The sequence below is a fragment of the Colwellia sp. NW0002-52-1 genome (assembly GCF_057550865.1).
In genome coordinates, this window is sequence record NZ_BAAJLU010000021.1 from 1 (window position 1) to 55,679 (window position 55,679).

Annotated in this window: 52 protein-coding genes and 1 pseudogene; 30 read left to right on the forward strand and 23 right to left on the reverse strand. The window is 37.4% G+C overall.

From position 1 onward, the window contains the following. Both AC27H3_RS15980 and AC27H3_RS15985 read right to left on the reverse strand, forming a co-directional pair. Window positions 1-331, reverse strand: a pseudogene (locus AC27H3_RS15980) (transposase); the annotation flags it as partial. A 438-nt stretch (window positions 332-769) separates the two neighbouring features. After that, entirely contained in the window at window positions 770-1,579 is an 810-nt protein-coding gene (locus tag AC27H3_RS15985; protein WP_487107737.1) for a crotonase/enoyl-CoA hydratase family protein, read from the reverse strand. Between the two features lie 281 nt (window positions 1,580-1,860). Here AC27H3_RS15985 and AC27H3_RS15990 point away from each other — a divergent pair, with 281 nt between their 5' ends. The 4 genes from AC27H3_RS15990 (at window position 1,861) to AC27H3_RS16005 (ending at window position 4,803) form a co-directional block, all read left to right on the forward strand. After that, a complete protein-coding gene (locus AC27H3_RS15990; RefSeq protein WP_487107739.1) occupies window positions 1,861-2,904 on the forward strand; it encodes an isoaspartyl peptidase/L-asparaginase family protein in 1,044 nt (347 codons plus the stop codon). After that, entirely contained in the window at window positions 2,894-3,394 is a 501-nt protein-coding gene (locus tag AC27H3_RS15995) for a CreA family protein (RefSeq protein ID WP_487107741.1), read from the forward strand. Before AC27H3_RS15990 ends, AC27H3_RS15995 begins: the two co-directional genes overlap by 11 nt. 33 nt (window positions 3,395-3,427) lie before the next feature. Beyond that, window positions 3,428-4,210, forward strand: coding sequence for a hypothetical protein (locus AC27H3_RS16000; RefSeq protein WP_487107743.1), 783 nt, complete (start codon window positions 3,428-3,430; stop codon window positions 4,208-4,210). 173 nt (window positions 4,211-4,383) lie between these two features. Beyond that, the gene (locus AC27H3_RS16005) at window positions 4,384-4,803 is read left to right on the forward strand and encodes a CBS domain-containing protein (protein WP_085302562.1); all 420 of its coding nucleotides are present in this window, start codon (window positions 4,384-4,386) and stop codon (window positions 4,801-4,803) included. Window positions 4,804-5,219: 416 nt separating this feature from the next. Here AC27H3_RS16005 and AC27H3_RS16010 read toward each other — a convergent pair whose 3' ends face one another. Then, a complete protein-coding gene (locus AC27H3_RS16010; protein ID WP_487107745.1) occupies window positions 5,220-6,338 on the reverse strand; it encodes a hypothetical protein in 1,119 nt (372 codons plus the stop codon). Between the two features lie 308 nt (window positions 6,339-6,646). Here AC27H3_RS16010 and AC27H3_RS16015 point away from each other — a divergent pair, with 308 nt between their 5' ends. The 3 genes from AC27H3_RS16015 to AC27H3_RS16025 all read left to right on the forward strand — a co-directional run bounded on the left by AC27H3_RS16015 (window position 6,647) and on the right by AC27H3_RS16025 (window position 8,579). Next, on the forward strand, window positions 6,647-6,961 hold the full coding sequence (locus AC27H3_RS16015) for a hypothetical protein (RefSeq protein ID WP_487107747.1): 315 nt from the start codon (window positions 6,647-6,649) through the stop codon (window positions 6,959-6,961). A 104-nt stretch (window positions 6,962-7,065) separates the two neighbouring features. Next, on the forward strand, window positions 7,066-7,434 hold the full coding sequence (locus AC27H3_RS16020) for a VOC family protein (protein ID WP_487107748.1): 369 nt from the start codon (window positions 7,066-7,068) through the stop codon (window positions 7,432-7,434). Between the two features lie 224 nt (window positions 7,435-7,658). Next, entirely contained in the window at window positions 7,659-8,579 is a 921-nt protein-coding gene (locus tag AC27H3_RS16025; protein ID WP_487107750.1) for a hypothetical protein, read from the forward strand. A 607-nt stretch (window positions 8,580-9,186) separates the two neighbouring features. Here the strand turns inward: AC27H3_RS16025 and AC27H3_RS16030 are convergent. Next, on the reverse strand, window positions 9,187-9,489 hold the full coding sequence (locus AC27H3_RS16030; RefSeq protein ID WP_085302555.1) for a DUF3301 domain-containing protein: 303 nt from the start codon (window positions 9,487-9,489) through the stop codon (window positions 9,187-9,189). A gap of 7 nt (window positions 9,490-9,496) precedes the next feature. Then, window positions 9,497-10,543, reverse strand: coding sequence for a DUF3549 family protein (locus tag AC27H3_RS16035; RefSeq protein ID WP_487107752.1), 1,047 nt, complete (start codon window positions 10,541-10,543; stop codon window positions 9,497-9,499). A gap of 220 nt (window positions 10,544-10,763) precedes the next feature. Between AC27H3_RS16035 and truC the strand changes: the two genes are divergently transcribed. Beyond that, window positions 10,764-11,516, forward strand: a complete 753-nt coding sequence (gene truC, locus AC27H3_RS16040; protein WP_487107754.1) for a tRNA pseudouridine(65) synthase TruC — start codon at window positions 10,764-10,766, stop codon at window positions 11,514-11,516. A 152-nt stretch (window positions 11,517-11,668) separates the two neighbouring features. Here the strand turns inward: truC and AC27H3_RS16045 are convergent, their stop codons facing one another. The 5 genes from AC27H3_RS16045 to AC27H3_RS16065 form a co-directional block, all read right to left on the reverse strand. Then, a complete protein-coding gene (locus tag AC27H3_RS16045) occupies window positions 11,669-12,001 on the reverse strand; it encodes a hypothetical protein (RefSeq protein ID WP_487107756.1) in 333 nt (110 codons plus the stop codon). A gap of 329 nt (window positions 12,002-12,330) precedes the next feature. After that, window positions 12,331-13,161 carry a 2,3,4,5-tetrahydropyridine-2,6-dicarboxylate N-succinyltransferase gene (gene dapD / locus AC27H3_RS16050; protein ID WP_487107758.1) on the reverse strand — a complete coding sequence of 277 codons (831 nt, stop codon included), beginning with the start codon at window positions 13,159-13,161 and terminating at the stop codon, window positions 12,331-12,333. 15 nt (window positions 13,162-13,176) lie between these two features. Then, on the reverse strand, window positions 13,177-15,816 hold the full coding sequence (gene glnD, locus AC27H3_RS16055; protein ID WP_487107760.1) for a [protein-PII] uridylyltransferase: 2,640 nt from the start codon (window positions 15,814-15,816) through the stop codon (window positions 13,177-13,179). Window positions 15,817-15,894: 78 nt separating this feature from the next. Further along, the gene (map, locus tag AC27H3_RS16060) at window positions 15,895-16,683 is read right to left on the reverse strand and encodes a type I methionyl aminopeptidase (protein ID WP_487107762.1); all 789 of its coding nucleotides are present in this window, start codon (window positions 16,681-16,683) and stop codon (window positions 15,895-15,897) included. A 342-nt stretch (window positions 16,684-17,025) separates the two neighbouring features. Then, entirely contained in the window at window positions 17,026-17,652 is a 627-nt protein-coding gene (locus tag AC27H3_RS16065) for a hypothetical protein (RefSeq protein ID WP_487107764.1), read from the reverse strand. Window positions 17,653-18,036: 384 nt separating this feature from the next. Between AC27H3_RS16065 and rpsB the strand changes: the two genes are divergently transcribed. From rpsB to AC27H3_RS16165, 20 genes are all read left to right on the forward strand, one after another. Continuing rightward, window positions 18,037-18,765 carry a 30S ribosomal protein S2 gene (gene rpsB, locus AC27H3_RS16070; RefSeq protein WP_085302547.1) on the forward strand — a complete coding sequence of 243 codons (729 nt, stop codon included), beginning with the start codon at window positions 18,037-18,039 and terminating at the stop codon, window positions 18,763-18,765. Window positions 18,766-18,860: 95 nt separating this feature from the next. Then, on the forward strand, window positions 18,861-19,721 hold the full coding sequence (gene tsf, locus AC27H3_RS16075; RefSeq protein WP_487107766.1) for a translation elongation factor Ts: 861 nt from the start codon (window positions 18,861-18,863) through the stop codon (window positions 19,719-19,721). 284 nt (window positions 19,722-20,005) lie between these two features. Further along, window positions 20,006-20,746, forward strand: a complete 741-nt coding sequence (gene pyrH / locus AC27H3_RS16080; protein WP_085302545.1) for a UMP kinase — start codon at window positions 20,006-20,008, stop codon at window positions 20,744-20,746. 19 nt (window positions 20,747-20,765) lie between these two features. After that, window positions 20,766-21,323 carry a ribosome recycling factor gene (frr, locus tag AC27H3_RS16085; protein ID WP_487107768.1) on the forward strand — a complete coding sequence of 186 codons (558 nt, stop codon included), beginning with the start codon at window positions 20,766-20,768 and terminating at the stop codon, window positions 21,321-21,323. Window positions 21,324-21,500: 177 nt separating this feature from the next. Further along, window positions 21,501-22,268, forward strand: a complete 768-nt coding sequence (uppS, locus tag AC27H3_RS16090) for an undecaprenyl pyrophosphate synthase (protein ID WP_487107770.1) — start codon at window positions 21,501-21,503, stop codon at window positions 22,266-22,268. 30 nt (window positions 22,269-22,298) lie between these two features. Further along, window positions 22,299-23,165, forward strand: a complete 867-nt coding sequence (locus AC27H3_RS16095) for a phosphatidate cytidylyltransferase (RefSeq protein ID WP_487107772.1) — start codon at window positions 22,299-22,301, stop codon at window positions 23,163-23,165. Window positions 23,166-23,170: 5 nt separating this feature from the next. Continuing rightward, entirely contained in the window at window positions 23,171-24,373 is a 1,203-nt protein-coding gene (gene ispC, locus AC27H3_RS16100; protein ID WP_487107774.1) for a 1-deoxy-D-xylulose-5-phosphate reductoisomerase, read from the forward strand. A 9-nt stretch (window positions 24,374-24,382) separates the two neighbouring features. Continuing rightward, on the forward strand, window positions 24,383-25,738 hold the full coding sequence (gene rseP / locus AC27H3_RS16105) for a sigma E protease regulator RseP (protein WP_487107776.1): 1,356 nt from the start codon (window positions 24,383-24,385) through the stop codon (window positions 25,736-25,738). A 27-nt stretch (window positions 25,739-25,765) separates the two neighbouring features. Further along, window positions 25,766-28,240 carry an outer membrane protein assembly factor BamA gene (bamA, locus tag AC27H3_RS16110; RefSeq protein ID WP_487107778.1) on the forward strand — a complete coding sequence of 825 codons (2,475 nt, stop codon included), beginning with the start codon at window positions 25,766-25,768 and terminating at the stop codon, window positions 28,238-28,240. Window positions 28,241-28,392: 152 nt separating this feature from the next. Then, complete coding sequence (locus tag AC27H3_RS16115) at window positions 28,393-28,911, forward strand: OmpH/Skp family outer membrane protein (RefSeq protein WP_085302530.1); 519 nt, start codon at window positions 28,393-28,395, stop codon at window positions 28,909-28,911. Window positions 28,912-29,088: 177 nt separating this feature from the next. Continuing rightward, window positions 29,089-30,117, forward strand: a complete 1,029-nt coding sequence (gene lpxD / locus AC27H3_RS16120) for a UDP-3-O-(3-hydroxymyristoyl)glucosamine N-acyltransferase (RefSeq protein WP_487107819.1) — start codon at window positions 29,089-29,091, stop codon at window positions 30,115-30,117. A gap of 23 nt (window positions 30,118-30,140) precedes the next feature. Then, window positions 30,141-30,593: a 3-hydroxyacyl-ACP dehydratase FabZ gene (gene fabZ, locus AC27H3_RS16125; protein WP_487107780.1), complete on the forward strand. Its 453-nt coding sequence runs from the start codon at window positions 30,141-30,143 to the stop codon at window positions 30,591-30,593. 1 nt (window position 30,594) lies between these two features. Continuing rightward, complete coding sequence (gene lpxA / locus AC27H3_RS16130) at window positions 30,595-31,383, forward strand: acyl-ACP--UDP-N-acetylglucosamine O-acyltransferase (protein ID WP_487107782.1); 789 nt, start codon at window positions 30,595-30,597, stop codon at window positions 31,381-31,383. Window positions 31,384-31,392: 9 nt separating this feature from the next. Continuing rightward, a complete protein-coding gene (gene lpxB, locus AC27H3_RS16135) occupies window positions 31,393-32,580 on the forward strand; it encodes a lipid-A-disaccharide synthase (RefSeq protein WP_487107784.1) in 1,188 nt (395 codons plus the stop codon). 18 nt (window positions 32,581-32,598) lie between these two features. Next, window positions 32,599-33,249 (forward strand): ribonuclease HII, encoded by a 651-nt coding sequence (gene rnhB, locus AC27H3_RS16140; RefSeq protein WP_487107785.1) that lies wholly within the window; start codon window positions 32,599-32,601, stop codon window positions 33,247-33,249. 8 nt (window positions 33,250-33,257) lie between these two features. Beyond that, window positions 33,258-36,821, forward strand: coding sequence for a DNA polymerase III subunit alpha (dnaE, locus tag AC27H3_RS16145; RefSeq protein WP_487107787.1), 3,564 nt, complete (start codon window positions 33,258-33,260; stop codon window positions 36,819-36,821). Between the two features lie 52 nt (window positions 36,822-36,873). Continuing rightward, the gene (accA, locus tag AC27H3_RS16150; RefSeq protein WP_487107789.1) at window positions 36,874-37,830 is read left to right on the forward strand and encodes an acetyl-CoA carboxylase carboxyl transferase subunit alpha; all 957 of its coding nucleotides are present in this window, start codon (window positions 36,874-36,876) and stop codon (window positions 37,828-37,830) included. Between the two features lie 91 nt (window positions 37,831-37,921). After that, on the forward strand, window positions 37,922-39,298 hold the full coding sequence (tilS, locus tag AC27H3_RS16155; protein WP_487107791.1) for a tRNA lysidine(34) synthetase TilS: 1,377 nt from the start codon (window positions 37,922-37,924) through the stop codon (window positions 39,296-39,298). Window positions 39,299-39,405: 107 nt separating this feature from the next. Next, window positions 39,406-40,641: a serine/threonine transporter SstT gene (gene sstT, locus AC27H3_RS16160; RefSeq protein ID WP_487107792.1), complete on the forward strand. Its 1,236-nt coding sequence runs from the start codon at window positions 39,406-39,408 to the stop codon at window positions 40,639-40,641. Window positions 40,642-40,854: 213 nt separating this feature from the next. Beyond that, the gene (locus tag AC27H3_RS16165; RefSeq protein WP_487107793.1) at window positions 40,855-41,424 is read left to right on the forward strand and encodes a PhnA domain-containing protein; all 570 of its coding nucleotides are present in this window, start codon (window positions 40,855-40,857) and stop codon (window positions 41,422-41,424) included. A 260-nt stretch (window positions 41,425-41,684) separates the two neighbouring features. Here AC27H3_RS16165 and AC27H3_RS16170 read toward each other — a convergent pair whose 3' ends face one another. The 3 genes from AC27H3_RS16170 to AC27H3_RS16180 all read right to left on the reverse strand — a co-directional run bounded on the left by AC27H3_RS16170 (window position 41,685) and on the right by AC27H3_RS16180 (window position 44,887). Then, on the reverse strand, window positions 41,685-42,176 hold the full coding sequence (locus AC27H3_RS16170; protein WP_487107795.1) for a hypothetical protein: 492 nt from the start codon (window positions 42,174-42,176) through the stop codon (window positions 41,685-41,687). A gap of 128 nt (window positions 42,177-42,304) precedes the next feature. Then, window positions 42,305-42,769, reverse strand: coding sequence for a methyltransferase family protein (locus AC27H3_RS16175; protein ID WP_487107797.1), 465 nt, complete (start codon window positions 42,767-42,769; stop codon window positions 42,305-42,307). A gap of 261 nt (window positions 42,770-43,030) precedes the next feature. Then, complete coding sequence (locus AC27H3_RS16180; RefSeq protein ID WP_487107799.1) at window positions 43,031-44,887, reverse strand: DUF885 domain-containing protein; 1,857 nt, start codon at window positions 44,885-44,887, stop codon at window positions 43,031-43,033. 194 nt (window positions 44,888-45,081) lie between these two features. Here AC27H3_RS16180 and AC27H3_RS16185 point away from each other — a divergent pair, with 194 nt between their 5' ends. Further along, window positions 45,082-45,573 carry a GNAT family N-acetyltransferase gene (locus AC27H3_RS16185; RefSeq protein WP_487107801.1) on the forward strand — a complete coding sequence of 164 codons (492 nt, stop codon included), beginning with the start codon at window positions 45,082-45,084 and terminating at the stop codon, window positions 45,571-45,573. A gap of 167 nt (window positions 45,574-45,740) precedes the next feature. Here the strand turns inward: AC27H3_RS16185 and AC27H3_RS16190 are convergent, their stop codons facing one another. From AC27H3_RS16190 to AC27H3_RS16205, 4 genes are all read right to left on the reverse strand, one after another. Beyond that, the gene (locus tag AC27H3_RS16190; protein ID WP_487107803.1) at window positions 45,741-47,093 is read right to left on the reverse strand and encodes a M20/M25/M40 family metallo-hydrolase; all 1,353 of its coding nucleotides are present in this window, start codon (window positions 47,091-47,093) and stop codon (window positions 45,741-45,743) included. A 142-nt stretch (window positions 47,094-47,235) separates the two neighbouring features. Continuing rightward, window positions 47,236-47,769, reverse strand: coding sequence for a YaeQ family protein (locus tag AC27H3_RS16195; protein ID WP_487107805.1), 534 nt, complete (start codon window positions 47,767-47,769; stop codon window positions 47,236-47,238). Window positions 47,770-48,002: 233 nt separating this feature from the next. Continuing rightward, entirely contained in the window at window positions 48,003-49,217 is a 1,215-nt protein-coding gene (locus tag AC27H3_RS16200) for a CaiB/BaiF CoA transferase family protein (protein WP_487107807.1), read from the reverse strand. Next, the gene (locus tag AC27H3_RS16205; RefSeq protein WP_487107809.1) at window positions 49,217-50,398 is read right to left on the reverse strand and encodes an acyl-CoA dehydrogenase; all 1,182 of its coding nucleotides are present in this window, start codon (window positions 50,396-50,398) and stop codon (window positions 49,217-49,219) included. Before AC27H3_RS16205 ends, AC27H3_RS16200 begins: the two co-directional genes overlap by 1 nt. 129 nt (window positions 50,399-50,527) lie before the next feature. Here AC27H3_RS16205 and AC27H3_RS16210 point away from each other — a divergent pair, with 129 nt between their 5' ends. Continuing rightward, window positions 50,528-51,409, forward strand: a complete 882-nt coding sequence (locus tag AC27H3_RS16210) for a LysR family transcriptional regulator (protein WP_487107810.1) — start codon at window positions 50,528-50,530, stop codon at window positions 51,407-51,409. Window positions 51,410-51,813: 404 nt separating this feature from the next. Here the strand turns inward: AC27H3_RS16210 and AC27H3_RS16215 are convergent, their stop codons facing one another. The 6 genes from AC27H3_RS16215 to AC27H3_RS16240 form a co-directional block, all read right to left on the reverse strand. Next, complete coding sequence (locus tag AC27H3_RS16215) at window positions 51,814-52,233, reverse strand: VOC family protein (protein ID WP_085302495.1); 420 nt, start codon at window positions 52,231-52,233, stop codon at window positions 51,814-51,816. A gap of 81 nt (window positions 52,234-52,314) precedes the next feature. Next, window positions 52,315-52,977, reverse strand: a complete 663-nt coding sequence (gene nth, locus AC27H3_RS16220; protein WP_085302493.1) for an endonuclease III — start codon at window positions 52,975-52,977, stop codon at window positions 52,315-52,317. 48 nt (window positions 52,978-53,025) lie between these two features. Beyond that, window positions 53,026-53,730 carry an electron transport complex subunit E gene (locus AC27H3_RS16225; protein ID WP_085302491.1) on the reverse strand — a complete coding sequence of 235 codons (705 nt, stop codon included), beginning with the start codon at window positions 53,728-53,730 and terminating at the stop codon, window positions 53,026-53,028. Beyond that, complete coding sequence (gene rsxG / locus AC27H3_RS16230) at window positions 53,727-54,368, reverse strand: electron transport complex subunit RsxG (protein ID WP_487107813.1); 642 nt, start codon at window positions 54,366-54,368, stop codon at window positions 53,727-53,729. The genes AC27H3_RS16225 and rsxG overlap by 4 nt, the downstream gene beginning before the upstream one ends. Beyond that, window positions 54,368-55,432: an electron transport complex subunit RsxD gene (gene rsxD / locus AC27H3_RS16235; RefSeq protein WP_487107815.1), complete on the reverse strand. Its 1,065-nt coding sequence runs from the start codon at window positions 55,430-55,432 to the stop codon at window positions 54,368-54,370. The genes rsxG and rsxD overlap by 1 nt, the downstream gene beginning before the upstream one ends. A gap of 9 nt (window positions 55,433-55,441) precedes the next feature. Continuing rightward, window positions 55,442-55,679, reverse strand: a 238-nt coding sequence (locus tag AC27H3_RS16240; RefSeq protein ID WP_487107817.1) for a hypothetical protein, incomplete at its 5' end; no start/stop codon positions are given.

The following is a 55,679-nucleotide window of genomic DNA, read 5'->3' on the forward strand; positions in this document are numbered from 1 at the left end:
TTTGTTGAAATTTAACAGTGAGGTGGGTACCTTTAAACAGTTTATGCCAACGCGTAAGCACCTCTCGTGTTGTCCAGTTTTCCACTTGTTCACTTTCAACATGAAGAACGAGGTGTAAGTGATTATTCATCACAGCATGAGCACAGATATCAATGGAAAACACTTGAGATAATTGAAAAATACGCTTTTCAATCCAACTTCGCCTGTGCTCATAACTCACGCCGGTTTCTTTATCAACACCACACAAAAAGGCCTTGCGAACGGTGCGACTGCATATATGATAATTTGGCGTATCGGTTAAACTGATTTGTTGAGAACGAGGTTTAGGCATAATAAACACCACATTTAAAGTTATGAACTAAGTGTAGTTTACTGATAAAAATATGAACAAGTTATTATGGGTGGCTTAATTAAGAAAGGTGGTACAACAGCAAACGATTGCACTCATATCTGGGCTACCAAAGTCCAAATGTATTTGAATATGAAGAAAGAGAATTGAAAAAGGTAGCTTAACGAACTTAACTGGGGTGTCTGAATTTAGTTGACCAGGTCACTGTTTGAGTAAGCAACACTAAGTTAGACAGCACTTTTTCATAGTTATTTCAGAGTTATGTCACAGCTATTTCATAGATTTGACATAATTATTTAAGGTCCGACTTATCAGTATGTTCAATTATTCAAGCAATGATTTAAGCTTGGATATATTTATAAATAATGATGCCTTTACAAGCATCATTTAAATTTAGAAATGGCTTTTAATGCTCTGAAATTACCACTTCTTGCGCGTTAAAAATGGCTTATGTTGCTTAGCGTCATGAGTTTGATTATAAATTTTACGGTGAACATTCTTACCCATTAATATTCTCAGTTGATAGTAAGACTCTCTAAACAACGCCCAGCCTTTACTGCTGTTCCAGCTTTTGTTGTATAAACGTTTATTGGCCGCTACTGCGTCTGGCGATTGTGACATTAAAGACAGCGCAAATGCCTGGGCATCAGCCATTGGCGTGTTGGTTACTTCAGTCACTAAATTTAAAGCGTGTGCCTGCTCACCAGTAAACATTTCTGCTGTCATGGCGAGTTTTTTTGCTTGATCAATCGCGATGAGGTCACGTAATGCTACTGTGCCACCCATATCAGGTATTAAGCCCCATTTACCTTCTAGAATTGATAGCGAACTGTCGGGTGTAGCAAACCTAAAATCTGCCCCCAAGGCAATTTGTAAACCTCCTCCCCAGCAACGTCCTTGGATAACACAAATAACCGGAACAGCAATATCTTGCCAGCCTGTAGAAACTACTTGTGCTAGATTTGATCGCCAAGGTGAGGCTTTAAAAAGTAGTTTTATCATGTTTTTAGGTGACTTCATGATCGATTTAACATCTAAACCTGAACAAAAATCGTCTCCATTACCTGAAACGATAATGGCTCTAATGTCGCGGTTTTTACGTAATGTTTTAATGGTATTACGAATGGCCATAAACATAGCCATATCTAGTGCATTAAGCTTGTCTGGGCGATTGAGTTTAACGTGGGCTATGTTGTTGGCGATCTCTACAATTACGCGTTGTTCTGTCATGAAAGTCCTTATCGATATAAGTGCTAGCTTATAAAAACAAAAATGGTATGACCAGTACAATAACTAAAGTGCGTATTTATGTCTACTGTGAATTAGTTTTTACAGCCACGGGCTTTTACACAAGCTGGGTACTTGTAAATATGGAGAATTTATCGCACATTGTTACACTATACTTTTACCGTGTAATTGTTGCGGCTAAACAAAACAGCTAAACATAGCTTCGAAAAAAGTGCAGCAAAACAAGTGCGGTAAAACAAGATTAAACATGATGGCGAAACTCAATGAAAAATAAACTATTTTTAGCACTGGCTTTAACCTTAACGACATCACCCTTATGGTTCGTTGATAAGGCACAAGCAGAGCAAGCATTTGCCATAGCGATACATGGCGGCGCAGGTACAATAGATAAAAGTAAAATGACTCAAGAGAAACGTCAAGCTTATGAGTCGGCATTAAAAAAAGCACGTGACACCGGCTATGCACTTTTAGCTGATGGTAAGTCTAGCCAAGTAGCAGTGATTGCCGCAATTCAAATACTAGAGGATTCGCCATTATTTAATGCGGGTAAAGGCGCCGTTTATACTTTTGATGGCGAGCATGAACTTGACGCGTCAATTATGAACGGTAAAACCTTAAATGCTGGAGCCGTTTCCGGTGTAAAAACCGTAAAAAGCCCAATAGCGCTAGCTGAAGTGATAATGGAAAAATCTGTGCACGTGATGCTCAGCGGTGAAGGTGCAGAAGTTTTTGCTAATCAGCAGGGCTTAGCACTGGTTGAAAATAGTTACTTTAATACTGATGCGAGATTTCAATCGTTATTAAAAGCAAAAAAACAGTTAGCTGAGCAAGAAAAAGAGCTAAAAGATTTCCAGGCCGCACACCAAACACTTGATAATGAATATAAATTTGGTACCGTTGGTGCAGTGGCGCTTGATAAGTCAGGCACGATAAGCGCAGGCACAAGTACCGGGGGTATGACCGCTAAACGCTTTGGTCGCATTGGCGATGCCCCTATTATTGGTGCGGGAACTTACGCTAATAATGATAGCTGTGCGGTTTCGGCAACGGGTCATGGTGAATACTTTATTCGCTACCATGTTGCGGCAGATATTTGTGCGCGTATGCAATATCAAGGTTTAAGTCTTGAAAAAGCGGCAGATGTGGTCATTAATGATGTGTTAGTCAAAGCTGGCGGCTCAGGTGGTGTTATTGCCATTGATACGCAAGGTAATATAACCATGCCATTTAATAGCTCAGGTATGTATCGTGCAAGTAAATCGTCGAACGGTAAAGAGTTTGTAGGAATATTTAAAGATGATAAATAACAACATATTAAAAATAGCGCGTAACACATCTTTAGGCTTAATTTGTGGTTTCGCTATTGTAGGGTGTTCAGAAGATGTAGGGAAAGTTAGCTTAGGATTATTTACTACAAAAGATGTTGTAATAAGAGCTCAGCAAGACCCTATTGTTACTGGGGTAACTTGCCATATTAGCCATGTAGAGGCTGATTTAGACTTCTCTGATCCTTCAGATATGAGCATAGCTTGTCGACAAACCGGTGAAATAACTGCAGAGCATTTAGCGAAAATAGATCGCTCAAAAAATGGTGAAGTGGTTTTTAAAGAATCGAAAAGTATTTTATTTAAGAGCTTAAAAGTCAGACGTATATATGATGCTGAAAATAAAACCCTGATTTACCTGTCTTATTCAACGAAAGAGTCATCAGGTAGTCATCATCACTCATTATCAACGGTGCCTTTGTACAATACCAAAGCTTGGCAATGGGCATTGGATCAGAATGTTAAAAACTAGAACTGAAAGTAATAAATTAGAAGTAGTAAAATTATGTTAGCAAAACTGTTTGGCCCAAAAGAAATAATTGATGAAAACACCAAAAACTGGATCTGGGATACTTTTGCCTGGGCGATTGAGAATTTTGATATTAATGTGCTTAAAAATGACGCACGATTGATCCTTCCTAATAATGATTTTTATCCAGGAAAAGTCAGCAGTATTGATGAAATGGCGCAAGCGATGTTTACTAATACAAAGAAATACGCTGGAATGCAAAACTGGCCGATAGATATTACCTCTAGCTCACCAACCACCACTACAGCGATTGAAGACTTAAGATTAGGAGCTGTTATTCGGGGAGAAAACGCTGAAGTTAATATGAATTTGACTAATGCACCGTTAATGCTGGGTTTTAATCCAAACCAAGTAAACCAGCCACAAGATTTAATCGCTGGTATAAGCCAAGCACTCGCTAGTATTTTGGTGATTTCTAATAAAGTGTTGCCGCCTGGTGGTAAAGAGTATCTGCCACAAGCAATAGATTTAGTTGCTTGTTTTATGGGCTTTGGGGTTATTTTTGCTAATACTGCTTATCAGTTTAAGGGCGGCTGTGGCTCATGTAATAATGCCAGTTTAAATCGTCAGGCGGCATTGACTGAGCCTGAAACTGTTTATGCATTGGCATTATTTTGTGTTTTGAAAAAAGAGCCAATAAAGCAAGTGAAAGGGCATTTAAAATCACACTTAAGGAAAGATTTTGTTAATGCTTATAAGTCGATTGCACAGTCAATTGGCGCAACAACACAACCCGCGTTACTAGCTTTAGCCAGTTAACTAAATAAAAACTAAATAAAAAGTAGATAAAAGTAAGCAAAAAAGTAAGAAAAACTCTGTAAATGGATGATTTATCTGCAAATGAGTCTACAGTTAATAATGGAAAGTAAATAAATAAAAAAAGTCTGATCAATATTTGGCTATGAGTGTTAATTAAATTTTAGGGATCGAGTATGGAATCATTACAAGTAAAAGAATATATGAACCATTATCCAGTGACTTTCGCGCCAGAAATGGTGGTTGAAGAAGCAGCATTGAGGTTTTTAAAAACCAAACAAATTGGTGGGCCCGTTATTGATAAAAATAATCAATTAATTGGTTTTTTATCTGAAAGTGATGTTTTATCAAAAATGATAGAAACCATTTATTATAACGAGCATATTGCAGATGTGGCCGATTTAATGCGTAAAGATGTGTTAACTGTTAAGCCATACGACAGCGTTATTGAGTTAGGTCAGCAAATGTTAAAAAATAAACCTAAGGTTTACCCAGTTGTTGATGACGATGAAAACTTATTGGGTACAATATCTCGTAATGATGTATTGCGCGCTATCGACTTACATTTACGTTCGGGTTACCAAAAAGTAAAATAACCTGACGATTTAAAAATTAACAATAGTTGAGTTAATGGATAAATACCCACTAAAGCACATAAAATTCAAGGGTTTAATTCGCTTCCTTGACATGTATTTATAAAGTGTTATTCACTTTAATTGAGTTTAGTTTGTCCTTCAGAACTTAAATAAGAACTCTTAAATAAGAACTTAAACAGAAATTTAAATCACGACATTAGGGATAATTAAGGTTATTCCTAGTGTAATTTCTCAAGCAATATTTTACATAAAGACAAGTGATTTCCTTCAACTCATTAGTCTTAATCACTTGCCTTAGACGCTTATATTAGTCGCTTATTCTAGTCACCGATATTAGAAGTACTAAAACTGTTAACAAATTCAAACAGCGCCGATAGGCATATTATAGCCGTGTATTACTGACTTATTTTGCCGAGTTAATATTCAACTAACGGTGAATAAAATGCAGACTTTCCTAATGCTGCTTGGCTACCTTTTAAAGAAAACTTATACCCACATAATGCAAAATTGTTTTTAAAAGCAATATTTTTAATTAGCGCTTTAGTATCTAATGGCGAAAAAGTGGCATAAAAGCCATTGTTTTCAGTGCTAACTTTAAGTGTTCTTATTGGTAACTCATTATTAAATTCAATAGCCTTACAGCTTTTATCGCCAAGGGCTGTGCTTAATGTCCAAAACTTATCATTATCTACAACATCAGCTTGCCAGTGAACAACAAGGGCTTTTTGATCATTAAACATTATAGAGAAGTTATCGGGTAATGTAAGTTTATGCTCAAAGGTCGTGATTTTTTCAGGAAGCGCTTTTTCTTCTACTAAATTTTCATTTTCAGTATTGTTAGAGAATAAGGCAAATATAAGTAAAACTAGCACGAAAAATGAAAAGATCACCGCAATAGTTAAGCGGGTATTTATTTTACTAAACAGTGTTAATCGTAGCGACTCTGCAAACTCAAGCCCCTGTTCTTTATTTGAATTATTGCTGTTTGAGTTAGTATTGTCTTCATAGGTTGTTGTGGTAGAGTTTTCAACATTATTTGCATATGAAAATGCGTTAGAAGGGTTAACATCAATACTGTTAATGGTAGGCTCAACACGTTGGCTATTGCGTGAAGGGCTCTTCTTCACCGTTTTTTTGAACTCAGATAAATTTATCGGTCCACTATAACCTAGCACATATTGCCTGCTATTTTTGCTCGGGTAAGTTAACAATAGTGCGCTCAAGCCGATGGGTAACAATAGCAACCAATAGCTCATGCCATTCCCAAGCAGCACAATGATTAAGCCGGTAACAATTAGACTACCAGTAGGAGCCATAAGCCATTTTTTATCAAACTGTGCATCATTTTGTCGGCGTTTTGTCGTAGCGAAACATATAACAGAGCATAAAAATAAGGTGATAGTGCTGAATAATATAGAATTACTAAAAATTGCGCTTAATGTACTAAAAAAGAATAATGAAGCCAGTACGATAAGTATAAAGCGTTGTCGATTATCAAAACCTTGCCAGCAAAATAATGACTGAATAAATTGCATAAAATCTCCACAAAATACGTTAGCTAAAGTACGAAAATAGCGAACTTAAAAAAACACTAAAATAATAAAACCATAAGAGTGGGCAAGGTTAACTAATTTGAGTCGTAAAGTCAGTTTATCTCGAAGATTTTTAATTTTATTTTTTATTTAAAGTGGCAAGAGAACAGGCTGTTTAAATGTTATTAATCTCGTTGTTATTTTCTAAGTAAATTTTGTCTACATTTGAGATTTTAATAAATATTTTAGCCATGCTACTGTTGTGAAAATACTAAGTATTTTAAAAAATGTTAGCTACATTGGAAACTTTAGTGTTTAAAGAAAAATTAGCTGATCTATTTAACGAGGTTAAGTCTTCTTTAATTGCAGAAGGTGAGAATGGCTTTGCCGAACAACTCGATAGCTGTGTAATATTTGCTTGTGCTTCATTTTCATCAGATAATTCAGCATTTACCAATGAATTTTCGGGCTATCATTCGAAAGAAATTGAAGATACATTTCCAACAGGAAATGATAAATATAAGGTCATGCTAACGTACTCGACTAAAAATAAAGTTATTGGTCTAAATATTATCGGCTGTGAAAATACAAAATTGCAAAAGCAGTTAATGACATGTTGTACTTAGTTTGGGACTATTCGGAATAAATAACATTTTTTTTCATAGTTACTCTTGTATTTCTTGGTTATTTTACTGATATAAAGGCGTGTTAGTTGCCAAAGGACAATCAGATGAAAATAGATGACATTAGGGTTTTTATTCCCAGTAAGAATTACGAAATATCGCAATCATTTTATCAAGCATTGGGCTTTAAAATGGAATATGTGAGTGATGACTTATCTTTATTTGAAAGCGGGGAGTGTACATTTTACTTACAAAGGTTTTATAACGAAGAATTGGCCAGAAATTTAATGTTTCAGCTGTCGGTTTTAGACATAAACGAGGCTTTTGATATTATTTCAAATCTAGATGACTTCGATATTAAGTACAAGCCTATTAAAGCAGAACATTGGGGTAAAGTTGTTTATTTGTGGGGGCCATCAGGTGAACTTTGGCACGTTACAGAGTTTGGCAACTGTAAACCAATCAAACAAGTGTAGAAGTTGTTGGCCTTGCTTTAATCCAAACTTCTATGCACATCTTATTTTCATTTTAGTTACCTAATGACGTAGCCTATAGCTATAGAAAAATACGTTATGAATGAATAATTAGCCACTTACCACACTGAAACAGAAGGGGCATCTTTTTACTTACTTTATCGATGATTGTTATTCTGTTATTGATAACTTATCAAAAGCGTCAAATATTTTTCAAGGATCAGATAATGACTCGAATTTTACTTTTTATAATATTAGCTGGTTTATGGCAATTTGAAATAAACGCAAAAGAATTAAATCAATTCGAAAAAACTTCCATAGCTTATGCCGAAGTTATTGGTGATATAGCGTTAGGAAATGTGGCTTTTTCAATAATGAATGAACGATGTAAAACAACATTTGAAAACTCATCGGAGCTTCTTTTAGAAACAGACTATTACCTGAGAAAAAATACCGGATATACCATCAATGAATTTATAGAATTCATGGGTTATGAAGCCGAAACTGAAAATTTTGCTAATAAATTAGTGAATGAACTAATACAAGAAAATGGTGGCTGTAACACAGTATCTCTTGAGCATTGGGCTAAGTTTGTTAAAAACAATAGTGAAGTGAATAACCTCAATTTTTTGAGACAAAACGACATTTTGTTTGGTTTACCAAAGATCATTAGATCCGAGCTTGAAATTAAGCAAGCATTTAAGAATAAGTTAAAAGATTATAAGCATTTACCTTATCAAGAGTTATTCGATTTAGCATCTGCTCTTGAGCATGGTTCATATAGCTATTCAATGTTTGGCTTATCACAACCATTAACCCTAGATAAAAGTAAAGCGATAGAGTTATGGAAGTACTCTATTGAAAAGTTTAACAATCCTGAAGCCTATTACTATATTGGTTTGTTACTTCAAAAAAGCTCTAGAGATGATGCATTCGATGCATTTGAGCAATCGGCCAAGCAAGGATATAAATATGGTGAACTCTGGTTAGGTACTTACTATGCGTGTAATAAAGACAGTTTAAAGGCTATATATTGGTTAAATATCGCCAAAGAAGATGCTAAAGATCCAGACTATATTGATGATATTTATGCTGAAATAGATGAACTGGGTATGCCAACTAACTGTATGGATGGTTGGGTTTATTGAAAATAGAAGTTTAGAATTTGCTTGAATTTTTTATCTAACTTTAACAACGAAATACTTTCAAGCAGCTCATATTTTATTTGATGTTCTCGTGAAACGATAATTAACTATGTAACTTATCATCCTAATTTGGCTAACAGTACGTAAGACATGTCTGCAAATATTGTTAGTTTATAGCAATAAATTTTAGTTTATTGACCTATTAAATTATTAAATCACTGATTTTTAATGTTTATTGGTGTGTTCTTTGTCAGCAATGAAAAAAACTTCAATTCTTTTAGTTTGCACCTTCTATTATAAAACAATGCTTGAAGTATAATTAATTTCGTCTAGGAGACAAAGCGTTAGGGAAACCAAGTATTTACCGACTGCGGTCAGTATTTATGGATTAAAGGGATTTATGAATTTGTAAACGGAATTAAGGTTATTTAGCTTAAGGTAAATACGGATGTTATGCACGATGCAACTTTTTTCAAGGATTGAAAAGAGCGCTTATGGAATAAGCACAAATGGATGTAAACCACGGAAATAGTTGAATAATCAAAAAACAAGCGACATTATGTCGCTTTTTTTTTGTCTTTTTTTTACGTCCCCCGTAATAACTCTTTTATTAATTCACTCGATAAGGAGGTGTATCTATATTATCGAGCTTATAGCCACGTAATGTCATTGTGCCATGGTACGTTGATTCACCATCACCACTAAATTCAAAGTCAAAACTACTCAACCAGTGTGGCCCTAAGCGTTTAGAAAATCTAAATCGACTTGATTGGCGAGCTATTGCTAAAAATTGTAAGTTTTCTTGTTTACAATATTGGTCAGCGTGCGAGCGCGCGTGCTCAGATACTTTGCGTAAATAGACAAAATACCAGAAGAGTAAGCCAATAAAGAGTAGGTAATAAATGTTTTCCATGAAATGCCTAAGGTTTAAAAAGCATGCCAATGGCTGTGGCCAATTCTGGGCTGCGTTTTGGTGAACGAATGGCTTGCAATAGTACGGGGCGAATCATAGGTATTGCAACTAAATCTTTAAATATTGCCGAAAATAATGCGTTGTCGTTATCTTTTATTAATTGCTCTAAGTAGTTAAACAATAACTTCTCATCAATTAATGTTGGCCATAATCGACCTGCGATAATAATAAGTATATCTTCAGCTAAATTAGTATTTTCGATTAAATTAGCAATAAATTTTTGGCTGTAAGGGTGCTGAGTACTCGACGCTAAAGCACGTAGCAAGGCTATCAAAATGGTATTGTTAGCGTCTGTTTTCTGTTCTTCTTGATGATAACGTGTTGTTAATTGTTTTATTACTGCTGGGGCTAAGCTAATATTTTCAAGCGCAGAGCATAAAGGCACTAACACTTCTTCGGGAAGATGTGCCAAAGCATTAGTTAAGGTTTCACTATTTTGAGCTTCGCCTAATCTAAAGGCAAAGTCTGATAAGCCTTGTACGCCAACTGATTGCCAAGCTTCCCAACCGTTAACACCCGATAAATAGTGTTGGGCTGGCGCATAAAATTTGCTTGCCACTTGTTTCAGTGATGCAGATACAACACTATTTACTGCCGCCAATTTATATTGAGCAGGAGTAAAATGGTAGGGGTTTTTCTTTAATAAGGCTTCTTGTTGCTCGGTAGGATTAACAGAGAGATCATCACCTAAAGCTTCAATAATAATTGCTATAAAGTGGTTTCTTGCACCTTGGTTTAATAAACCTCTTTCGTCTAACGGCAGTTTGATAAACCATAAATAAGGACTGGTTGATTGTTTTTGCCAAAACGCTATGGCGAGTAGGGCATGCCCTTGAATAGGATAAGGATATGGTAGTTCTGCCGCTTCAATTTTTGCAAATTGCTCTTTTGAAATTTTATCTACTCTTCGGCCAATATCAAAAATACGGTATTGAGAATCTGATAAGCTCAGTAATGCTGAAATTGAAGAAATAGTGTCTGAAGATGAACTCATAGAATAATACTGTCGCTATAAAGGTTGATATAAATTGATAAAAGTAGGTACAAGTTGTTATGGCGCAATATTATAGAGATAATAGCGCTTTAACTCCACCGTTAATCTTTTTCTTGATTCGCGGTAAATTAAAATATTTGATTTATCAAAGCACTTAAATTTATAACTCTGTATATACAGTCGTTAGAAACCATGATTAATAAAAGAAGAATTCCCTAACATGACAATTGAAAATGCCGGTTCAGTAATTGTAGATAAACCTGTATTAAAAATTTTATATCAAGATGAGTACATAGTGGCTGTAGATAAACCTGCAGGGCTTTTTGTTCATCGAAGCTTTATGGACAAAGATGAAATTTATTTTGCTTTGCAGCTTGTTCGCGATCAAATCGGGCAATATGTTTACCCTTTACATCGCTTAGATAGACCTACTTCAGGTGTATTACTTTTTGCATTAACTCAAGATGCTGCTCGCTTAATGGGCCAGGCATTTACTGATCGAAAAATTCAGAAAACTTATTATGCGCTAACGCGTGGCCACTTAGTCGATGAAGGTGTTATTGAACATCCATTAAAAGAAAAGCTAGATGACTTAGGTGATAAAGATGTGAGTCGCGACAAAGCGCCACAAAGTGCAACAACGTTCTATAAATCAGCAGCTATCGCCACATTAGATGTACCGTTAGGGAAGTACTCTAGTGTTAGGTATTCGTTAATTCAATGTCAGCCTCATACGGGCAGACGTCATCAAATAAGACGGCATTTAGCGCATTTACGTCATCCGATTATTGGTGACATAAACTACGGCGATAATAAACAAAATCCATTCTTTGGTGAGTACTTTGGTTTTAAACGTTTAATGTTAATAGCAAAGCAAGTTGAATTTATACACCCTGTTACAGAGCAAGCAGTGAAAATTGAAGCAGAATTTGACGCGCAATGGCAGCAGGTATTCAAAGAGTTTCAATGGTAAGGTATTTAACTTTAAAGGGCGAGTTGTAGTTTATTAAATACGCCTTGTTGTGCTTTAACTTTAATCACTGTTAAGCGCTTGTATTTTATAAATTCTAGCTTAGTAAGTCTTTGCTAAATAAATCAGTGCTAAATAAGTCAGTGGCCGTGTTATTAATTTGGGCCACTAATTTGTACAGAATTAAAGTCTTGAGAAATTAATTTGCTGTAGCCGTTTGTTGGTCTTTGGCTGCTGTAATCGCTATCATCATTTGGACCTCTGATCTCTACCGCATTAACAAAGTATATTGATTGATAATTATCACGCTGATCGGCAAACGATAGCATCATTTGTTGATCTTGTGTCATTTCTCGATTCAATAAACTCAGCAGTAAATAATGATCTGAAACCAAGGGTTTCTTTTCCATAACCATTTGCGGTGTTGAATTACAAGCCGATAATAATGTAACAATTAAAACAGTAATCAGTAGAGGGAATTTTTTCATAATACTTATGCTAGTTAAGAGTACTTATAGCCTCTATCGCAAAGGTTATGCCAATTATTATTTTGACACAGTTTGATAGCACTTTCTAATAGATAAATATTGTGAGGTTTAAAGCCAAGTTGCTGATTTTAAATTGAAATGTATTAATATTTGTTGAGATGGCGTTATTTGTATAATTAATATTAACAGCAGTTTTTAGTCGAATTATTTATTGATGATTATGTTTTTAATGAAGTGTCAAAAAAATATCATTTTAAGAATTCACACAATATTACGAATAAGAAAAAGTATAATAATACTGTGTGAATTTATGTAAAAAAAGTAATAAATTACTCTTCAGATACCGAACGAAGTAGTGCGTTAATTCCTACTTTAGCTCGTGTTTTAGCATCTACTTTTTTAACGATAATAGCAGCATATAAGCTATAAGTTCCACATTTAGAAGGTAAGTTCCCTGGAACTACAACAGAGCCTGCGGGTACGCGACCGTAATGAACTTCGCCTGTTTCTCTGTCGAAAATGCGTGTGCTTTGACCAATATAAACACCCATTGAAATAACAGCGCCTTCTTCAACGACTACACCTTCAACAATCTCAGAGCGAGCACCAATAAAACAGTTATCTTCAATAATAGTAGGGCCAGCTTGTAGTGGCTCAAGTACGCCACCAATACCAACGCCCCCTGATAAATGTACGTTTTTACCAATTTGTGCACATGAGCCTACGGTAGCCCAGCCATCAACCATACAGCCTTCATCAACATAGGCGCCAATGTTAACAAAACTAGGCATAACAACAACATTTTTACCTATAAAACTACCAGTTCGAACAGATGCACCAGGCACAACTCTAACGCCATCGGCAACGAAGTCTTCATGAGTGTAATCAGTGTATTTCATTGGAACTTTATCAAAATACTTACTTTCAGCTCCGTCTATAACCTCGTTATCCCAAATTCTAAATGAAAGTAAAACCGCCTTTTTAAGCCATTGGTGTACAACCCATTCACCGGCAATTTTTTCTGCAACACGCGCTGAACCATTATTTAATGCCGCTAATGCTTCTAAAACCGCATCTTTTACTTCTGAAGTTACACTAGCTGGGCTAATGTTCATGCGATCTTCGAACGCTTGTTCAATAATTGTTTGTAATTCTAACATCTCAAATTCCTAGTATTAATTTGGTAAAATTTGTTTTTGGCTTTCATTGCTGAGCATAGCTTTTAAAGTGGCTTTTTGTGTATCAGTTAATGGCTGATTATCAATATTTGAAACGGTAAATACATCTTCAGCTTTTTCACCAAAAGTGGTGATTTTTGCTGAATGAATTTGTACTTTACAGCGTTGAAAAATTGCCGCTATGTTGGCTAATAAACCTGGGTGGTCGAGTGCGACAATTTCAATCATCGTACGATTTTTAGCTGCACCTTTAAGGTAACTTACATGTGTAGGTACCTTAAATTGTCGAAACCTTTTTGCCAAAGGTTTCGGTTTGATTTTAATTTGTTTTGAGGCTAATTTTACACTTAAAGAGCGTGCGATAGTTAACGCTCTAGCGCTGTCGTTAATAGCTTTGTTGCGATTATCTAACACCACAAATGTATTGGCGGTATAACCTGACTTATTGGTGGTAATTTTTGCATCAAGAATCGATAACTTTTTAGCGCCCAGTAATGAGACAATATTATAAAATATATTCGGTTTATCTTTCGTGTAAACAAAGACCTCTGTACCGCCGCGATAAGGTTTCGGGCTGATAATAACCATAGGCTTTTCTTTGTTATGTTCTAATATATGCTTAAAATGCCAGGCAATTTGCTCTGGAGTGTAACGCAGAAAGTAATCCGCTTTAAATTCTTTCCATAACTGCTTTAATCGGTCTTGATCTATGGTTTCAGCTTTAAGTATTTCAATAGCTTGTTGTTGGTTTTCTCTAATTTTAGCTCGTAAGTCTACTGGTTTTTCTAGTCCGCGTCTGAAGGCGCGCTTAGTACTATTGTATAAATCTTCCAGTAAATTAGCTTTCCAACTATTCCATAAACTTTCGTTGGTAGCACGCATATCAGCTACGGTTAAACAATATAAATAATCAAGGTGCACTTCATCGCGAACAATTTCAGCGAAAGTTTTTATGACTTCAGGATCCGATATATCTCTGCGCTGAGCGGTAACTGACATTAATAAATGTTTTTCTACCAGCCATGCGATTAATCGGCCATCGTGATCACCCAGTTTATGAATTTTAGCAAACTCTAGTGCGTCAATTGCGCCAAGTTTTGCATGATCTCCACCACGACCTTTAGCAATATCGTGGAATATACCAGCAAAGTATAATAATTCGGGTTTACGTACACGCTGCACTATTTTACTGCACAATGGGTATTCGCTAGTATGTTCGGGTTGACTAAAGCGGTATAAATTCTTAATTAAGCGGTAGCTGTGTTCATCAACCGAATAGGCGTGAAATAAGTCAAATTGCATTTGACCTACAATATTGCGCCATAAGGGTAAATAAGCGCCAATAATCGAATGACGATGCATTAATGTAAATGCTAAGCCTAATCCACGAGGGTGTCTAATAAGCGCTACAAAAATTTGTCGACAACGTTCGTAATCAATCATACCTGAAACTAAACGACGTCTAGCATTACGCATTAAGCGCAGAGTTTCGGGGTGTAAGTCGGTTATTTCTTCGTGCTGTGCGATCAGTAAAAACATTTCCATGATCATGGTTGAGCGAGTAAATACGCGCTTATTACAAACCTTGATTTGACCGTCGATAATAACAAAGTCGTCGTTTAGGACAATTTCTTTACTGTGTTTTTTGTCGTTTAAAATTGCATATTCGAAATGGTGCAATAACATGCCATTTAGCTCTGAAACGCGAGAAATAATACGGAAAAAGCGTTTCATCATTCGTTCAATGGCAAGCTTACCACCATCACCAAAACCCATAAGTTCAGCTACATCGGCTTGATAGTCGAATAATAATCGGTTTTCGTTTCGCCCAGCAATAAAGTGCAACGCACAACGCATACGCCAGAGGTAATCTTGACATTCGATTAGTTCGAAAAATTCATTGGTGGTTAAGTAGTTATGATCAATTAATTGTTCAAGAGTGTCAGCCATAAAGTGGCGTTTAGCCACCCAGCCAATAGTTTGTATATCACGCAAACCACCGGGGTTAGCCTTTAAGTTTGGTTCTAGGGTATAAGAAGCACCATGAAATTGTTGATGACGATTATATTGTTCATCACGTTTAGCGATAAAAAACTTTTCCGAGGTCCAGAATATATCTTCTACTAAAAGCGGCTCAAGTTGTGAAATGAGTGCATCATTACCACAAATTTTTCGCATTTCCATCAGGTTTGTTGCAATGGTTACGTCGTCTATTGCTTGGTTTAAACACTCTTTAATACTACGAACGCTGTGTCCAATATCAAGTTTTACATCCCAAAGCTGAGTGATAAAAGCTGATATTTTCTCGGCTAGATCATCATCGATTACTTCTTGCGTAATTAATAGTATGTCAACATCAGAATAAGGGTGAAGCTCTTTACGGCCATAACCCCCTACAGCGGCTAAGCTGATTTGAAATTCGTCTAAATGATGCTGACACCATAGCTTGGTTAAAATTAGATCTACATAAAAGGCTCGTGCTGCAACCAGTGAGGTTACTTCGCTAATTGGGAACTGCTCTTTTTGCCACTGAAAAAAATCAGTCCCGAGCGCGCATATTTCTGCACTGCTAAGTGAAGGCGCACTAATAGCTAATGCTTCGGTATATTTTTCCGGTATCAATGATGAAGTATTCAACAATAAGCTCTCATGTTAGATCAGTATGCAGTTAGTCAGTAATGTACAACCCTAATGATTTTCCGAGTATTAGCAAATTTAATTGTGCAAAATTCTTGGAATAGTATCGTCTTTACGAAGGGTTAGCACTTCGCAACCTGTTTTAGTGACGACAACGGTATGTTCCCACTGTGCCGATTTTTTCCCATCTAGCGTGTAAACTGTCCAATTATCTTCTTTATCAAGCAGGGTGTTTGCTCGACCTAAGTTAATCATAGGCTCTACTGTAAAACACATACCTTCTTGCATTTTTTCACTGTCATTATTTTTATAATGAACAATTTGAGGCTCTTCATGAAATACTTGACCAATACCATGACCACAATACTCTTTTACTATCGAGTAACGACCTGATTTTTTAATAAACTTTTGAATTGCTGTACCGATTTCTCCAAAAGAGTTGCCAGGTTTAACTTTCTTAAGACCAATATAAAGTGCTTCTTGGGTAATGCGACAAAGACGATTATCTTCTGCAGAGGTTTCACCAATGAAAAACATTTTACTTGTATCACCGTGATAACCGTCTTTAATAACGGTAATATCGATGTTGATAATATCGCCATCAACTAAAGGGGTGTCATTTGGAATTCCATGACAAACAACATGATTAACGGAAGTACAAATTGACTTTGGAAAACCGTGATAATTTAACGGCGCTGAGATAGCACCTTGTACTTTTTCGGTATATTCTGCACAGATAGTGTTTAATTCATCTGTTGTTACGCCAGCCTTTACATGAGGCTCGATCATTTCCAATACATCTGCAGCAAGTTTTCCCGCAACTCTCATCTTCTCTATTTCTTGCTGATCTTTAATCGTAATTGTCATAAAACCTCAAATGTAACGCTGTAAATAATTAAATTGTGTAATACCTAGTAGCTTAATTGTATTTAATAAGCCGCCTAAGGGGATGCATGAGCTATCTTGTAAAAATGTCTCTGATTGAAACTATTACTTTAGGCAAAGATAAATCATAATTGTTATCGATTTTACCTGTTTTTTAACCTTTGCCCAAGCCAAAAAACTAATGTACATTTTTCGGCATAAAAAAGTTGTTTTACGGTGTTGCTAACTGAACTTTTGTAAAAATAAAGTTCAGTCTATGCAACACCTTTAATTGTGTGCAGTAAAATTTATTAAACACGACAATAAAGCATCGTAGTTAAATGTTTAGGATAAATTTTCTAATTCAAGTCTCACTGCATCAATTATTGCATCAGGATTTTCTAAATACAGATTATGATTAAGTAAAACTAAGCTTTCATTACAGGCTAATAAAAGAGCCGGAATAGCTTGCGTGCCAATAATCTCTTGAATTTCGATGATGTCGTGGATAGCAAACTCTGCATCTTTGGTAAGCTTATTTGATTGCAAACACTTGGCAGGTGGTGAAAGCTTAAGTTCGTCAATAATATCAATCACGCTTTCTTTATCTGTTAATTCGTTACCTAAAACAAAATGCGCGTGTTGTAGTTTTGTTAGCAACTCAAAGGCAGACTTTGCTGACTTATTTTGCACCCATGCCATTAAATTAGCGACTAATGTAGAGTCTTTTGGGTAGTTAAGTGTATCAACATAGTTAGCGCCAAACTTAACCTTACTGAATTCGCCAACAGCAGTTAATGTTAGAGGAGACACTTTATTGTCACCATCGTAATACCCTACGTGCATTGCTCTTAGGGTAATTGTTGGAAAGGCACTTAATACTTTTTCAACTAAAACAGCTGAAGCATAGCTCCAAGGGCAATGACTATCGTAAATATAAAAAAGATCTGCGTTTGGTGTTTTCAATGACATGATTTAACTAACTTGGTATAAAAAAGTGCAGCAATTTTAACTCGCCACTATTAAAGATCCTAGTCCTTAAGAAAATAAAATATTTTAAGCAGAGTTTTAGTGCAAAATACTAGTTAAATGTGTGTGTTTATGGTATAAAGTGCGCCGTTAAATTGTTTGTCTAAATCAGCGAGGTTGTCATTAGTGTTTACACTAAGGCCCACCATAAGATTTACCAAGCCTTTTTAACTTTAAACGGTATTGAAAAATTCAATACATTAAAACTAAACTCACATACATCTAACGAAGATATACCGGGGTGCTCAGCGAATTTACATTAAGTAAAACGCAATAAGAGTCGTGTATATTGGATGTATGAACGCTTAACCCCACAAAGGAAAAAACATGCCAAACGTTTCTATGCGCGATATGCTTAAAGCCGGTGTTCACTTCGGTCACAAAACCCGTTACTGGAACCCAAAAATGAAAACTTACATTTTTGGTGCTCGCGATAAAGTTCATATCATCAACCTTGAACAAACTGTACCTATGTTTAACGAAGCACTTGCTGTACTAAGCAACGTTTCTTCTAAGAAAGGTAAAGTTTTATTTGTTGGTACTAAACGCGCAGCAAGCGATGCTATAAAAGATGCAGCGATTAAATGTGATCAATTCTACGTAAATCACCGTTGGTTAGGTGGTATGTTGACTAACTGGAAAACAGTTCGTCAATCAATCAAACGTTTAAAAGATCTTGAAGCTCAATCTTCAGACGGTACTTTTGAAGCACTTACTAAAAAAGAAGCTTTAATGCGTACACGTGAAATGGAAAAACTTGAGAAAAGTCTTGGTGGTATCAAAAACATGGGTGGTTTACCTGATGTTTTATTCATCATCGATGCTGATCACGAGCACATCTCTATTAAAGAAGCTAACAACTTAGGTATTCCAGTAATTTCTGTTGTTGATACTAACTCAAACCCAGATGGCGTTGACTACATCGTTCCAGGTAACGATGATGCGATTCGCGCTGTGACCTTATACTTAGATTCAGCTGCTAACGCTGTTCTTTCTGGTCGTGAGCAAAACATCGCAGTACAAGCAGAAAAAGACGGTTTTGTTGAAACTGAATAATTTCAGTTTTACCTAACGTTTTATGCTTATAGTTACCACAGCAACTAAAGTTGTTGTGGTAATTAATTACTACTATTTATATTGAGGAAAAATCGATGGCAATTACTGCTGCACAAGTTAAAGAATTACGTGAACGCACAGCTGCGGGCATGATGGATTGTAAAAAAGCTTTACAAGAAGCTGATGGCGATATGGAACTTGCGATTGAGAACATGCGTAAGTCTGGCCAAGCGAAAGCGGCTAAAAAAGCAGGTAACATTGCTGCTGAAGGTCAAATCATCATTAAAGATGGCACATTAGTTGAAGTTAACTGTCAAACTGATTTCGTAGCAAAAGATGACAACTTCTTAGCATTTGCTAACAAAGTTGCTGATGTTGCTGCTGCTGAAAAACTTTCTATTGAAGAGTTACAAGCAAAATTTGAAGAAGAACGTGTTGCTTTAGTGACTAAAATTGGTGAAAACATCAATGTTCGTCGTGTAGCTTATGTTGAAGGTGCTGCACTAGCTTCTTACAAGCACGGTGCTACTATTGGTGTTGTTGTTGCTGGTGAAGGCGATGCAGAAGCACTTAAGCACATTGCTATGCACGTTGCTGCAAGCAAGCCAGAGTTCATCAACCCTGAAGATGTTCCTGCTAGCGTAGTTGAAAATGAACAACGTATTCAGTTAGATATCTTAAAAGCTGAAAACGATGCGCTTGAAGAAAGCAAGAAAAAACCAGTTGATTTACTTGAAAAAATCATCATTGGTCGCATGAAGAAATTTACGGGTGAAATTTCTTTAACAGGTCAAGCTTTTATCATGGAGCCTAAGAAAACTGTTGGCGCTGTTTTAAAAGAAAAAGGTTTAACAATTTCTTCATTCGTTCGTTTAGAAGTTGGCGAAGGTATTGAGAAAAAAGAAGAAGATTTTGCTGCTGAAGTTGAAGCACAAATCGCAGCAGCTAAAGGTTAATTCAAAACTGAATTAGTTATTAGCTCAAATAGAAAAGCGCCGATTGGCGCTTTTTTTATACCTAAAATCTAACGGCGAACTTTATTACTGATTCATAAAAAATTCGACTCAATATAATTGTTGATTAAAAATCAAACAGATCTGTTGATAAAAAACGATAAATAGCTTCTACTTTAGACTTTTTTCATATTTGACTTTCGAACCGTGGCTAAACGTATTAAAATAGCCGCGGTCGATCCGGCCTAGACTATTTTAATTTATAATTCTTAAGGAATGTTTATTACATGAGCATCAATCCCAAACCAATGTATCGTCGAATCCTTTTAAAACTTAGTGGTGAAGCCTTAATGGGCGAAGAAGGTTTTGGCATCGACCCAAAAGTACTGGATCGTATGGCGCAAGAGATCAAAGAATTAATCGAAATGGGCATTCAGGTCGGCCTTGTTATTGGTGGCGGCAATTTATTTCGAGGTAAAGGCCTGGCAGAAGCAGGTATGAATCGTGTTGTTGGCGACCAAATGGGTATGCTAGCTACCGTAATGAATGGTTTAGCTATGCGTGATGCTTTACATCGTGCATTTGTTAATACTCGCTTAATGTCAGCAATTGATCTAGCCGGTGTTTGTGACCGTTATAATTGGGCTGACGCTATTAGCTTATTAAAATCTGGCCGTGTAGTTATCTTTAGTGCTGGTACAGGCAATCCATTTTTTACCACTGACTCTGCTGCATGTTTGCGCGGTATTGAAATAGAAGCTGATGTAGTTCTTAAGGCCACTAAAGTTGATGGTATTTACTCAGAAGATCCAGTGGCTAATCCAGATGCTACCTTATATAGCCATTTAAGCTACCAAGAAGTATTAGAGAAAGAATTACAAGTGATGGATTTAGCTGCCTTCACACTTGCTCGTGATCACAGCATGACGCTTCGTGTTTTTAACATGAATAAACCCGGTGCGTTAAAATCTGTCATTATGGGTGGACAAGAAGGTACAACAATTGATCACGCTGAAAACTTAAATTAATTAGTGCAGGAATAACATAGTGATAAACGAAATAAAACAAGACGCTCAAGAAAGAATGGCGAAAAGTATCGATTCATTAAAAATTAGTTTGAACAAAGTACGTACTGGACGAGCACATCGTTCATTACTGGATAACATTGTTGTTGAATATTACGGCATGGATACTCCACTAAACCAAGTCGGCAATATTTCAGTGCCTGACGCGCGTACTTTAGCCATTACCGTATTTGACAAAGGCATGATTGGTGCTGTTGAAAAAGCAATTTTAAAATCAGATTTAGGTCTTAACCCTTCATCACAAGGTACGTTAATTCGTATTCCTTTACCTCCGTTAACAGAAGAACGTCGTAAAGACTTAGTTAAAGTTGTTCGTGGTGAAGCCGAAGGCGGTAAAGTTGCTATTCGCAATATACGTCGTGATGCTAATACTGATATCAAATCTTTAAACAAAGAGAAAGAGATCAGTGATGATGAAATGCACCAAGCAGAAGATGAAGTGCAAAAAATTACTGATACATTTATTAAGCAAGTAGATGAAGTTTTATCCGCAAAAGAAACTGAATTAATGGAAATCTAAAGTTTTCATTGCTTAATCTATAGCGCCGTAGATAATGACTACGGCGTTTTTGCATATAAAGCCAAACTATTATCTACATGCCCTAGCATAGTTTGATTTTTGGCGTTAATGCTAAAATGCGAATATATACCTTTATCTAACTTATTACTCAGCGTTAAGCTTACAAATGGAGAGTATGTGAGTACAACAGAAAATCAAACTAATCAACTGTTAGCAGCTGAAGTGAAGATACCACAGCATATAGCTATTATTATGGATGGTAATGGTCGCTGGGCTCAGTTAATTGGTAAAAAGCGTGTGGCAGGTCATAAGGCTGGTGTTGAATCAGTGAAAACTACCGTTGCATCTGCAGCAAAGCATGGTGTAAAAGCATTAACCTTGTTCGCGTTTAGTAGTGAAAACTGGCAGCGTCCTGCTAGTGAAGTTAGCGTTTTAATGGACTTATTCATGTTTGTCTTAACACGTGAGGTTAAGCGCTTACATAAAAATGGCATAAAATTTAATGTTATTGGGGACTTGAGTAAGTTTTCTGATAAATTACAGAAAATGATTAAACAGTCAGAGGCGTTAACCGCAAATAATACCGGCATGGTATTATCTGTTGCAGCTAATTATGGTGGACGTTGGGATATAACCCACGCAGCTAAAAAGTTGGCAGAGCAGGTATCAAATCAAGAAATATCTGTTGATGATATTACTGAAGCATCATTAAATTCTCATACAAGTTTGTCTGAATTACCTGCGTTAGATTTACTTATTAGAACCGGTGGCGATTATCGCATAAGTAACTTCTTACTTTGGCAAGCCGCTTATGCCGAGTTATATTTTACTGATGTTTTATGGCCTGATTTTGATGAAGAAGAATTAACTAAAGCAATAACTGTGTTTGACCAACGTGAACGACGATTTGGGAAAACTGGTGAACAAGTAAATAATAAAAATTAAAAATACTTAACACAAATTAAGGAATATCGTTTGTTAAAACAACGTATTATAACTGCATTAATTCTCGCGCCAGCCGCGATTCTGGCTATTTTTTACTTATCTCTCATTAACTTCGCGGCAGCAATGCTGGTTGTTATGGCAATAGGAGCTTGGGAGTGGGGGCCTTTAATGGGCTGTGCTAATAAACGTTATCGTATTGCATTTGTTAGTGTTACCAGCATTTTAATAGCCACATTGTGGTATTTCTTACCTTTAGACACATTATGGGATGCACCTAAGCATTTAGTCGACGAAGCTAACATAGTGCTGTGGCTAGCGGTTGCTTGGTGGTTACTTTCAGCAGGCTTAACGTTTTTATACCCAAGATTCAGCAAGTTTTGGTCAAGTCATCGTTCAGTTCGGGGACTATTTGGCTGGTTAACTTTAGTACCTACTTGGCTTGCTTTTATGGCACTAAGAAGCAGCGACTATCAAGTTGATCCCTACCACGGTGCACAATTATTAATGTTCTTATTCTTAATGGTTTGGAGCGCTGATGTTGGTGCATATTTTGTCGGTAAATCAATTGGTAAACATAAATTACTGCCAAATGTAAGCCCTGGGAAAACACTAGAAGGCTTTTTAGGTGGTGTTGTTTTTGCTTGTGTTATGGTGGTAGTTGCGGGTTATTTTATCGATTGGACCATGGCGCAATATCGCATAGTTATTCCAGTAACCATTCTAATTACTACTATTTCGGTGCTTGGTGATCTAAACGAAAGCATGTTTAAGCGTCAAGCAGGCGTGAAAGACAGCGGCACAATACTACCCGGGCATGGCGGTATTTTGGATAGAATAGATAGTTTAACGGCAACTGCTCCAATATATGCCTTATGTTACGCATATTTGGGTTGGTAGAGTAAATGCAAACACTGTGTATTTTAGGCTCTACCGGTTCAATCGGTAAAAGTACTTTGGATGTTGTGCGTCTACATCCTGAAAAATTTAATGTTGTGAGTTTATCAGCACATGCGAGTGTTGATCTTATGTTTGAGCAGTGTGTAGAGTTTAAGCCACAAAAAGTGGTGATGGTTTCTAAACAACATGCTGAGATACTCGCTGATAAACTAAAGCAAGCAAACCTTAGCGATATTATCGTAACTTCCGGCACGTTAGAGCTTGATGTTATTGCTCAAGACGATTCAACAAATACGGTAATGGCTGCTATCGTAGGAGCTTCTGGATTACTACCTACATTAGCCGCGGTAAAAGCGGGTAAGAAAGTATTATTAGCTAATAAAGAAGCGTTAGTAACCTCTGGTGCTATTTTTATTGAAGCTGTTAAGCACTCAGGAGCACAGCTTTTACCTATTGATAGTGAACACAATGCTATATTTCAATGTTTACCACTAAACGCCCAGCAACAACCAGGTTATTGCGATTTATCGCATGAAGGTGTTAGTAAAGTCTTACTCACTGGTTCTGGCGGGCCTTTTCGAACGTGGGCACTTAATGAACTTGAAACGGTAACTCCTGCACAAGCTTGTGCTCATCCTAATTGGGATATGGGGCGTAAAATTTCAGTAGATTCTGCCACCATGATGAATAAAGGCTTAGAGTTTATTGAAGCAAAATGGCTGTTCAACCTTGAGCCAGAAGATATTCAAGTAGTGCTACATCCGCAAAGTACCATTCATTCAATGGTGCAATATAAAGATGGCTCTGTAATTGCGCAAATGGGTAATCCTGATATGCGAACGCCCATTGCACATGCGTTAAGTTTCCCACAGCGTATTGAATCTGGTGTTGAACCCTTTGATTTTTTTAACGCTAAATCTTTTGAATTTGAAGCTGTTGATTTCATCAAATACCCAAATTTAAAATTAGCCATTGATGCGTGTAAAAGTGGTCAAGGTGCATGTACTGCACTTAATGCTGCTAATGAGATTGCGGTTGATGCTTTTTTAAACGAAAAAATTAAATTCACTGATATTGCAAAAATAAATGAAACTTCTGTGAAAAAATTTGTCTCAGAAAAGGTAACTTCAATTGAAGAAGTTGTTGCACTTGATAAAAGTGTCAGAGTATTTGCGCAATCATTAATAACTGAACCCGAGCATAAATAGAGTAGTAGCATGATAGAGTTTATTTGGAATCTTGCATCTTTTGTCGTTGCACTGGGTATTTTGATCACTGTTCATGAATACGGCCACTTTTGGATTGCACGCAAAAATGGGGTGCAAGTAGATAAGTTCTCTATTGGTTTTGGTAAGGCTATTTGGCGAAAAGTGGATCGTCATGGCACTGAGTTTGTTATTGCGATGATACCGCTAGGGGGCTATGTTAAAATGCTTGATAGCCGTGTCGACGAAGTTAGCGAAGAACAAATAAGCCGTACATTTAATGCTAAGTCGGTTTATCAACGAATTGCTATTATAGCTGCCGGACCTTTTGCTAATTTTGCTTTTGCGATTGTCGCTTTCTACATCATGTTTTTAATTGGTGTGCCGAGTGTTAAGCCTATTATTGGTGAAGTGGAGGTTGGCTCAATTGCGGCTAAAGCCAAGTTACCAAAACAAGGTGAAATCATTGCTATTTCAGGACAGAAAACGGTTGATTGGCAAGATGTAAATTTAGCCTTAGTGAGTTCTATTGGCGATAAAGAAATTACCTTTACAGTAAAACAGGCGAATAGAACAACAAGCCAAGAATTTACTTTAAATACTGACAATTGGTCATTTGCTCCAGAAAAAGAATCAGCAATGGCGAGTTTAGGTTTTATGCCTTTTCGAGCTGAAACACAGACAAAGTTAGCCTTAGTGGCCAAGGGTAGCCCAGCAGAAAAAGCAGGCTTAAAGGCTGGCGATGAATTATTGTCGATTGCCAATGAAAACATTGAGGGTCAATGGTTAAGGTTTTCAGAACAAATTAAATTATACCCAGAGCAAAATGTTTTAGTCGAAGTGTTACGTAACGGAGAAACAATTACGCTCGATGTTTTTCCTGAAGCAAAAAAAATTCAGAATAAAGTTGTTGGGTATTTAGGTGTACAGCCAATTTCAGCACCATACCCTCAAGAGTATTTGTTTGATCACCAATATGGACCTATTGCTGCAATTGAGCAAAGCGTTCAAAAAACATGGAATTTAGTAGTATTAAGTTTTGATATGATCGGTAAGCTATTTACCGGTGATGTATCAGTGAAAAATCTAAGTGGGCCAATATCGATAGCACAAGGTGCCGGTAGTAGTGCTGATTATGGTTTAGTGTACTTTTTAGGCTTTTTAGCATTAATTAGTATTAACTTGGGCATAATTAACCTTTTACCTTTACCCGTATTAGACGGAGGACACTTATTTTATTATTTTATCGAGCTTTTAACGGGGAAACCCGTACCAGAAAAAATACAAGAAATAGGTTTTAAATTTGGTACTATAGCGCTACTAAGCTTAATGAGTATCGCCATATTTAACGATTTATCGCGATTATAACTAAAAGAAGTATAAAGTTAATATTTTATGATTATTAAAAAACTTGCCCTGGCGGTATTATTAGGTAGTTTGGGAGCAACAGCACAAGCTGCTGATGACTTTCAAGTGGAAGATATTCAAGTTAAAGGTTTGCAACGCGTAGCGTTGGGAGCAGCATTAACACATATTCCATTCAACGTTGGCGATAACTTAAACGAGTTTCGTGTTTCTCAGTCAATTAAAGCACTTTACAAGTCTGGTCACTTTAGTGATGTTGTGGTGTCTAGAGATGCTAATACAGTTATCTATCGTGTACGAGAAAGAGCCACGATAAGTGCGATTACTTTTGATGGTAACAAAGACTTAAAAGAAGAGCAGCTAACTGAAAGTCTTGATGGTAGTGATATTCGTGTTGGTGAAACACTTGATATGACCGTAATTTCTGGTATTGAAGTTGGCTTAGAAGATTTTTACCACAGTGTAGGTAAATACAACGCTGATGTTAAAGCCAATGTTACTCACTTACCACGTAACCGTGTAAATATTGATTTCGTTTTCAAAGAAGGCGACGCAGCAGCGATAGAGCAAATTAACATTGTTGGTAATGAAAAGTTTTCAGATGCTGAGCTTTTAGAGCGCATTGAATTAACCTACGATTCACCTTGGTGGGATTTTATGGCGCAAGATCGCTATCAAAAACAAACCTTACAAGGTGATATGGAAACTATCCAAAGTTACTATCTTGACCGTGGTTATTTACAATATAAAGTTGATTCTACACAAGTTTCAATGACGCCAGATAAAGAAGCGGTATATATTACTCTTAACGTAACTGAAGGTGATCTTTATACCGTTAGTGAAGTAGACTTTATTGGCGATATGGCCGGTTTTGAAAAAACTATTCGTGCCATCACTCCCATTCAAACAGATACGCTTTATAACGGTGCGTTAGTCACTTATTCTGAAGAATTGGTCAGTAAATTTCTTGGTCGTTATGGCTACGCTTATCCAAAAGTAGTGACAATTCCAGAAATTGATGAAGAAAACAAAACCGTAAAATTAGTTTTATCAGTAGATCCTGGTAAGCGTGTTTATGTTAACCGCATTAACTTTAAGGGTAATCATGTTACGGCTGAGCATGTTCTACGCCGCGAAATGCGTCAAATGGAAGGTGCGTGGTTATCTAATAACCTAGTTGAAGGTTCAAAAGCTTGGGTACAACGTTTACCTTATATGGAAACCGTTGAATTTGAAACTAATCAGCTTCCGGGCGAAGACGACCTTGTTGATATTGACTTTGAAGTTAAAGAGCAACCTTCTGGCTCGTTTACCGCAGGTATTGGTTACGGTTCACAAACACAATTGAGCTTAAACGCTGGTGTACAACAAAATAACTTTTTAGGTACAGGTAACCGTTTAGGTTTTAGTATAAACACTTCTAGTTACTCAAGAAGTGCAAATATTTCATTCACCGACCCATATTTTACGGTTGATGGTGTCTCATTAGGCGGAAATATTTTCTATCAAGAATTTGATGCTGGTAACGCCAACCTTGTTGAATATAACAACAAAACTTATGGTGCTGGTGTTACTTTAGGTTTTCCGATTAACGAATATGTAAGATTAAGCTTTGGTTTAGGATATAAAAACAACGGTATTACACGTTTAGAAACTTATGAACAAATTCAACAGTTTTATGAATTATATTCAGATCCAAACGATCCAGATGGTGGCTTAAGCTTTGAAAGTTTTGATATTAACGCGGCTATATCTCGTTCAACACTAAACCGTGGTACTTTCCCAACAGATGGCTCGCAACAAAGTTTATCTTATAAGATGACAACGCCTAATTCTGATGTAAATTACTTCAAAATTAATTTGGATACAAAATGGTACTTCCCATTAACACGTGACCAACGTTGGACAGTTTTAGCTAAGTTTCAATTAGGCTACGGTAACGGTTATGGTTCAGTTGAAGGTAATGATCAAATATTACCATTTTGGGAAAACTTTAGAGCAGGTGGCTCAGGCACGTTACGTGGTTTCGAATCTAATATAGTTGGCCCTCGTGCTATTTACCGCCGTTCATCAACAATCCCTGGCACACCAGATGCCGTTGGCTCAGCAGGTGGTTGTTGTTTAGGTCCTGATCACGACTTTATTCAAACATCACGACGCTCGGTGGGTGGTAATGCCATCGCCATTGCTGGTGTTGAATTGATTGTACCAACACCATTTTTAGACGAAGGTTTTAGTAATAGCGTTCGCTCAAGTATATTTGTTGATGCAGGTAATGTTTGGGATACTGAGTTCAGTTTAAGTGATTATAAAGACTTAAATGGCGTTGAGTTTGACAAAATAGCAGACTATTCAGATGTTGGGCGTTATAGGGCATCTGCTGGTTTATCTGTTCAATGGTTATCTCCAATGGGACCGATGATTTTTAGTTTTGCTAAAACATTGAAAGAAGAAGAGGGTGATGATACCGAATTCTTTAGCTTTAATATTGGGCAAACGTTTTAAATTTATTTAGGTTTTAAGTAGATAAAGGCTAATATTTGCGCAAAATGTGTGCGCTTTAAATAAATAGGCTTGAACCAAGTTAACTGAGGCGGTATAACTACCGCATAACAAAATTATATAAAAAATATTAGAAGATATTTTAGGAGTAAAGTTTGAAAAAATTGATTAAATCTATTGCATTCGCTACAGCAGCATCAGGATATATTTTAGCTAGTTCAGCAATGGCTGCAGACCAAAAAATTGGTGTAGTTAACTTCCAAGAAGTTATGGGTAAAATCCCACAAACTGCGGCAATAATGAAAAGCTTAGAAGAAGAGTTTAAAGATGAAAAAGCTGTGCTTGCGCAACTTGAGCAAGACTTTAAATACCTTCAAGAAAAACGTAAGCGTGATGGTGCTTTAATGAGCGCTAAAGAAATTGAAGAGTTAGAAGGTAAAATTGGTAAGCTTTACCAAGACTACCAAACTAAAGGTAAAGCTTTTCAGCAGAGCTCAGGCGCTAGAAAAAATGAAGAAACTAACAAAATTATTGCGTTAGTTCGTCAAGCAATTGATAACATTGCAGCCAAAGGCGATTATGATTTAGTACTTGAACAAAGTGCTGTTGTTTATTCAAAACCACAAACAGCAATTACCGAAGAAGTTGTTAAACAAGTTAGCAAATTAAACTAATCATTAGTTTTAAGCTGTTCGAATAAAAGTCATTTCGATTTTTATTCATCGCTTCTCGACTCTTTAATATTCCGAATCAAGTTGATTCGGAATATTGCGTTTAGCCCTATGCTGGTTAACGCTTCCTTTAAGCCTATACTTTAAAATAATACTTTAGAGCACATATAAAAGAAGTTTATTCTTATGAGTTACACTCTTGCAGAAATCGCAGAAAAAATTGGCGCTGTTGTTCAAGGTGATGAACAATGCAATATTGTCAGTCTAGCAACTTTAGCATCAGCCACTAGCGGACAGATCGCCTTTTTAGCAAATAGTAAATATAGTGATCAATTAGCCACAACCAATGCTAGTGCGGTTATTGTAACTCAAGCGGAAGCCTCAAAATGTCAGTGTAATGCCTTAGTTATGGACAACCCATACGTTGGTTATGCTTTGGTAGCACAATTACTTGATACAACGCCTAAACCTGCAAACCTTATACATGCATCAGCTGTGATTGATGAAAGTGCTATTATAGGTAATGACGTTTCAATTGGCGCTAATGCTGTTATTGAAGCTGGGGTTAACCTTAGCGAGGGCGTTAGCGTAGGAGCAGGTAGTTTTATCGGTATTGGTGCAACCATTGGCGTTAATTCTACTATTTGGTCTAATGTTAGTATTTATCATGGCGTGATTATTGGCGAAAATTGTGCTGTACATGCCAACACGGTTATCGGTGCTGACGGCTTTGGTTATGCAAATCATAAAGGCACTTGGGTAAAAATACCGCAGTTGGGTACAGTCGTTATTGGGGACAATGTTGAAATTGGTGCCAGTACTACCATTGACCGAGGTGCCTTAGGTAACACTATCATTAAAAATGGCGTTATTTTAGATAACCAAATACAGATTGCTCATAACGTTGTGATCGGTGAGAATACCGCTATAGCAGCGTGCAGTGTTATCGCTGGCAGCACTGAAGTTGGAAAAAATTGTATTATTGCTGGTCTGGTTGGCATCAATGGCCATATTAACATTGCAGATGGCTGTGTTTTTACTGGCATGACAATGGTTACCAAATCCTTAAAAGAACCGGGTGTTTATTCATCGGGTATGCCATGCCAACCTAATAAAGAATGGCACAAAAATAATGCTAGGATCCGTAAACTAGAATCCTTAACTAAGCGGTTAAGTATTTTAGAAAAATCTAGTAATCTGACGTCTTAGATAAGTAAAAAGAGGAAATAATTTTGGAATCGCAAAAAAATATTATTGATGTCGAAGAGATAAAAACACTTATTCCCCATCGTTACCCGTTTTTATTAGTTGACCGTGTACTCGATTACACGCCTGGTAAGTCGATTCATGCAATTAAAAACGTTACCGTTAACGAACCTGCATTTATGGGACATTTTCCAAATTATTCTATTTTCCCAGGTGTTTTAATTCTTGAAGCTTTAGCACAAGCAAGTGGCATACTTGGCTTTAAGTCTGTTAAAGATCAAACTGAAGGTGAGTTATTTCTATTTGCTTCAATTGACAAAGCAAAGTTTAAAAAACCAGTACATCCTGGTGATACTATGCATTTACATCTAGAGCTGATAAAAGAGCGTCGCGGAATGTGGAAGTTTTATGGTGAAGCTAAAGTTGACGGCAAAGTTGTCTGTTCTGCAGACTTAATGTGCGCAAGAAAGGCATTGTAATATGATTGATTCAACGGCAATGATCCACCCGCAAGCGATTATCGAAGATGGCGCAGTTATCGGCAAAAATGTGAAAATTGGCCCTTGGACACATATAACTGCAAATGTAGTTATTGGAGACGATTGTCATATCAGCTCACATGTTGTTATTAATGGTCCCACTACTATTGGTAAAGGTAACCGCATATTTCAGTTTGCTTCTATTGGCGAAGATTGCCAAGATTTAAAGTATGCGGGTGAATTAACTGAACTAGTGATAGGTGATAACAATACATTTCGTGAAAACTGTACTGTTCACCGTGGTACTGTTCAAGACAATAGTTTAACCCAAATTGGCAGCAATAATTTATTTATGGCTTATACCCATATTGCTCATGATTGCATGGTAGGAAGTCATTGTATTTTAGCGAACGGTGCCTCAATTGCTGGTCATGTTCATGTCGGTGATCACGCTATTATTGGTGGAATGGCAGGCGTTCATCAATTTTGCCATATTGGCGATCATTGTTTTGTTGCTGCAAACTCTTTGATTCTTAAAGATGTGCCGCCTTTCGTTATGGCGTCTGGACAGCCAGCAAAACCATTTGGTTTAAATAGTGAAGGCTTAAAACGTCGAGGCTTTGATGCTGATGTAATTTTGCAAATCAAACGTGCATACAAAGCGGTATACCGCCAAGGATTAACAGTCGATGAAGCGATAGCAAAAATTAACGATTCAGAACACAAGTTAGTTGAACTCGATACGTTTACCGACTTTATTAAAAACTCTAGTCGCGGCATTGTTCGATAATTTATGGTGATGGCAACTAATTCCACCGATATTTCGTCAATCAAAGCATCAAATGATGACACTATTACTTTTGCTATGGTCGTTGGAGAGCACTCCGGCGATACTTTAGGCGCAGGTTTAATGCAACAGCTACAGTTAAGATACCCAAACGCTAAGTTTATCGGTATTGGTGGCCCTAAAATGCTAGCGTTAGGCTTCGAATCACTATTTGATATGGAAGAGCTATCCGTAATGGGAGTTTTTGAAGTACTGGGTAGATTACGCCGACTACTTCATGTTCGTAAATCTTTAGTAGATTACTTTATTGCCAACAAGCCTAATGTGTTTATTGGTATAGATGCTCCTGATTTTAATATTACCCTTGAAGGTAAATTAAAAGTAGAGGGTATTAAAACGGTTCATTACGTCAGCCCTTCAGTTTGGGCGTGGCGCGAGAAGCGGGTGTTTAAAATTGCTAAAGCAACCAATATGGTGTTGTCATTATTACCTTTTGAAAAAGCTTTTTATGACAAACACCAGATCCCCTGTACTTTTGTTGGGCATTCGTTAGCTGACGATATTCCGTTAGTTTCTGATAAGCAATCGGCGAGACAAGCACTAGGTTTACTTGATTCTGCAAAAATTTTAGCCCTCATGCCCGGTAGCCGAGGTGGTGAGCTGTCGCGCTTAGTTGAGCCATTCTTACGTAGTGCCCAAAAATTACTCAGCAAGTATCCAGAGAAAGCCGATGAGCTAACATTCGTTGTACCTATGGTTAGTGATAAAAGGGCAGAGCAATTTAACCAACTACACCAACAAATAGCGCCTGAACTTTCAGTAAAAGTTATTGTCGGTAAAACACAGCAAGTCATGGCGGCTAGCGATTGTTTATTAACCGCGTCTGGCACGGTAACGCTTGAAGCTGCTTTGATAAAACGCCCTATGGTGATCTGTTATAAATTCAATCCGCTAACTTATCATATGTTTAAAGGTTTTGTTAAATTGAAGTGGTTTTCATTACCTAATTTGCTGGCCAATAAAAGTTTAGTGCCAGAGCTACTTCAAGCTAAAGTAACAGTAGAAAATATATTACCTTTAGTTGAAGAGCGTTTGTTTGAAGACCAATCTGCTTTAAATCAGGCGTTTACAGATATTCATTTAGCACTTAAGCAAAACGCAAGTGAACAAGCGGCTATCGCTGTTACCAATTTATTATAATCTTTAAGCAGAGTTATTATGCCGGCAATTAAGAAAGTTTTTCCTCCTTTTGAGTACCCCGTTGCTTATTGTATTGCAGGTGTTGACGAAGTTGGACGAGGTCCATTGGTAGGTGACGTAGTAACTGCAGCAGTTATATTAGATCCCGATAACCCTATTGCAGGGTTAATGGATTCAAAAAAGCTATCAGAAAAGAAAAGACAGCAATTATCAATAGAAATTAAGCAAGGTGCTATCGCTTGGTCGATTGGTCGCGCTTCCCCAGAAGAAATTGATACCCTTAATATTCTGCATGCAACTATGTTGGCAATGCAGCGAGCAGTTCAAGGTTTAAGTGTTACACCAGATTTTGTGTTAGTTGACGGTAATCGTTGTCCGACATTTGCTCATGAAAATGGTGATATAGCGAGCCAAAGTGTTGTTAAAGGTGATGCTCGTGTATCAGAAATCAGTGCGGCGTCAATATTAGCGAAAGTGGCGAGAGATGATGAGATGATAGCATTAGATAAGCTGTATCCTTATTATGGATTTGCCCAGCATAAAGGTTATCCTACTAAAGCTCACTTAGAAAAAATTATTGAGCATGGTGTACTGGATTGCTATCGAAGAAGTTTTAAACCGGTCGCTAATGTACTAGCAAATGCAGAAACACATAATAAAAATAATTAGAGCAGCAAATGTCTGAAACCGAGTTAGCAACAATTAATACCACTGCCCCTGATGTTATCGTGGCAGAATACGGCAATGATCCCGCGTTTATTCATTTAAGAATACACAGTGATTACTCTATGTCAGATGGCTTAAAAAAAGTTAAGCCTATTGTTGCTCGTGCTGCAGAGCTAAAAATGCCAGCGATAGCCCTGACAGACCAAACAAATTTATGTGGTTTAGTTAAATATTATCATGCAGCACATGGTGCAGGTTTAAAGCCTATTATCGGGTGTGACTTTTGGGTTAAAAGTGATGCGTTAGAAGGTGAACTATCCCGGATTGTTGTGTTAACAACGAATAATGCCGGCTATAAAAACTTAACTGAATTAATTTCTAAAGCTTATTTACGTGGTCATATTCAAGGTAAAGCTGTTATCGATAGAGACTGGCTAATTGATCACACTGAGGGGTTAATTCTTCTTTCTGGCGGTCGCGAAGGTGATGTAGGTAAAGCGCTGCTTAAAGGTAATCGCGAATTTGTTGATGAAATGGTCTCGTTCTATCAGCAATACTTTCCAAATCGTTTTTATCTTGAGCTAATTCGTACCGGACGAAACGATGAAGAAAATTATATTCACCTAGCAGTAGATCTTGCTGCAAGTCATAACTTGCCCGTTGTTGCCACCAATGAAGTTATGTTCTTAAGTCCAGAAGACTTTGATGCCCACGAAATTCGTGTTGCGATACATGACGGCTTTACTTTAGATGATAAGCGTCGCCCTAGAAAATACTCTAAAGAGCAATACTTGCGTACCGAAGAAGAGATGGTGGCGCTGTTTGCTGACATTCCTGAAGCACTTGCAAACTCGGTAGAAATAGCAAAACGTTGCAATGTTACTGTACGTTTAGGCGAATATGTATTACCTGATTTCCCAACTGAAGGCTTATCGATAGAAGACTATTTAGTTAAAGTTTCTGAGGAAGGTTTACAGGAACGGTTAGAATTTTTATTTGATAAAGACGCTCCTGACTTTGCTGAAAAACGTAAGCCATACGATGAACGACTAGCAATTGAGCTAGAAGTTGTTAATAACATGGGGTTTCCCGGTTATTTCTTGATCGTAATGGAGTTTATTCAGTGGAGTAAAGATAATAACATTCCTGTCGGTCCTGGCCGTGGTTCTGGTGCTGGTTCTTTGGTGGCTTACGCACAAAAAATTACTGATCTTGACCCGTTAGAATACGATTTACTCTTTGAGCGATTTTTGAACCCAGAACGTGTATCAATGCCAGATTTTGATATCGACTTTTGTATGGACAGACGCGATGAGGTTATTGACCATGTTGCAGAGCTATATGGACGTGATGCGGTATCGCAAATTATTACTTTTGGTACTATGGCGGCCAAAGCTGTTATTCGAGATGTTGGCCGTGTACTAGGCCATCCTTATGGCTTTGTTGACCGAATTTCAAAACTTATTCCGCCAACACCGGGTATGACCTTAGCAAAAGCGTTTGAAGAAGAGCCTAAACTGCCTGAAGTTTATGCTCAAGACAGTGATGTAAAAGATTTAATTGATATGTGCCGAATTTTAGAAGGCACAACACGAAATGCAGGTAAACATGCCGGTGGTGTTGTTATTTCACCCACCACAATCACCGACTTCGCTCCACTGTATTGTGATGAAGAAGGTAAAAACCCAGTAACGCAATTCGATAAAAATGATGTAGAAGATGCGGGTTTAGTTAAATTCGATTTTCTTGGTTTACGTACGTTAACTATTTTGCAGTGGGCCATTGAAATGGCGGATGCAAAATTATTAAAGCAGGGCAAAGAACCGATTAATTTAGCCGCGATTGATCTCGAAGATAAAGCCAGTTTTAAAGTGTTATTAAAGTCGGAAACAACGGCAGTTTTCCAACTTGAATCCAGTGGTATGAAATCACTGATCGCAAAACTAAAACCCGATTGTTTTGAAGATATTATCGCTTTGGTAGCATTGTTCAGACCTGGTCCGTTGCAATCAGGCATGGTTGATAACTTTATCGAACGTAAGCATGGTCGTGAAGCAATTAGTTACCCTGATGAAACATGGCAACACATTGATTTAAAACCTATTCTTGAGCCGACTTACGGTATTATTTTGTATCAAGAACAGGTAATGCAAATAGCGCAGGTACTTGCAGGCTATTCGCTAGGTGGCGCTGATATGTTACGTCGTGCCATGGGTAAGAAAAAGCCGGAAGAAATGGCTAAGCAACGAGCTGGTTTTGAAGCGGGTGCTGTTGGCCGAGGTGTTGACGGCGAACTCGCGATGAAAATTTTTGACTTGGTTGAAAAATTCGCTGGCTATGGTTTCAACAAATCTCACTCTGCTGCTTATGCTTTAGTTTCATATCAAACCTTATGGATGAAAACCCATTTTCCAGCGCCATTTATGGCGGCGGTTATGTCTGCTGATATGGACAACACCGACAAAATTGTTACTTTAGTTGATGAATGTAGCAACATGGGGATTGATCTATTACCGCCAGATGTAAACCTAGGACAATATAAGTTTACCGTGAATGATGAAGACCAAATTATATATGGTATAGGTGCTGTTAAAGGCGTTGGTGAAGGTCCTATTGAAGCTATAATAACTGCACGTGAAAGCGGTGGTGACTTTATTGATTTATTTGATTTTTGTGCCCGTGTTGATTTGAAAAAAATTAACAAACGGGTATTGGAAAAACTCATTAAATCAGGTGCGATGGATTCATTAGGGCCTAAGAGAAAAGATGGACCACACAGAGCCGCTATCTTCGAATCACTTACAGAAGCATTAAAAGCTGCAGAGCAGCATGCAAAGGCGCAAGCGTTAGGGCAAAATGATTTATTTGGTTTAATCAACGAAGAACCCGAAGATAATAGACAATCATACAAAGAAGTACCTAAATGGCCAGAGCAACAATGGCTTGATGGTGAAAAAGAAACTTTAGGCTTATATTTAACGGGCCACCCAATTAACCGTTATTTAAGTGAAATTAAGCGCTATGCAACCGGACGCTTAGTAAGCTTACAACCTACCAATAAAGATAAAACTACCGTAGCGGTAGGGCTAGTGTTAGGTGTGCGGGTATTGGTTAATAAACGTGGCCGTCGTTGGGCGTTAGTAACATTAGATGATAAAAGCGCCAGAATGGACATACGTTTATTCCCTGACGACTACGATAGGTTCGCAGAATTGCTTGTTTCTGATGCAATTTTGGTCTGTAGTGGACAGGTCAGCTTTGATGATTACTCCGGTGGTATTACAATGACGGCTCGCGACATAATGACCATTGCAGATGCAAGGGAAAATTATGTTACGTCACTAGATTTACAACTCGATAAAAATCAGCTGTCAGGACAGTTTATCGAGCAGTTTACACAGGTGCTAACACCCTATAAAGATGGTATTTGTCCTATTCGCGTTTTTTATCAAAGAGATGAAGCGCAAGGTATGCTAGAGTTAGGGGTACAGTGGCGCGTATCGCCAAGCGACATGCTATTATATAATTTAAAAACCCTATTGGGTGACGAGCAGGTCGAGTTAAAATTTAAATAGGTAGTGTTAATTACTAACATTACTCAAAGACAACATAGGTAAGAATAATCATATGTCATTAAATTTTTTAGATTTTGAGCTTCCAATTGCGGAACTTGAAGCGAAAATTGAAGAGTTGCAATTGGTCAACAATGGCCAGGAACTGGATCTTGATTTAGAAGATCAAATTACTCAGTTGCGTGAGAAAAATAGCGACTTAACTAAGAAAATATTTTCTAACTTAGATCCTTGGCAAACTGCGCGCGTTGCTCGCCATCCTCAACGCCCATACACTTTAGATTATTTGCCGCGTATTTTTACTGAGTTTGATGAATTAGCGGGTGATAGAGCTTATGCTGATGATAAAGCCATTGTCGGTGGAACAGCACGTTTAGATGGTCGCCCTGTCATGGTTATTGGTCATCAAAAAGGCCGTTCAACTAACGAAAAAGTTAAACGCAATTTTGGTATGCCTCGTCCTGAAGGTTACCGAAAAGCATTACGCTTAATGAGAATGGCTGAGCGTTTTAATATGCCAATCATTACCTTTATCGACACACCAGGCGCTTATCCTGGTATTGGCGCAGAAGAGCGTGGCCAAAGTGAAGCAATAGCGATGAACTTAAAAGTAATGTCACGTTTGAATGTGCCAATTATTTGTACCGTTATTGGTGAAGGTGGCTCTGGTGGTGCACTAGCTATTGGTGTTGGTGATAAAGTTAATATGCTTGAGTATTCAACTTATTCTGTAATTTCACCAGAAGGTTGTGCTTCTATTTTGTGGAAAACGGCTGAAAAAGCACCAGCAGCTGCAGAAGCAATGGGTATTACTGCCAAACGTATTAAAGAATTAGAGCTTATTGATAGTATAGTTGAAGAGCCTTTAGGTGGCGCTCATCGTGATATGGATCAAATGGCGGCATTTCTTAAGCAGGCGTTAAAATCTGATTTGGCAGAACTAGATAAAATGTCTAAAGACGAGTTGATTGAAAGTCGTTACGACAAACTCATGTCATTCGGTTACTGTTAAAATTAAATAAGCGACCTCAATAGGTCGCTTTTTATTGTCTTTAATATGATACCTCTCACCATTGTAACTTTACCTAATAGTTTTTGAACCTGTGAATATAATTGAAGCGTCACTGATAGAATTTTTTAAAGATACTCCAAATAAAACACTTGTTATTGCCTATAGCGGCGGTGTAGATTCACAAGTGCTATTGGTGGCATTAGCGACTTTAAAGCAGCAGAAAAAGTTAATCAACAAGGTTGTTGTTTGTCATGTTAATCATGGCTTAAGCTCACATGCCGATGAATGGCAGGCATTTGCGCAACAGCAATGTGAGCGTTTTTCTCTACCATTATTTAGCCATAAACTTTATTTAAAGAAACAAGCTCAGCAAAGCCTTGAAGCGATGGCAAGAGATGCGCGTTATAAAGTATTAGTTCAAACATGTACAGAGCCATCCATTATCGTAACTGGCCACCACCTTAATGACCAAGCCGAAACTTTTTTGCTTGCATTAAAGCGCGGGGCAGGGGTTAAAGGTTTATCGGCTATGTCCGGAAGTGCCCAATTAGCTCAACACACGATAGCTCGCCCGTTATTAACGGTGTCTCGTGCTGATATTGTTGACTATGCTAACCAACAAAATCTCAGTTGGGTTGAAGATGAATCTAATAGCGATGAACACTACGATCGAAACTTCATACGTCATCAAGTTTTACCTAACTTAAATACGCGTTGGCCTAGTATTAATAATACTATTGCTCGCAGCGCCGAACATTGTTTTGAAGCGCAGCAATTACTGGATGAATTAGCACAAGAAGACTTATCTAATTGTCAGGTTTCGCCGAATAAACTCTCGGTCGCTATGTTAAATAAGCTCAGTGAGATACGGCTTAAAAACTTATTGCGCTATTTTATTTCCAGCCATGACTTACTCATGCCTTCACGTCAGCAGATGCAGCAAATATGTTTACAGCTTAATGCTAATGTCGACAAGTCGCCGGTTATTCAGCTGAGTAATTATTGTTTTAGGCGTTTTAAGGATGAGTTTTATTTGACTGCAATTTATCAAGATATTAGTTCATGGCAACAAGTTGTTAATCTTGAAAATTTAACATTAGAAGAAAGCCTCAATATAACCTTGCCTGATGGGCTTGGTAAGCTTAATATTTCAGCTAATAAAGCGTTGTTTGGAACAATAAACAGCTGGCAAGCCGCTATCAAAAAGCCTTCAGCTGATCAAATTGTCACTGTTAGATTTTCTCACGAAAATCCTAAATGTTTACCTCAATATAGACAGCATTCACGTGTCTTAAAAAAAGTTTTACAAGAACTTAATATTCCACCTTGGCAACGAAAAAGGCTGCCGTTTATCTTTTTTGATAATGAATTAGTCGCGGTGGCGGGGCACTTTGTTTGTAAACCTTTTTTAGTCGATAACAAGGAAGAGGCATTGTTTGTATCATGGAACAGTGAATCAACTTTTTAAACTAACCATACAACGAATAAACTAGACAATAACCGCCATTAAATGGTAAAAATCTTGCACTACACGCTTGCGTGTTCATATGTATAATAACTCAAATAAGATAAATTATGACATTAGACAATACTACACAAACCCCTTCTTTTATTACCAAGCTCAAATCTATAAATATCGTCAATCAAATCATTATAGCCATTATTTTTGGCGTTATTTTAGCTGTTGTATCGCCTAAACTTGCGATGTCATTTTCTATTTTAGGTGATTTATTTGTAAATGCTTTAAAAGCAGTAGCACCCATTTTGGTACTGGTTTTAGTCGCGGCATCTATTGCTAATCAAAAACCTAACAGTGATGCTAATTTAAAACCCATAGTAGGGCTTTATTTAATTGGTACTATCAGTGCGGCGCTAGTTGCTGTTGCGTTAAGTTTTCTCTTTCCTGTGCAGTTAACCTTAGATATTGTTGGCGCTAGCGCTAACCCGCCACAAGGGCTAGGTGAAGTGTTAACAACACTGGCATTTAAAATTGTTGATAACCCTTTTAATGCTGTTATTACGGGTAACTTTATTGGTATTTTAGCTTGGGGTTTAGGTTTAGGCTTTGCATTAAAAAAAGCTAGCGACAGCACTAAAGTCATGGTTGATGACCTTGCTGAAGCTATTTCTAGTGTGGTGAAATTAGTGATACGTTTTGCGCCACTAGGTATTATGGGCCTAGTAGCCAATACTGTTGCAACAACTGGCTTTGAAACCTTAAGTGAATTTACCCACTTGGTACTAGTGTTAATCGGCGCAATGCTAATTATTGCTTTGGTAGTTAACCCATTAATTGTCTATATTATTATGCGTAAAAACCCTTATCCTTTGGTACTGACTTGTATTAAGGAATCAGGTATTACGGCATTTTTTACCCGAAGTTCAGCAGCAAATATCCCCGTAAATATGGAGTTATGTGAAAAGCTTGATTTACATGAAGACACTTATTCGGTCTCTATCCCTTTAGGTGCCACCATTAATATGGCGGGCGCTGCTATTACTATTACAGTACTAACTCTCGCGGCGGCAAACACCTTAAATATTGAAGTTGATTTTGCTACCGCGATTCTCCTGAGCGTAGTTGCTGCGGTATCAGCTTGTGGTGCGTCAGGCGTTGCTGGCGGTTCTTTACTGCTTATTCCACTAGCTTGCGGTTTGTTTGGCATTAATACCGATATTGCGATGCAAGTTGTTGCGATAGGATTTATTATTGGCGTTATTCAAGATTCAGCTGAAACGGCATTAAATAGCTCTACTGATGTGGTATTTACCGCGGCGGCATCTCATCATATCACCAAAAATTTAGAGTAAACTTTTACATATTTATGTGATCAAACTCTAGCTTTGTTGCTTTATTTTTAAAAGTAACAAAGCTGTTTTCTCTCAGAGCCACAGTTTAAAATCAACAAAACCCTCAGCTTTAAATAACTCACTTTAGCTATAAATTATCTCTTTTTAAAATCGACACTTTTTAAAATTGTGAATTAGGAGCATAATAGCGCAAAAATTTTAGGAGATCCTTTTATGCCAACTGAAAATGCTTTAAAAGCACGCAGCAATAACAACTGTGAATTATGTACCTCACCAGATAACTTATCGGTATTTCCGGTACCTCCTACTAGCGATTTAAGTGCTCAACAAAGTATCTATCTATGTAACAACTGTTTAGAGCAAGTTGAAGGTACAAAAGCGCTTGATGTTAACCACATGCGTTGTTTAACCGATGCTATGTGGAATCAAGAGCCAGCTGTTCAAGTAATGGCTTATCGTTTGTTACATAAATTGTCAGCTGAAAGCTGGGCACAAGATGCATTAGATATGATTTACCTTGAAGACGCTGTTAAAACTTGGGCTGAGCAGGGCATTGCTGCTGCCGAGCGAGAAGGCCCTACACGCGACAGTAATGGTACTGAATTACAAGATGGCGATAATGTTACGCTTATTAAAGATTTAAAAGTTAAAGGCGCAAACTTTACCGCTAAACAAGGCACCATGGTTCGAGGCATCAGTTTAACTGACAACCCAGAGCATATTGAAGGTAAGGTAAATGGTACACGTATTGTATTAGTTGCCAGTTACTTAAAGAAAGCCTAATTCTCAAACTTGATTATCATAAAGCCTGATGAAAGTGTTACGGGAAAATAAACGCTCCCTAATATTTTGGTCAGGTTTTATAACTTTTGAATAATTCTGATACTGACCTATCCCCAAACAAACACAACCAAATAAAGTAGGGTCAGGTACACATTAATCTTTAGTTACCTGATATTTCCAAAAGCGAGCAAGATGATCAAGCTTTAAGCTCAACATAAATGCTTTACAGTTACCAAAACCACCAAAATAACCAAAATCAATTAATGTGTATCTGACCCTACTTTATGTTGTCCCCATCTATCTTTAGCTGTAGCTCGCCATTCAGAGTCAAGTAAGACTTTTGCCATATACTCTAAATAAAAGTCCGCATCTTTATCAAGTTGATCGTAGGTAACATCAATAAGAGAGAGTAGTGCTCGGCCTAAATGGGAGTAGAGAATACGAAAAGTACAATTACCATTTTCAATAACTTGAAATTTAGATATAAATGGATACGGTGTTGAATGTTTAAATTGAATTCCATCAGCACCCGTATCCCAGCTTTTTTTACCTGCGTTAAATATTATTTTTGTATCTTCAATGTAAGTCGCAAAATTGACTTTAGAGCCAAACAATTTTTTTTCGCTATGAGAAAAACCTAAACAGATAGAATCTGTACTTTTTGAACTTTTTAAAAGTATCGTTTTAGCTTCACCTGTTAAAGGGGAAAACTCAATTTTTTTCTGATTATGTGTCCAGTGTCTTAACAGCATATTCCCTCGAATAACCAGTGAAAATCGAATTTAAGTCACGACTAAACATGTGCTTAGTATGAAGATCATATTGCAGTATTTACCATTTCTAAACGTAACACTTCTTGTCTAAAGAAAATTCTGTAAACCTATAGCCAACGGCGAACTTTGTTTTTATAAGTGACATAATCTTCACCAAACAATTTTATTAACATGTGTTCTTCAGGCACAATTTGATATTTAGTGATATACCAAACAAAAAGTCCACAAATTAATAAATTAAGTGGGTTCTCAAGATAAGTTGCATAAGCAAATAATGCTAGTAACATCGCTAAATACATTGGGTTTCTAGAATACTTGTAAATACCGCTATCTACTACTTGAGATGACGTTTCAGGCTTAGTTGGGTTTACGGTTGTTTGGTGTACTCGAAAACTATAAATGGCAAGAAAGCCAATCACTATTGCAATAACCATTAATAATGTGACTAAGGAAATCGTAACAGAGGAAGCAACAAAGCTGCTGAGCGTTATATCAGGTAAGCAGTATTGCAGTAGGCTCATTAATATTATCGCAATCGCTACCTGTAATACGGGGATAACTTTCAATTCCATTTTTATTCCTTGTTAGTGATTAAAGCCCGACACAATATTTGTTAAAGGTTCAAGCTTTGATGATGTTTAAAATCCTAGTTTTTACCTTAATAAAATACAGATTAATGTAATAAAACACAAAAACAAAAACGCCAAATATTAAAAGTATTTGGCGTTTTTAATTTAAGCATTAACTATAGTGTTAACTTTAACTTTAACTTTAACTTTAACTTTAACTTTAGTTTTTTCGTTAAAACGTAAAAAGACTTACTTTCGATAAACTTAACTTTTAGCGGCAATATAGTCGTTAACCATAACTTCAAGTACGTTAAGTGGTACAGCGCCATTGGTTAGCACTACATCATGAAACTCACGAATATCAAACTTATCGCCTAATGCTTGTTTTGCTTTTCCGCGCAGCTCAACAATTTTTAACATACCAATTTTATAAGCGGTTGCTTGCGATGGCATTACCACGTGACGTTCAACCATTTTTACAGCATCTGACTCTGCATTAGGTGTATTATTTACATAATATTCAATACCTTGTGCACGGTCCCATTTTTTATTGTGTATACCGGTATCAACCACTAAACGACAAGCACGCCATAGTTCCATGGCTAAACGGCCAAAGTCAGAATATGGGTCTTGGTAAAAGCCAATTTCTTTCGGGATCATTTCCGAATATAAGCCCCAACCTTCGCTATAAGCTGTATATCCACCAAATTTTCTGAATTTAGGAATACCTTCAAGCTCTTGTTTTAAGGCTATTTGCATATGATGCCCAGGAATACCTTCATGGTAAGCTAAAGCTTCCATTTGGTAAGTTGGCATAGCGGCCATATCGTATAGGTTGGCGTAGTAAATACCTGGACGTGAACCATCTGGTGCAGGCTGTTGGTAAAATGCTTTACCGGCAGATTTTTCTCTAAACTCTTCAACTTTCTTAACTTTTAAATCAGCTTTAGGTTTAGTAATAAATAATTGGTCTAATTCACCTTTCATGGTGTTAATTAAGGCTGTTGCCTCAGTTAAGTAGCGCTGACGTCCGGCATCATCTCCGGCATAATAAAATTGTGGGTCGTGGCGCATAAATTGGAAAAATTCATTTAATGTGCCTTTAAAACCAACTTTAGTCATAATGACACGCATTTCATCATGAATGCGAGCCACTTCATCTAAACCTATTTGATGAATTTCATCAGCAGTTAAATCTGTTGTGGTCGTGCGATTTAGTGCATTGTTGTAAAACTTGTTACCGTTTGGAAACTTCCAAGCACCATCAGTGTTATCTGCTTTTTTCTCAAGTTCGGTTAAGTAACTAACTAATGTTTGGTAGCCAGTTTGAAACTCAGTGGTTAATGCCGAAGATAGTTCATCAGTTAATGCTTTTTTTTCTGCATCAGGAATGTCTAACTTAGCTATTTTTGCCGTAAAGTCAGCGTATAACGTACTGTCATCACCATTATCAAACGGTGCGCCAACTGTTAAGTTTTTTGAATCACGAATAACATGACCAAAAACAAATTTTGGTGCGATAATGCCTTTACTTTCTCTGATTTTAAGTTGATCAACTAATTGCTCTAACAACACTTTTGCATTCTTTACACGGGCAATATAGTCATGTGCTTGCTTGGTGTCTTTAATGCTATGTTGGTTGATCAATAATGCAGGTATTTGAGAATGCACACCAAACATTTGATTAACCGGGTAGTTATGATGACGCCATGGATAGTCAGCAATTTGTTGCTCTAGCTTCTGAGTCAGTAATTGATAACTTAGCTTTGTTTGTTTATCAAGGTTCTCTACCTTGATAATTTGAATACGTTTAAGTGCTTGTTTTGCATAAGCGAGTTCTTTAGCACTGTTTTCTTCTGATAGGTCTTGCCACTTATCATAATCAGTTTTTATACCAAGATAGGTTTGTCTAACAGGGTTGCGATTAACACCTTCCATAAAAATTGTGTCGAATAACTCATTAGCCGCTTGAGAAGCACTTACTGTGCTATTAATATTTGATTCAGTGGCCATTGCAAGGGCGTTATTCCCTTTAGAAGCTGCAGTAGTTGTTTCATTACTACAAGCAACACTTAATACTGCGGTGATAGAGATAACAATAAGTGATTTATTGAAGTTCATGTTATTTTCCTATATTAGTTTATACCTTATATTGCCGTTATTTTTGTCATCGGATCAAGCTTCGCGCGCTCAATGGCTGTTTTTTTGCGTTACTTCAATACTTTTTACTAATTTTTAGCTGCAGGAGTAAATGGTTTACCTAATTAATCAACTTGATATAGTAAGTATATGGGTTAATCAGTTATTGGTTCTTAATGGCAAAAATTTCACAAGTTCTTAACCAGAAAAGTAATTCGTCAAAGCGTTCTGCAATGATTAGTTTCCGCCGAGCTACGTTAGCTGATAGAGCATTTTTGTTAACCTTGCGAAAAAATGCTATGGATCAACATTTACAACTGGCGGGAATTTACCTTGATGACAACGCTCATTTAAAACGTATTGATGAATATTTTGCTGACTCTCATCTTATTCTGATTGAAAACGATAGCATTGGTTTATTAAAATTAGGCTTATTTCCCGATAAAATTCATGTCAGACAATTTCAATTATTACCGGCTTATCAAGGTTTAGGTATTGGCGGTAGGGTACTTGATTTAGTTAAGACAAAAGCACAAGAGAAACAGATCGATATAACCTTAAATGTGTTATTACATAATCCTGCAAAGACGTTATATCTTCGTCATGGTTTTATGGTAACTGAGCGCAATGCTTTGGAGTTTAAAATGCGTTGGCAGTGCCAACATTAATGTTTTAATGGTTAAACAAGGTAAGTGATAAATTCAGCGCTGAATCTAGGGTATAAATCATTGAAAATAGGTTTAATACGCATAAGCCATAAAACCATAATGTATTATGTATTATGTATTATGTATTATGTATCATGGCTTATGGCTCAGCGATTATTCTCAATATGTTAGTAAATTTTACCCATTGAGCGCACCTGTGCTTTATCAATACGTGTTGGTGTTGCTAAACCGTCAACTAATGGTTGAGTCGCGGTGGCTAATGTTTCTATTACTTTATGCATTGACGAAAGATCTAAGCTATTAATATCGTCAGTTACCTTATGATAATGCTGATCTTTATCAAGTTGTGTGCTGCTAAAACTGTGTGCAGGCACACCTAATCGGGCTAGCGTGGCGTTGTCAGAACGATAGAATAAGCCTTGCTCTGGATACGGGTCTTGATAAATTTGTGTGTTAATTTCTACGAGATTTTTATTCAGTAGCTCACCTAAGTTCGAGCGCTCCATACCTGTCATCCAAATCGTGCCAGCTCCAAACTTAGATGGTTTACCGATCATTTCAATATTGATCATCGCAACAACATGGTCAGGATTAAGTTGCTGTGAAAAATATTTTGAACCAAAGCCGCCAATTTCTTCAGCGGTAAATGCACTAAACATTAAGCTGCGTTTATTGTCGCCTTTATTAGCAAAAAACTGTGCCAAGTTTAATACCGCTGTAGTGCCTGAAGCATCGTCATCAGCGCCATTATAAATTTGCTTACCATCTTCAGTAACACCTAAATGATCATAATGTGAAGAGTATAAAACAATGTCTTCAGGGCTTTGTTTACCGGGAAGAACACCAACAACATTGGTTAATGTTTGTTGCGTAATTGTTGCGCTGGCGCTCACCTTATATTGTTCAATTTTACTTTCAACGCTATTGTCATCGCGTAATACCAAAACAAGTGCGCCAGAGTGTTCAAGTAAAAGCTTAGTTAAGCCGCGATTAAAATATCCCTGATAAGCTTTAAAAGTTTTCTTATGTGAATTATCGATAACGACTAAATGCTGTCCACCTTGTTGATTTAACTTACTTAAGGCTGTTCGCATATCATCATCTTTATTAATGATATGCACTTGAGCAACATTATTATCCCATTCAAGCTTTTCTATTGTTGAAGCTATAGCCGTATTTTTAGGACTAATTTGTTTGCCATTTAGATTAACACTCAGTGTATTCGGTTGTATTTGACTAACAGTAAATGTTTGTAAAAAACTTTCGTTGTGCAATGGCTGAAGACCAATTTCAGCAAAACGTTTAGCAATATAATTTGCGGCTTTGTCAATCTCAGGACTAAAGCTTGCTCGACCCTTTAAATCGTCAGACGCTAAATATGTAATATCTTTTATAACTTGTTCAGACGGTATTATTTCAGCCGTAGTGCAAAATGAACTGGTAATTAAGAGAGATACTAAAACAGTTTTTAGAGTCGAATGTTGTTTTTTCTTAGGGATAAACTTTAATTTTTTCATCATGTTTTTGTCATTCTAGTTCAATTAGTTATAACGTTATCATAGCTGAAGCGAAACTTTACAACAGCATAAAAAGGTAAAGTGAGCGACTAACAGCAAGCGAATATGTGTGCTTTGAGCAAGTGCTGCTTATTTAGAGTTCAGGTTACTTAAGTTTCGTTAGTTCAATTAATAAGGATTGTTCGCCACTGGTCAGCCAAACTTGAGCATCTTGAATACTAATTTGAAATTCCATGGAGCGATCAGCTAACAGTTCTAAAGCTTGCGCTGTTTCTTCACTAAAAGATTCAATTGAAAGTTTACCAAATTGATTCAACTTACTTTTAGATTGTTGCCACCAAGTGTCTACACTACTGCCATAGCAATACAGTTTTACTTCTTGTGCGCGATTACAGGCTTTTTTAAGACGTTTATCGTCGAGTTGCCCCAGCTCAATCCACAACTCGATAACTTCGCTGTAATTAATTCGCCAAATGGCTGCTTCGTCTTCATCACTCACACCTTTACCAAATTGCAGGTTTTCACTGGCGTTTAACACATAAGCGATAAGGCGGATCATCATACGACGATCGGTTTCAGACGGGTGTTGCGCTATGGTCAGTTGTATGGTGTCGTAATAGTTACGATCCATATCTGATAAATGAACAGTCGCTTTATTGATGGTTGATTTTAAGGCCATGAACTTCTGAATAATATTTTGAGTAATTAATTCAGTATATTAACGTGAATTAAGCACACGTGATAGTGACTTATCAGAAATTAGCTATTCCAACCCTATGTTACAAATAAGCGTTTACTGTAATTTTATAGGTTTTGAATTGAATCGAAGTATATCGAGTGAGTTAACAACTCGTTGTATCGACTTTATGTTAAACAAACGAATAATGTAAAATAAATACCTTATCCGTTTGTTTAACTGATGATTTTATCAGTAAATAATTTTTTTATATCTGCTTGTGTGTAAGCAAGTAAGTTCGTTAAAACCTCATAACTATGTTGTCCTAAGTCAGGCGAAGCGCTGTGATACTGTAGAGGTGTTGCTGATAAATTGATGGGTGATGCAATTGTTTTAATTAACTCTCCTTGTTGATTGGCAACTTGTTTTACCATTTCACGGTGTTTAATTTGCGGATGATTAAACACTTGCTCTAAGGTGTTAACGGCCCCACAAGGAACCGCGACCGACTCAAGTTGCTCTATCCACCAAAGGGTAGGATGCGAAGCAAGTTTGGTTGCTAACAATGGAATAAGCTTGTTTCGATTAACCACACGCTGAGCATTTGTAGCATATAATGCATCTTCAGCAAGGCTAGGGCAGTTAGCAACCTGACAAAATTTGATAAATTGATTATCGTTACCAATAGCTAAAATGAGACTGCCATCTTGTGTTGCAAAGGTTTGATACGGCACTATGTTAGGATGTTCATTGCCTAATCTTTGTGGGTTTTTACTGGTTGCTAAATAATTCATCCCTTGATTGGCTAACGTTGCTACTTGCACATCGAGCAGGGCAATATCGATGTGTTGCCCTTGATTAGTTTGATGTCGAGCCATCAGCGCTGCCAGTATTGCATTACAACTGTATAAACCTGTCATTACATCAACAACTGCAACGCCAACTTTCATTGGCATGCCATCAGGCTGGCCAGTTAAACTCATTAAGCCGCCTTCACCTTGTATCATGGCATCGTAACCTGCTTTATGGGCACTTGGGCCACTTTGACCAAAGCCGGTAATAGAGCAATAAACTAAACGAGGGTTCAGTGCTTTTACACTGTCATAATCAAGGTTGTATTTTGCTAATCCACCGACTTTATAGTTTTCAATGAGTACATCAGCCTGCATGATTAAGTCTTTTATAACTTGTTGACCAGCTTGTTGTGTTATGTCGATTGCTATCGATTTTTTATTGCGGTTTACACAGTGAAAGTAAGCTGCTTGTGGCGGTTGGTCACCGCAGGCAGTTTTTATAAAAGGGGGGCCCCAAAACCGTGTATCGTCACCTTTGTGAGGGCGTTCAACTTTAATTACTTCTGCCCCCATGTCAGCTAACATTTGCGAAGCCCAAGGCCCAGCTAATATTCGACTTAAATCGACAACCTTAATGTTCCCTAATGCACTTGTCATTAGCAGAAAGCCTGAAAACCAGTAATAGCTCGGCCTAAAATGAGTGCATGAATATCATGCGTACCTTCGTAGGTGTTTACGGCTTCAAGGTTCATCATATGGCGAATAACACCGAATTCATCACTTATACCATTACCACCGTGCATATCACGGGCAACACGCGCTATATCAAGTGATTTTCCACAGTTGTTTCGTTTTAATAAAGAAATTAACTCGACTGGACATTGGTCAGCATCCATTAAACGGCCCATTTGCAAACAACCTTGTAAACCCAGTGATATTTCAGTTTGCATATCAGCGAGCTTTTTTTGAATTAACTGATTTGACGCTAAAGGACGCCCAAATTGTTGACGATCAATCGTGTAAGTTCTTGCGGCATTAAAGCAAAACTCTGCTGCACCTAATGAACCCCAAGCAATACCGTAACGTGCTTTATTTAAACAACCAAAAGGGCCAGCTAAACCGCTAACTTCAGGGAACATGTTTTTATCTGGCACAAATACGTTATCCATAACGATTTCGCCAGTTACTGAGGCGCGTAAAGAAAATTTACCTTCAATTTTAGGGGCAGATAAGCCTGTCATGCCTTTTTCTAGTACGAAGCCTCTGATTTTCCCTTCGAGCTTAGCCCAAACTACAAAAACATCAGCAATGGGCGAATTGGTGATCCACATTTTATTGCCGGTTATACGATATCCACCTTCGACTTTATTGGCATGAGTGGTCATCGAAGCCGGATCGCTACCTGAGTTTGGTTCAGTTAAACCAAAACAACCAACCCATTCACCAGAAGCAAGTTTAGGCAAATATTTCATACGTTGCTCTTCAGTACCATATGCATAAATGGGGTGCATAACTAATGATGACTGCACACTCATTGCACTACGATAACCACTATCTACTCGCTCTACTTCACGTGCAATTAAGCCATAACTAACATAATTAACTTCACTGCAGCCATATTTAGCCGGTAACGTGGCACCTAACAAGCCTAGTTGACCTAATTCCCGCATAATTTCACGGTCGAAATGTTCATCTCTATTAGCCTCAAGCACCCGTGGCAGCAATTTTTCTTGGCAATAGTTATACGCGGTATCACGGATCATACGCTCTTCTTCAGTGAGCTGGTTATCTAAAAGCATAGGATCTTGCCAATTGAATGCGGCTAATGTTTTTGTCATTTGAACACCTTGTTGCGTGAGTATTTAGTCGTGTTTTTAAATTATGATCTCACTCTACCTTTAATAGATAAATAAATATAATATATAGTTTATATTTGTTTGATATATTTTGTTTATGATTGAGCTGCTATGAACTTAAAACGCCTTGAATATTTTTGCCAGTTAGCCCAACTAGGTAACTTTACTCGCACAGCTGAAAAAATAGGTATTGCTCAGCCAGCGTTAACCATTGCGATACAAAAACTAGAGCATGAAGTTGGGCTCAAGCTAATAAATCGAGCAGAAAAAAATGCCTTATTAACTGCAGAAGGCGAGGTGTTATATAAATTAGCCATTGAGCTCTTAAGCCAAGTTGGCCAAGTTGAGTTAGCGTTAGAAGATTTGAAAAACCTTGAACAAGGGACTATTCGCTTTGGTGTTTCAGCTATGATGGGCTCTTATTATTTCCCAACAGTATTAACTGAGTTTAAGCAACAATACCCAAAAATTAAAATTCAATTAATAGATCAAGGCACAGCAGCGCTAGAGAATATGTTACTGAATGGCGAATTAGATTTAGCGCTAATACGTGGCGATATAGAGCATTCGCAGCTGCGTTACACACAATTGATAAATGAAGAAATAGTTGCGGGCATGTCTAGCTTACATCCGCTGGCGAAAGCAAATACGGTTTCACTCGCAAAATTTTGCCAACAGCCTTTAGTATTGTTTCATCAAGGGTATTTTTTACGTGAAGTGGTAAGTCAATACGCTAAGCAGCAGCAAGTTGAACTCGATATACGCATGGAAACAAACTTGATTGAATTACAAAAATCGTTAGTGCGTAATGACGTTGGAATAACCACATGTTTGTCGCGTATTTTACAAAACGAAGCTCAGATGACCTCAATTCCTTTTGAACCTAAAATTGAATTTAAACTGAGTTTAGCTTGGAAGAAGAGTCATTCACTCTCAAATGCTAGCAAAGCTTTTATCAAGCACTTAAAATCAACACTTGAGATAAAAATATAGCTTTTCTTTTTTATTAAATAACCTGAACTCTGGATAATGAGTGCTTGAAACTCAAGTGAACCAAAAGCTTAGGTAATAAAGTAAATGCTATAGCCAGGTGAACATCACGAATAGATATTATCAATGCTTCATTTTATGCCATTTCCAAGGCAAAACGTTTATGAATAGCGCGCTATTTATCGACGTTTTAACGCAGAAAATGGCTTAAAATGGAGCATTGAGCAAGTGCTGCTTATCCAGAGTTCAGGTTAAATAATAATTAGCAAAAAACGGCTAGATAAAATGACTAAAAACCTAAACTAAATCATAGTTCAGGCTTTAATTCACGAGAGCTAGTGCAAGAGGATAGTAGATAACAGAAGTTAATGTAAACGTTGTTTCTTATTAAAACAGAACAACTAAGCTTACCAGCTACCAGTGTTTTCCATGCTTAACCAAGGTTCTTTTGGCGCAAGTTTTTCGCCTTTTTGTAGTAATTCAATGGAAATATTATCAGGCGATTTAACAAAAGCCATATGGCCACAACGCGGAGGCCTATTGATGGTAATACCAGCAGCCATTAGCTTTTCACATAACGCATAAATATCGTCAACTTCAAAGGCTAAATGACCAAAGTTTCTGCCAACAGTATATTCTTCTTCCGATCCCCAATTGTGGGTAAGCTCTATTTCAGCCGCGCCTGGCTCAGTTGCTAAAAATATTAAGCTAAATTTACCTTCAGGTATATCAACACGGCGAGTTTCTACTAAACCTAAATGCTTAATATAAAAGTCGAGTGATTTTTCTAGGTCGTTAACACGAACCATCGAGTGTAAAAATTTCATCGTTGATTTATCCTTTTAACGTTTAATTGATAATGCTATTAATTGCTTATGAATATGTTTCGTAAACTTTTGCGTTAGCTATTAGTCTTCAGTTTTATCTTTAAAGTCGCATAAGTCTTCTAGAATACACGAGCCACATCGTGGTTTTCTTGCTACACAAGTATAGCGACCGTGCAGTATTAACCAGTGGTGCAAGTTAAAGAAAAATTCAGTTTTTCTTGGGGTATTTTTAACAATATTTTGTTCGGTTTCTTCAACCGTTTTACCTTTAGCATAACCAGTGCGGTTAGCTACGCGTTGAATATGGGTATCAACGGCAATAAAATATTTACCTTCGTTATCTTTTAGCCAACCAAATGCGGTATTTAACACGACATTAGCCGTTTTACGACCAACACCAGGCAGAGCTTCGAGCGCAGCTCTGTTTTCAGGCACTTCTCCGCCATGCAAATCTATTAACATTTGACAGGTTTTAATCGTGTTTACTGCTTTAGTATTAAATAAGCCAATGGTTTTAATATAAGATTTTAGGCCATCAAGACCTAGGTCAAGTATAGCTTGTGGAGTATTGGCGACAGGGTATAACTTATCCGTAGCCTTATTAACTCCAACGTCGGTTGATTGAGCCGATAACAGTACCGCAATTAAAAGCTCAAAAGGGCTGGAAAAATTTAGCTCGGTGGTCGGGTTTGGATTGTTATCCCTTAACCGAGTTAGCATTTCTATTCTTTTATCTTTATTCATCAGGCTTTTTGATTCTTTATACTTTAAGTTTCAAGTAAATATGTCGTGTTAACTTTCAAAGTTTACACGTACACGCTCAATGGCTTGTTCTAATTTTTTAGGTTTAGCTTGCGCTATTTTTTGATCAATAGCATTTTTACCTGCAATTAAAAAGCCCATAGTAATAAAAGCACCCGGAGGAAGTATGGCTAATAAAAACTGGCTATCAAGTTGGTAAACTTCTATTTTAAGTTGAGTCGCCCATTCACCAAGAAATAAGTTTGCACCATCAAATAATGTTCCTTGGCCTAATATTTCACGTATCGCACCAAGCACCAGAAGTACTGCCAAGAAGCCAAGGCCCATCATTAAACCATCGAAGCTTGCTTGTTTGATCGGGTTTTTAGAGGCGTAGGCTTCGGCACGACCAATAATGGCGCAGTTAGTCACAATAAGCGGTAAGAATATACCTAACGATTGATATAAATCGTAGGTATAGGCGTTCATGAGTAATTGCACACAGGTAACAAAAGTGGCAATAATCAGCACGAAAATTGGAATACGAATTTCTTTAGGTACCCATTGTCTTATGGCAGACACGGTAGCATTCGAACAAATAAGAACAAACAGCGTTGCTATGCCTAAGCCTAAGGCGTTAACAACCGTTGATGTGACAGCAAGTAAAGGGCAAAGACCAAGCAACTGCACAAGCCCTGGGTTATTTTTCCATAAACCTTGCCATGCGAGTTCTTTATATTCTGGATTTATTTTCATGGGTTAACTCCACAATTACTGGCGGTAGAAAAAATACGCTCTTGATTACTATCAAAATATTTGATTGTTTTTCTTACCGTTTTAACTACAGCTCTCGGGGTTATAGTTGCGCCAGTAAATTGGTCGAACATACCACCATCTTTTATAACAGCCCAGCGACTATCGTTGTCGTCGAGTAGTTTTTTTCCTGAAAAACTATCTATCCAATCACTTTTTCTGCGCTCTATTTTATCACCTAAGCCGGGTGTTTCCTTATGCATTAGGGTTCTAACGCCACTAACACTGCCGTCGGTATTAATAGCAATTAACAATTCGATATTGCCACTATAACCATCAGGGGCAACGGTTTTTATTGCTGCGGCAGTTGGAGCATTATTAAGCCTAGCGCGATAGATAACATCGATGAGTAAATCTGAATTGTTATCTTCAGGCGCGACAATACAGTCACGAAACATTTCATTGTCATGATTATCTTTTTGAATGACTTGATTTAACTGCCTGATAAGTTTTTGTTGCGCTTGTTGTTCAATACGATCAGCAGTAAGCAGTTGTACAATAGCGACTGCCGCTGTGCAAGTAATAGCAAATAAGGCTAATATTAGTGAGTTTTTAGTGATTGCTGGCGTTAATTCAGACATTACTTTTTAGCTCCTAAATCATGTCCGTAGGTACGCGGTCGAGTGTATTGGTCGATTAAAGGGGCTGCCATATTACATAACAATACAGCGAACGCTATCGCATCTGGGTAACCACCAAAATTTCTAATTAAATAAACTAATAAACCAGCAAGCGCACCAAAAACTAACCTACCTTTTACACTGGTTGCACCTGAAACAGGGTCGGTTAAAATGAAAAATGCGCCGAGCATTGTTGCACCGGTAAACCAGTTAAACATAGTAGATGTACTGCTGTCAGGGCTGATAATAAAAGCAATAAAACTACAAACAAATAAACTGATTAAGAAACTAAATGGTGTGGTCCAGTGAATTGCTTTTTTGAACAGTAAAAATAAACCACCCAGTAAAAAACCTGCGTTTATCCATTCCCACCCTAAACCAAAGTGCTTGCCAATAACGGGTGAGTTCATACTTTCAGCGACTGTTAATCCGAGGGTAAGGTTAGTTTTCACGGTATCCAAAGGTGTTGCCATGGTGTAGCCGTCGATATGGGTACGAATTTGTTCTACAGAGTAACCTTGAGGGGTATAACCAGAGAAAATAACCGCAAGTGTGTCATTAAATTGTATGTCCATAGCCAATAAAGACAATGGCGGTTGCCACTGGGTCATTTGTACAGGGAATGAAATTAACAACATGACATACGCTGCCATCGCAGGATTAAAAGGGTTATGGCCCAAACCACCGTAAAGCTGTTTAACGACTGCGATAGCAAATATGCTACCAATAATGGTTATCCACCAAGGTGCTAGAGCAGGTAAACTAATACCAAGTAGCACCGCGGTTAATATCGCGCTACCATCAAATAACTGTGTTGTGATTTTTTTATCACGAAGAGACAAAACAGTAAATTCGGCCACGATTGCAGTGGTTACAGCTAAAGCTATATGAATTAAATTCCCCCAACCAAAAAAGTACCATTGAGCCAATATACCCGGAATTGTGGCATATATAACGAGCCTCATCAGGGCCGAGGTTTCGCTTTGTTGATGATTATGTGGAGAACTTGCTATCCAAAATGCCATGGTGCTAATTTACTCTGAATGGGTTGATTTATTGGCTGAAGCAGCCAGCTTTTTTGCTTTCGCTTTAGCGACTGCAGCAGCAACGCGCGCTTTTTTGTTTTCAGCTTCAAGGTTTTTTGCTTCGGCCTCAACATTTTCTGAATGCTCTGGTTGTTGTTGCTTTTGCTTAGAAGTTTCGCTTGAAGATTTTTGCGCATTATTAGCCAGTTTTTTTGCTTTAGCTTTAGCAACTGCGGCGGCTATTTTA

Coding starts and splice junctions, on each gene's coding strand:
- AC27H3_RS16195 (WP_487107805.1), bottom strand. CDS start 47,769: ATGGCCTTAAAATCAACCATCAATAAAGCGACTGTTCATTTATCAGAT.
- lpxB (WP_487107784.1), top strand. CDS start 31,393: ATGGCAACTAATTCCACCGATATTTCGTCAATCAAAGCATCAAATGAT.
- AC27H3_RS15990 (WP_487107739.1), top strand. CDS start 1,861: ATGAAAAATAAACTATTTTTAGCACTGGCTTTAACCTTAACGACATCA.
- AC27H3_RS16165 (WP_487107793.1), top strand. CDS start 40,855: ATGCCAACTGAAAATGCTTTAAAAGCACGCAGCAATAACAACTGTGAA.
- AC27H3_RS16025 (WP_487107750.1), top strand. CDS start 7,659: ATGACTCGAATTTTACTTTTTATAATATTAGCTGGTTTATGGCAATTT.
- AC27H3_RS16215 (WP_085302495.1), bottom strand. CDS start 52,233: ATGAAATTTTTACACTCGATGGTTCGTGTTAACGACCTAGAAAAATCA.
- accA (WP_487107789.1), top strand. CDS start 36,874: ATGTCATTAAATTTTTTAGATTTTGAGCTTCCAATTGCGGAACTTGAA.
- AC27H3_RS16010 (WP_487107745.1), bottom strand. CDS start 6,338: ATGCAATTTATTCAGTCATTATTTTGCTGGCAAGGTTTTGATAATCGA.
- map (WP_487107762.1), bottom strand. CDS start 16,683: ATGACAATTACGATTAAAGATCAGCAAGAAATAGAGAAGATGAGAGTT.
- AC27H3_RS16045 (WP_487107756.1), bottom strand. CDS start 12,001: ATGAAAAAATTCCCTCTACTGATTACTGTTTTAATTGTTACATTATTA.
- sstT (WP_487107792.1), top strand. CDS start 39,406: ATGACATTAGACAATACTACACAAACCCCTTCTTTTATTACCAAGCTC.
- AC27H3_RS16000 (WP_487107743.1), top strand. CDS start 3,428: ATGTTAGCAAAACTGTTTGGCCCAAAAGAAATAATTGATGAAAACACC.
- AC27H3_RS16030 (WP_085302555.1), bottom strand. CDS start 9,489: ATGGAAAACATTTATTACCTACTCTTTATTGGCTTACTCTTCTGGTAT.
- AC27H3_RS16210 (WP_487107810.1), top strand. CDS start 50,528: ATGAACTTAAAACGCCTTGAATATTTTTGCCAGTTAGCCCAACTAGGT.
- bamA (WP_487107778.1), top strand. CDS start 25,766: ATGATTATTAAAAAACTTGCCCTGGCGGTATTATTAGGTAGTTTGGGA.
- AC27H3_RS16065 (WP_487107764.1), bottom strand. CDS start 17,652: ATGTCATTGAAAACACCAAACGCAGATCTTTTTTATATTTACGATAGT.
- AC27H3_RS16185 (WP_487107801.1), top strand. CDS start 45,082: ATGGCAAAAATTTCACAAGTTCTTAACCAGAAAAGTAATTCGTCAAAG.
- nth (WP_085302493.1), bottom strand. CDS start 52,977: ATGAATAAAGATAAAAGAATAGAAATGCTAACTCGGTTAAGGGATAAC.
- pyrH (WP_085302545.1), top strand. CDS start 20,006: ATGAGCATCAATCCCAAACCAATGTATCGTCGAATCCTTTTAAAACTT.
- ispC (WP_487107774.1), top strand. CDS start 23,171: ATGCAAACACTGTGTATTTTAGGCTCTACCGGTTCAATCGGTAAAAGT.
- truC (WP_487107754.1), top strand. CDS start 10,764: ATGACAATTGAAAATGCCGGTTCAGTAATTGTAGATAAACCTGTATTA.
- AC27H3_RS15985 (WP_487107737.1), bottom strand. CDS start 1,579: ATGACAGAACAACGCGTAATTGTAGAGATCGCCAACAACATAGCCCAC.
- rpsB (WP_085302547.1), top strand. CDS start 18,037: ATGCCAAACGTTTCTATGCGCGATATGCTTAAAGCCGGTGTTCACTTC.
- AC27H3_RS16035 (WP_487107752.1), bottom strand. CDS start 10,543: ATGAGTTCATCTTCAGACACTATTTCTTCAATTTCAGCATTACTGAGC.
- rsxG (WP_487107813.1), bottom strand. CDS start 54,368: ATGTCTGAATTAACGCCAGCAATCACTAAAAACTCACTAATATTAGCC.
- AC27H3_RS16200 (WP_487107807.1), bottom strand. CDS start 49,217: ATGACAAGTGCATTAGGGAACATTAAGGTTGTCGATTTAAGTCGAATA.
- dapD (WP_487107758.1), bottom strand. CDS start 13,161: ATGTTAGAATTACAAACAATTATTGAACAAGCGTTCGAAGATCGCATG.
- AC27H3_RS16225 (WP_085302491.1), bottom strand. CDS start 53,730: ATGAAAATAAATCCAGAATATAAAGAACTCGCATGGCAAGGTTTATGG.
- rseP (WP_487107776.1), top strand. CDS start 24,383: ATGATAGAGTTTATTTGGAATCTTGCATCTTTTGTCGTTGCACTGGGT.
- AC27H3_RS16180 (WP_487107799.1), bottom strand. CDS start 44,887: ATGAACTTCAATAAATCACTTATTGTTATCTCTATCACCGCAGTATTA.
- AC27H3_RS15995 (WP_487107741.1), top strand. CDS start 2,894: ATGATAAATAACAACATATTAAAAATAGCGCGTAACACATCTTTAGGC.
- dnaE (WP_487107787.1), top strand. CDS start 33,258: ATGTCTGAAACCGAGTTAGCAACAATTAATACCACTGCCCCTGATGTT.
- AC27H3_RS16170 (WP_487107795.1), bottom strand. CDS start 42,176: ATGCTGTTAAGACACTGGACACATAATCAGAAAAAAATTGAGTTTTCC.
- AC27H3_RS16190 (WP_487107803.1), bottom strand. CDS start 47,093: ATGATGAAAAAATTAAAGTTTATCCCTAAGAAAAAACAACATTCGACT.
- AC27H3_RS16205 (WP_487107809.1), bottom strand. CDS start 50,398: ATGACAAAAACATTAGCCGCATTCAATTGGCAAGATCCTATGCTTTTA.
- AC27H3_RS16175 (WP_487107797.1), bottom strand. CDS start 42,769: ATGGAATTGAAAGTTATCCCCGTATTACAGGTAGCGATTGCGATAATA.
- tsf (WP_487107766.1), top strand. CDS start 18,861: ATGGCAATTACTGCTGCACAAGTTAAAGAATTACGTGAACGCACAGCT.
- rsxD (WP_487107815.1), bottom strand. CDS start 55,432: ATGGCATTTTGGATAGCAAGTTCTCCACATAATCATCAACAAAGCGAA.
- AC27H3_RS16005 (WP_085302562.1), top strand. CDS start 4,384: ATGGAATCATTACAAGTAAAAGAATATATGAACCATTATCCAGTGACT.
- rnhB (WP_487107785.1), top strand. CDS start 32,599: ATGCCGGCAATTAAGAAAGTTTTTCCTCCTTTTGAGTACCCCGTTGCT.
- AC27H3_RS16020 (WP_487107748.1), top strand. CDS start 7,066: ATGAAAATAGATGACATTAGGGTTTTTATTCCCAGTAAGAATTACGAA.
- lpxA (WP_487107782.1), top strand. CDS start 30,595: ATGATTGATTCAACGGCAATGATCCACCCGCAAGCGATTATCGAAGAT.